General features: G+C 68.4%; 59 protein-coding genes (1 of these 59 cut by a window edge). 20 read left to right on the top strand and 39 right to left on the bottom strand.

Annotated elements, in window-relative coordinates; translation table 11 throughout:
* Positions 1-478: 478 nt before the first annotated feature.
* From AB0E69_RS35795 to AB0E69_RS35770, 6 genes are all read right to left on the bottom strand, one after another.
* Positions 479-871 (bottom strand): cytidine deaminase, encoded by a 393-nt coding sequence (locus AB0E69_RS35795; protein ID WP_360156839.1) that lies wholly within the window; start codon positions 869-871, stop codon positions 479-481.
* 41 nt (positions 872-912) lie between these two features.
* The gene (locus tag AB0E69_RS35790; RefSeq protein WP_360156836.1) at positions 913-1,293 is read right to left on the bottom strand and encodes a VOC family protein; all 381 of its coding nucleotides are present in this window, start codon (positions 1,291-1,293) and stop codon (positions 913-915) included.
* A gap of 26 nt (positions 1,294-1,319) precedes the next feature.
* Entirely contained in the window at positions 1,320-2,450 is a 1,131-nt protein-coding gene (locus tag AB0E69_RS35785) for an alpha/beta fold hydrolase (protein WP_360156833.1), read from the bottom strand.
* A 161-nt stretch (positions 2,451-2,611) separates the two neighbouring features.
* On the bottom strand, positions 2,612-2,941 hold the full coding sequence (locus tag AB0E69_RS35780) for a hypothetical protein (protein WP_360156830.1): 330 nt from the start codon (positions 2,939-2,941) through the stop codon (positions 2,612-2,614).
* A 112-nt stretch (positions 2,942-3,053) separates the two neighbouring features.
* Positions 3,054-4,970 carry a hypothetical protein gene (locus AB0E69_RS35775; protein ID WP_360156827.1) on the bottom strand — a complete coding sequence of 639 codons (1,917 nt, stop codon included), beginning with the start codon at positions 4,968-4,970 and terminating at the stop codon, positions 3,054-3,056.
* Between the two features lie 49 nt (positions 4,971-5,019).
* A complete protein-coding gene (locus AB0E69_RS35770; RefSeq protein WP_360156824.1) occupies positions 5,020-5,484 on the bottom strand; it encodes a hypothetical protein in 465 nt (154 codons plus the stop codon).
* Between the two features lie 104 nt (positions 5,485-5,588).
* Between AB0E69_RS35770 and AB0E69_RS35765 the strand changes: the two genes are divergently transcribed.
* The 5 genes from AB0E69_RS35765 (at position 5,589) to AB0E69_RS35745 (ending at position 13,401) form a co-directional block, all read left to right on the top strand.
* Positions 5,589-6,818 carry an MFS transporter gene (locus AB0E69_RS35765; RefSeq protein ID WP_360156822.1) on the top strand — a complete coding sequence of 410 codons (1,230 nt, stop codon included), beginning with the start codon at positions 5,589-5,591 and terminating at the stop codon, positions 6,816-6,818.
* A 341-nt stretch (positions 6,819-7,159) separates the two neighbouring features.
* Positions 7,160-8,824 (top strand): ABC transporter ATP-binding protein, encoded by a 1,665-nt coding sequence (locus AB0E69_RS35760; RefSeq protein ID WP_360156981.1) that lies wholly within the window; start codon positions 7,160-7,162, stop codon positions 8,822-8,824.
* Positions 8,821-10,695, top strand: coding sequence for an ABC transporter ATP-binding protein (locus tag AB0E69_RS35755; RefSeq protein ID WP_360156819.1), 1,875 nt, complete (start codon positions 8,821-8,823; stop codon positions 10,693-10,695). Before AB0E69_RS35760 ends, AB0E69_RS35755 begins: the two co-directional genes overlap by 4 nt.
* 126 nt (positions 10,696-10,821) lie before the next feature.
* Positions 10,822-12,240, top strand: a complete 1,419-nt coding sequence (locus tag AB0E69_RS35750) for an alpha/beta hydrolase (RefSeq protein WP_360156816.1) — start codon at positions 10,822-10,824, stop codon at positions 12,238-12,240.
* Positions 12,241-12,249: 9 nt separating this feature from the next.
* Complete coding sequence (locus AB0E69_RS35745) at positions 12,250-13,401, top strand: AAA family ATPase (RefSeq protein WP_360156813.1); 1,152 nt, start codon at positions 12,250-12,252, stop codon at positions 13,399-13,401.
* Positions 13,402-13,408: 7 nt separating this feature from the next.
* On the opposite strand, the gene AB0E69_RS35740 is transcribed toward AB0E69_RS35745, so the two are convergent.
* The 12 genes from AB0E69_RS35740 to AB0E69_RS35685 form a co-directional block, all read right to left on the bottom strand.
* Positions 13,409-14,149 (bottom strand): alpha/beta hydrolase, encoded by a 741-nt coding sequence (locus AB0E69_RS35740; RefSeq protein ID WP_360156810.1) that lies wholly within the window; start codon positions 14,147-14,149, stop codon positions 13,409-13,411.
* 22 nt (positions 14,150-14,171) lie between these two features.
* The gene (locus AB0E69_RS35735) at positions 14,172-15,008 is read right to left on the bottom strand and encodes a hypothetical protein (RefSeq protein ID WP_360156807.1); all 837 of its coding nucleotides are present in this window, start codon (positions 15,006-15,008) and stop codon (positions 14,172-14,174) included.
* The gene (locus AB0E69_RS35730; protein WP_360156804.1) at positions 15,009-15,743 is read right to left on the bottom strand and encodes a CDP-alcohol phosphatidyltransferase family protein; all 735 of its coding nucleotides are present in this window, start codon (positions 15,741-15,743) and stop codon (positions 15,009-15,011) included.
* Positions 15,744-15,912: 169 nt separating this feature from the next.
* Positions 15,913-16,353: a nitroreductase family deazaflavin-dependent oxidoreductase gene (locus AB0E69_RS35725; RefSeq protein ID WP_360156801.1), complete on the bottom strand. Its 441-nt coding sequence runs from the start codon at positions 16,351-16,353 to the stop codon at positions 15,913-15,915.
* A 79-nt stretch (positions 16,354-16,432) separates the two neighbouring features.
* Positions 16,433-16,867: a metalloregulator ArsR/SmtB family transcription factor gene (locus AB0E69_RS35720; RefSeq protein WP_360156798.1), complete on the bottom strand. Its 435-nt coding sequence runs from the start codon at positions 16,865-16,867 to the stop codon at positions 16,433-16,435.
* Positions 16,864-17,298: an SRPBCC domain-containing protein gene (locus tag AB0E69_RS35715; RefSeq protein WP_360156795.1), complete on the bottom strand. Its 435-nt coding sequence runs from the start codon at positions 17,296-17,298 to the stop codon at positions 16,864-16,866. Before AB0E69_RS35715 ends, AB0E69_RS35720 begins: the two co-directional genes overlap by 4 nt.
* Positions 17,299-17,349: 51 nt before the next feature.
* Positions 17,350-17,811 (bottom strand): hypothetical protein, encoded by a 462-nt coding sequence (locus tag AB0E69_RS35710; protein ID WP_360156792.1) that lies wholly within the window; start codon positions 17,809-17,811, stop codon positions 17,350-17,352.
* Between the two features lie 11 nt (positions 17,812-17,822).
* On the bottom strand, positions 17,823-18,470 hold the full coding sequence (locus AB0E69_RS35705) for a class F sortase (protein ID WP_360156789.1): 648 nt from the start codon (positions 18,468-18,470) through the stop codon (positions 17,823-17,825).
* 52 nt (positions 18,471-18,522) lie between these two features.
* Entirely contained in the window at positions 18,523-19,527 is a 1,005-nt protein-coding gene (locus AB0E69_RS35700; protein WP_360156786.1) for a hypothetical protein, read from the bottom strand.
* 196 nt (positions 19,528-19,723) lie between these two features.
* Positions 19,724-20,677, bottom strand: a complete 954-nt coding sequence (locus tag AB0E69_RS35695; RefSeq protein ID WP_360156783.1) for a hypothetical protein — start codon at positions 20,675-20,677, stop codon at positions 19,724-19,726.
* 113 nt (positions 20,678-20,790) lie between these two features.
* The gene (locus AB0E69_RS35690; RefSeq protein WP_360156780.1) at positions 20,791-21,885 is read right to left on the bottom strand and encodes a PP2C family protein-serine/threonine phosphatase; all 1,095 of its coding nucleotides are present in this window, start codon (positions 21,883-21,885) and stop codon (positions 20,791-20,793) included.
* 63 nt (positions 21,886-21,948) lie between these two features.
* Positions 21,949-22,776 (bottom strand): DNA-formamidopyrimidine glycosylase family protein, encoded by an 828-nt coding sequence (locus AB0E69_RS35685; protein WP_360156777.1) that lies wholly within the window; start codon positions 22,774-22,776, stop codon positions 21,949-21,951.
* A 10-nt stretch (positions 22,777-22,786) separates the two neighbouring features.
* Here AB0E69_RS35685 and AB0E69_RS35680 point away from each other — a divergent pair, with 10 nt between their 5' ends.
* Positions 22,787-22,987 (top strand): hypothetical protein, encoded by a 201-nt coding sequence (locus AB0E69_RS35680; protein ID WP_360156774.1) that lies wholly within the window; start codon positions 22,787-22,789, stop codon positions 22,985-22,987.
* Here the strand turns inward: AB0E69_RS35680 and AB0E69_RS35675 are convergent.
* The 3 genes from AB0E69_RS35675 to AB0E69_RS35665 form a co-directional block, all read right to left on the bottom strand.
* A complete protein-coding gene (locus tag AB0E69_RS35675) occupies positions 22,951-23,418 on the bottom strand; it encodes a ribose-5-phosphate isomerase (protein WP_360156771.1) in 468 nt (155 codons plus the stop codon). The genes AB0E69_RS35680 and AB0E69_RS35675 overlap by 37 nt on opposite strands.
* A 10-nt stretch (positions 23,419-23,428) precedes the next feature.
* Positions 23,429-24,484 carry a hypothetical protein gene (locus AB0E69_RS35670; protein ID WP_360156768.1) on the bottom strand — a complete coding sequence of 352 codons (1,056 nt, stop codon included), beginning with the start codon at positions 24,482-24,484 and terminating at the stop codon, positions 23,429-23,431.
* Positions 24,485-24,590: 106 nt separating this feature from the next.
* Entirely contained in the window at positions 24,591-25,187 is a 597-nt protein-coding gene (locus AB0E69_RS35665) for a DsbA family protein (RefSeq protein ID WP_360156766.1), read from the bottom strand.
* 111 nt (positions 25,188-25,298) lie between these two features.
* On the opposite strand from AB0E69_RS35665, the gene pepN reads away from it, so the two are divergent.
* Complete coding sequence (gene pepN, locus AB0E69_RS35660) at positions 25,299-27,872, top strand: aminopeptidase N (protein WP_360156763.1); 2,574 nt, start codon at positions 25,299-25,301, stop codon at positions 27,870-27,872.
* A gap of 78 nt (positions 27,873-27,950) precedes the next feature.
* Positions 27,951-28,481: a hypothetical protein gene (locus AB0E69_RS35655; RefSeq protein ID WP_360156760.1), complete on the top strand. Its 531-nt coding sequence runs from the start codon at positions 27,951-27,953 to the stop codon at positions 28,479-28,481.
* Here the strand turns inward: AB0E69_RS35655 and AB0E69_RS35650 are convergent.
* Positions 28,478-29,470, bottom strand: a complete 993-nt coding sequence (locus AB0E69_RS35650) for an aldo/keto reductase (protein ID WP_360156757.1) — start codon at positions 29,468-29,470, stop codon at positions 28,478-28,480. The two genes, AB0E69_RS35655 and AB0E69_RS35650, sit on opposite strands and share 4 nt — an antisense overlap.
* Positions 29,471-29,515: 45 nt before the next feature.
* Positions 29,516-30,649: a serine hydrolase domain-containing protein gene (locus AB0E69_RS35645; protein ID WP_360156754.1), complete on the bottom strand. Its 1,134-nt coding sequence runs from the start codon at positions 30,647-30,649 to the stop codon at positions 29,516-29,518.
* Positions 30,650-30,935: 286 nt separating this feature from the next.
* Between AB0E69_RS35645 and AB0E69_RS35640 the strand changes: the two genes are divergently transcribed.
* Positions 30,936-31,673, top strand: coding sequence for a hypothetical protein (locus AB0E69_RS35640; protein WP_360156752.1), 738 nt, complete (start codon positions 30,936-30,938; stop codon positions 31,671-31,673).
* Positions 31,674-31,692: 19 nt separating this feature from the next.
* Here the strand turns inward: AB0E69_RS35640 and AB0E69_RS35635 are convergent, their stop codons facing one another.
* From AB0E69_RS35635 to AB0E69_RS35605, 7 genes are all read right to left on the bottom strand, one after another.
* Positions 31,693-32,268: a GNAT family protein gene (locus tag AB0E69_RS35635; RefSeq protein WP_360156749.1), complete on the bottom strand. Its 576-nt coding sequence runs from the start codon at positions 32,266-32,268 to the stop codon at positions 31,693-31,695.
* Positions 32,265-32,666 (bottom strand): DUF5130 family protein, encoded by a 402-nt coding sequence (locus tag AB0E69_RS35630; protein WP_360156746.1) that lies wholly within the window; start codon positions 32,664-32,666, stop codon positions 32,265-32,267. Before AB0E69_RS35630 ends, AB0E69_RS35635 begins: the two co-directional genes overlap by 4 nt.
* Positions 32,653-32,931, bottom strand: coding sequence for a hypothetical protein (locus tag AB0E69_RS35625; RefSeq protein ID WP_360156743.1), 279 nt, complete (start codon positions 32,929-32,931; stop codon positions 32,653-32,655). Before AB0E69_RS35625 ends, AB0E69_RS35630 begins: the two co-directional genes overlap by 14 nt.
* 70 nt (positions 32,932-33,001) lie before the next feature.
* Positions 33,002-33,505 (bottom strand): hypothetical protein, encoded by a 504-nt coding sequence (locus tag AB0E69_RS35620; RefSeq protein WP_360156740.1) that lies wholly within the window; start codon positions 33,503-33,505, stop codon positions 33,002-33,004.
* Between the two features lie 80 nt (positions 33,506-33,585).
* Positions 33,586-34,188 (bottom strand): lytic polysaccharide monooxygenase, encoded by a 603-nt coding sequence (locus AB0E69_RS35615; RefSeq protein WP_360156737.1) that lies wholly within the window; start codon positions 34,186-34,188, stop codon positions 33,586-33,588.
* Positions 34,189-34,299: 111 nt separating this feature from the next.
* Positions 34,300-36,417, bottom strand: a complete 2,118-nt coding sequence (malQ, locus tag AB0E69_RS35610) for a 4-alpha-glucanotransferase (RefSeq protein ID WP_360156734.1) — start codon at positions 36,415-36,417, stop codon at positions 34,300-34,302.
* Positions 36,418-36,470: 53 nt separating this feature from the next.
* Complete coding sequence (locus AB0E69_RS35605) at positions 36,471-37,481, bottom strand: hypothetical protein (protein ID WP_360156731.1); 1,011 nt, start codon at positions 37,479-37,481, stop codon at positions 36,471-36,473.
* Between the two features lie 99 nt (positions 37,482-37,580).
* Here AB0E69_RS35605 and AB0E69_RS35600 point away from each other — a divergent pair, with 99 nt between their 5' ends.
* Entirely contained in the window at positions 37,581-38,300 is a 720-nt protein-coding gene (locus AB0E69_RS35600) for a mechanosensitive ion channel family protein (RefSeq protein ID WP_360156728.1), read from the top strand.
* Here the strand turns inward: AB0E69_RS35600 and AB0E69_RS35595 are convergent.
* Complete coding sequence (locus AB0E69_RS35595; RefSeq protein ID WP_360156725.1) at positions 38,248-38,952, bottom strand: GNAT family N-acetyltransferase; 705 nt, start codon at positions 38,950-38,952, stop codon at positions 38,248-38,250. The genes AB0E69_RS35600 and AB0E69_RS35595 overlap by 53 nt on opposite strands.
* Before the next feature lie 142 nt (positions 38,953-39,094).
* Between AB0E69_RS35595 and AB0E69_RS35590 the strand changes: the two genes are divergently transcribed.
* Together AB0E69_RS35590 and AB0E69_RS35585 are read left to right on the top strand one after the other, a co-directional pair.
* The gene (locus AB0E69_RS35590; protein WP_360156722.1) at positions 39,095-44,890 is read left to right on the top strand and encodes a glycoside hydrolase family 88 protein; all 5,796 of its coding nucleotides are present in this window, start codon (positions 39,095-39,097) and stop codon (positions 44,888-44,890) included.
* A gap of 34 nt (positions 44,891-44,924) precedes the next feature.
* Complete coding sequence (locus tag AB0E69_RS35585) at positions 44,925-45,920, top strand: chitinase (RefSeq protein WP_360156719.1); 996 nt, start codon at positions 44,925-44,927, stop codon at positions 45,918-45,920.
* Between the two features lie 51 nt (positions 45,921-45,971).
* On the opposite strand, the gene AB0E69_RS35580 is transcribed toward AB0E69_RS35585, so the two are convergent.
* The 4 genes from AB0E69_RS35580 to AB0E69_RS35565 are packed head-to-tail and all read right to left on the bottom strand — an operon-like array spanning position 45,972 to position 47,705.
* The gene (locus tag AB0E69_RS35580) at positions 45,972-46,400 is read right to left on the bottom strand and encodes an OsmC family protein (RefSeq protein WP_360156716.1); all 429 of its coding nucleotides are present in this window, start codon (positions 46,398-46,400) and stop codon (positions 45,972-45,974) included.
* A gap of 28 nt (positions 46,401-46,428) precedes the next feature.
* Positions 46,429-46,848: a globin gene (locus AB0E69_RS35575; RefSeq protein WP_360156713.1), complete on the bottom strand. Its 420-nt coding sequence runs from the start codon at positions 46,846-46,848 to the stop codon at positions 46,429-46,431.
* Between the two features lie 15 nt (positions 46,849-46,863).
* Positions 46,864-47,283 carry an acyl-CoA thioesterase gene (locus tag AB0E69_RS35570; RefSeq protein ID WP_360156710.1) on the bottom strand — a complete coding sequence of 140 codons (420 nt, stop codon included), beginning with the start codon at positions 47,281-47,283 and terminating at the stop codon, positions 46,864-46,866.
* Entirely contained in the window at positions 47,280-47,705 is a 426-nt protein-coding gene (locus AB0E69_RS35565) for a thioesterase family protein (RefSeq protein WP_360156707.1), read from the bottom strand. Before AB0E69_RS35565 ends, AB0E69_RS35570 begins: the two co-directional genes overlap by 4 nt.
* A 90-nt stretch (positions 47,706-47,795) precedes the next feature.
* Here AB0E69_RS35565 and AB0E69_RS35560 point away from each other — a divergent pair, with 90 nt between their 5' ends.
* Both AB0E69_RS35560 and AB0E69_RS35555 read left to right on the top strand, forming a co-directional pair.
* Positions 47,796-48,551 (top strand): SDR family oxidoreductase, encoded by a 756-nt coding sequence (locus tag AB0E69_RS35560; protein ID WP_360156704.1) that lies wholly within the window; start codon positions 47,796-47,798, stop codon positions 48,549-48,551.
* A 24-nt stretch (positions 48,552-48,575) separates the two neighbouring features.
* Entirely contained in the window at positions 48,576-49,031 is a 456-nt protein-coding gene (locus AB0E69_RS35555; protein ID WP_360156701.1) for a MaoC family dehydratase, read from the top strand.
* Here AB0E69_RS35555 and AB0E69_RS35550 read toward each other — a convergent pair.
* Entirely contained in the window at positions 49,028-49,912 is an 885-nt protein-coding gene (locus tag AB0E69_RS35550; protein ID WP_360156698.1) for a GNAT family N-acetyltransferase, read from the bottom strand. The genes AB0E69_RS35555 and AB0E69_RS35550 overlap by 4 nt on opposite strands.
* Before the next feature lie 107 nt (positions 49,913-50,019).
* Positions 50,020-50,922, bottom strand: coding sequence for a GNAT family N-acetyltransferase (locus AB0E69_RS35545; RefSeq protein ID WP_360156695.1), 903 nt, complete (start codon positions 50,920-50,922; stop codon positions 50,020-50,022).
* 291 nt (positions 50,923-51,213) lie between these two features.
* Here AB0E69_RS35545 and AB0E69_RS35540 point away from each other — a divergent pair, with 291 nt between their 5' ends.
* Positions 51,214-51,744, top strand: a complete 531-nt coding sequence (locus tag AB0E69_RS35540; RefSeq protein ID WP_360156692.1) for a hypothetical protein — start codon at positions 51,214-51,216, stop codon at positions 51,742-51,744.
* Here AB0E69_RS35540 and AB0E69_RS35535 read toward each other — a convergent pair.
* Positions 51,735-52,706 (bottom strand): WYL domain-containing protein, encoded by a 972-nt coding sequence (locus AB0E69_RS35535; protein ID WP_360156689.1) that lies wholly within the window; start codon positions 52,704-52,706, stop codon positions 51,735-51,737. The two genes, AB0E69_RS35540 and AB0E69_RS35535, sit on opposite strands and share 10 nt — an antisense overlap.
* A gap of 54 nt (positions 52,707-52,760) precedes the next feature.
* Here AB0E69_RS35535 and AB0E69_RS35530 point away from each other — a divergent pair, with 54 nt between their 5' ends.
* The 5 genes from AB0E69_RS35530 to AB0E69_RS35510 all read left to right on the top strand — a co-directional run bounded on the left by AB0E69_RS35530 (position 52,761) and on the right by AB0E69_RS35510 (position 56,502).
* A complete protein-coding gene (locus AB0E69_RS35530) occupies positions 52,761-53,330 on the top strand; it encodes a TIGR03086 family metal-binding protein (protein WP_360156686.1) in 570 nt (189 codons plus the stop codon).
* Positions 53,331-53,435: 105 nt separating this feature from the next.
* Complete coding sequence (locus tag AB0E69_RS35525; RefSeq protein ID WP_360156683.1) at positions 53,436-53,636, top strand: hypothetical protein; 201 nt, start codon at positions 53,436-53,438, stop codon at positions 53,634-53,636.
* Positions 53,633-54,142, top strand: coding sequence for a MauE/DoxX family redox-associated membrane protein (locus AB0E69_RS35520; protein ID WP_360156680.1), 510 nt, complete (start codon positions 53,633-53,635; stop codon positions 54,140-54,142). The genes AB0E69_RS35525 and AB0E69_RS35520 overlap by 4 nt, the downstream gene beginning before the upstream one ends.
* Positions 54,143-54,150: 8 nt before the next feature.
* The gene (locus AB0E69_RS35515) at positions 54,151-54,717 is read left to right on the top strand and encodes a hypothetical protein (RefSeq protein WP_360156677.1); all 567 of its coding nucleotides are present in this window, start codon (positions 54,151-54,153) and stop codon (positions 54,715-54,717) included.
* A 6-nt stretch (positions 54,718-54,723) separates the two neighbouring features.
* The gene (locus AB0E69_RS35510) at positions 54,724-56,502 is read left to right on the top strand and encodes an ABC transporter ATP-binding protein (RefSeq protein ID WP_360156674.1); all 1,779 of its coding nucleotides are present in this window, start codon (positions 54,724-54,726) and stop codon (positions 56,500-56,502) included.
* Here AB0E69_RS35510 and AB0E69_RS35505 read toward each other — a convergent pair.
* Positions 56,499-56,556, bottom strand: the 3' end of a protein-coding gene (locus AB0E69_RS35505; protein ID WP_360156671.1) for a S26 family signal peptidase. 374 nt of this gene lie beyond the right edge of the window; only the last 58 of its 432 coding nucleotides appear in the window; the start codon falls outside the window, past its right edge — the gene reads right to left on this strand; its stop codon occupies positions 56,499-56,501. The genes AB0E69_RS35510 and AB0E69_RS35505 overlap by 4 nt on opposite strands.

Genomic DNA, 56,556 nt, shown 5'->3' with positions numbered 1-56,556 from the left:
CGCTCACCTTGTCAGCTGCCTCCGACAAAATGCAGACCCGCTCAGCGCCAGAACTTCCAGCCCTCAGGAGCCTTCGGAAACTCAGCCGGCGGCATCCACCCCCGAGCCGGGCGCCACCCCGGCGGATGCGGCGGCCAGTTGGGTGGAGCCTGAAACCGGTACCGCGCATCCCGGACCAGCCAATACACCGCCCACGCAGCCGCGACCCCCGCAAGGACCCACAACCCCAGACCCACCAGCGCAAACGTCCTCGGCTCAGGCCCACACTCGACAGCCTCCGGCGCGCACGGGTCCGACGGCACCGCCAGCATCAGCACGCCGAGACAACCAACCGCCGCGAACAGCCCCGCAAAGAACCACCCAAGCACCACCAGGACCGTGTGCCTCGGCGCATCGGAGTACCCATGCCACACCCGCGGATCCGGCGGCGCAGTCCAACTCACGCCACCATTACACCCCGCGCTCGGCCGACCCAGCTTCAGGCGGGCCAGTCGCTGTCCGGGAGGAGGGTGTGGAGGGGTGCGGATCGGTCGGCGCCCAGGAGGACCTCGGTGTTCGAGTTCGCCGGGTCGATCTGGCGGATGAATTCCCGGCAGCGGCCGCAGGGCGGTACGACGTGGAGCGCATCGGCGCCTTGCCAGACGGCGACGATCTTGGCGATCTTGTACTCGCGGGCGGTGACCATCGCGGCGATCGCGGCATGCTCAGCACAGAACCCGGTGCCGGATGCGGTGTCGATACAGACCCCGACGTACACGTTCCCGGCCTCGGTCACGAGCGCCGACGCCACGTCCCCGAACAGTCGATCCCCTACGTGGTGAGGATGCAGCACCGCCGCGGCCGCCTCGATCAGCGTGTCGTTGGTTTTCACGCACGGAACCTAGCCTTCGCAGTCATCTCGGGGCGATGGAATTACTGAGGCGCGCGGCGGTCGGCTTCGCTGCGGAGTACGCAGAACTCGTTGCCCTCGGGGTCGGCGAGGACGGCCCAGCCGGTGCCGTCGGGGTTGCGGCGGTCGGCGACGAGCGTGGCGCCGAGGGCGAGGAGGCGCCGTACCTCCTCGTCGCGTGTCGTCTCGGGGCGTAGGCACAGGTGGACGCGGTTCTTGACGGTCTTCGGCTCGGGGACCTGGTTGAAGTACAGGACCGGTCCCTCCGCCAGCAGTACGACGGTCTCATGGTCACCTGGCTCGCAGTCCGGATCGAGTGGCCGGCCGGTCACCTCGCTCCAGAAACGAGCCAGCTCGTACGCATTCGCACAGTCGATCGCCACGTTCTGCACCATCGAAACCATGTGCGTATCCTTCCCCTACCAAGGGATCAGACAGGTGGCAGGTCCGCTGCCAGCTCGAGCAAGCGGTCCAGGACCGCACCGCCAGAGGCGGAGCCGCCGTTGTGCTGCCACTCGTTGGTGACCCAGTGGGTCAGGTTCCCGATGTGCGCCGCGGTCTGGAGCGACAGGGCGGCGTCGACGTACATGTCCTCGTGCCAGATGGCCGCCGCGACCGGGACGCGGTTGGTGGCCAGCCGGTCGGTGTCGTAGAGCGGGGTCCAACCGCCTTCTGACGCGAGCAGGTGAGCCGCCTCGGCGAACGGCTGCAGGCCGGAGATGTGCTCCAGCATCCACGGGTAGATCATCTCGCCGGTGAACAGCAGCCGCTCCCGGTCCGGGTCGAACTCCGGCGGGCGCAGGCGCGCGGCGGCCCAGTTGGTGGGGCAGTCGTCCTGCGCGTAGATGCTCTCGTGTATCACCGTCCACAGCGGCACGTTGCCCTCGCCGCCGTTGCCCATCACGCCGTACAAGAAGGGGCGCGACAGCTCGTCCCCGTCCCACGCCGAGTCGATCAACCAGTGCAGCTCCTCGGCGTACCCGCTCATGCCCAGCTCGATACCGAGCGTCTGGAAGCGCAGTACGTCGAGCCGGTCGCCGTCGGGCAGGCGTACGTCGTTGTCGCGCAGGTGGTCCGCGATCCGGCGTACCCGGGCGACGTCCTCCGGGTAGCGGGCGTAGTACTCCTCGTTCTTCGCGACGACGCGCGGGTACGTCGCGGTGTAGACGTCGTCCGGCGTCGCGGCGAGGCCTGGGAGACCGCCCATGATCAGGCTGGTCTTTAGCCCCTCCGGCGCGAGCGAGAGGTACGTGAGCGTGATGAACCCGCCGTAGCTCGTGCCCAGCGTCGTCCACGGCTTGCCCGGGCTGAGCTCGGCGCGGATCAGCTCGAGGTCACGGACGATCGAGTCAGCCCGGAACAACCGCAGGTACGCCGCAAGCTCGGCCGGCTTCATCGACTTCGCAGTACGCGCGGTGACCGGCGTACTGCGACCTGTCCCGCGCTGGTCGAGCAACAACACCCGGTAGTCCCGAGTCGCCCGCTCCAGCCACCCGCTGGCCCCCATCGGCCGCGGCGCCGGCAACCCCGGCCCACCGTGCAGATACACAAGCCAAGGCAAGTCCTCATCAACCTTGCCCGAAGCAACAACCTCCCGCCCCAGCACCTCGAGCGTCCCACCCCCCGCCCGCCCATGCTCCACCGGCACCGAAAACCACCGATCCCCCACCACCAACCCCGGAATCCGCACCATCCCCCCATCTTCCAGGCGCGCTGGGTCACTCAACCGATCCGCCGCACGGCCGCCTCGTACTGCGACCGGTCGAAGACAAACGGCCCGAACCCCGAGTAGTCCCGGCCTGGCCGGTGCGGCTGGGCAAACCCACTCCACGTCACCTGCTCGCCACCAGCGACCCGGGCCTCGAGCGGCCAGCATCCCATCTCGCCGCACTCACACCCGAGCAGCGCCAGAGCCCCGCGCTCAGCCCAGTACTGCGACTCCGGCCGTCCTGTCAGGTACTGCGCCAGGTCCCCGTAGTCGAAGTAGTCCAGGACCAACCCGGCGTACCCACCAACAACATCAAACCCCCGCTCCGCTTCATACGAAGCCACCAACTCGACCAAGCTCACCCCGTCCACAGTCGGCATGAGCTCACGCACCGGCCCGCCCTCCCAGGACCGCACCTCGAAACCAACCCGGCGAATCTCCATCAGCTGGCCTGGCTTATGGAGCGCGCAGGAAGGCTAGGGCGTCTATCGCGGCGGGGGCCGTGGTGGTTGAGATGACCTTTACTGGGCCGGTGCGGAGGGGGGTGGTGGGTAGGTAGGTGACTACTCGGGAGGTGGTGGTGGCGGACAGGTTTACCGTGCCTATTTTGATGTTGGCGTGGTAGACGTCGACGCGGCCTTGGCCGGGGCCGTGGATGGCTACTACGGCTATGCGCTGGGCTGCTTCGGTTGCCTTGGTCAGGTAGGCGCCGTTGGCTTTCAGGATGGCGGTGGTGCCTTGGAAGGCCAGGGTGCTGGTGGAGCGGGTTGCGGTGCCTGCGGTGGTGAAGGCTCGGTCGTCCTGCGGGGAGACCGAGCAGATCTGTGGGGCCCACGCCGAGACGTTGCCGAGGTAGTCGCGGGCGCGAACCATGAAGCACTCGTCCCAGCCGAGGCGTGGCGTCCAGGAGATCGACGTGATGCGCGTGTTCTGCCACGTGGCCGGGTAGATCCAGTTGCCTAGAGCAACACCAGGCGCAGCTACCTTGTAGATCACGTCGTACGACGCGATGTCGGTGTCGTCCTTGTAGGCCCACCGGACCGTCACCGGCGCGCCCAGCGCGACCCGGTCCCCGATCCGCCACGTCACCAGCGACGGGGCCGTACCGTCGACCTCGCTGCAGTACGACGCGCTCCACGCGCTGACGTTGCCTGCGTAGTCGCGCGCCCGCACCTGCCAGCAGGTATCAGTGCCGACAGCGGCCGTCATGCTGGCGCCGTTCGTCTTCAGCCCCTGCCACGCCGGCACCTGGTTCCACGCGCCGTACGGCGAAGTCCGGTTGGGCCGCTGCTGGATCCGTAGGTCGTACGTGTTCACGCCCGTGGCCGGCGAGTTCGGGTCCTGCGGGTCCTCGTACGCCCACTCGAACGACAGGCTGGTGTTGTCCCGGATCCGGTCCCCGGCCGACGCACTGGTCAGCTTCGGCGCCACAGTGTCCGGCCGCTGCTGCGGATCCGCCGCCAGCCAGCCCAGCGTGATCACCCGCGGCCGGTCCGCGCCGTCGGCATACACGATCTTCGCTGCGCCGCCTCCGTCCGCACGGAAACTAGGAGCAGCCGTACGCACCGGGCCGTACCGCCGCTGCCCAAGCGCGACGTCGTTCAGGTCCGTCACCAGCAGGTCGGACCCAGACGCCTGGACCGTAAAGCCGTTCCCCAGCTGAGCGTCCGCCGCCACGGTCAGGTTGCGCGGCGCCTGCGGCCCCTGCACGTCCACGACCTGGTTGCACCCACTCAGCAACGCCCAGCGGCCGTTGACCCCGTGCGGTCCGACCGTGCACGCACTCGCGACCAGCACGGTCTTCACGACCCCAGTGGTGAGGTCCTTGCCGTCCAGATGTCCCGGCGACGTCACCTTCCACACCGTGTTGTCCGCGAGGGCAAAGGGCGGCGCGTAGTCCGCCAGCTTTGTCCCATTGGCGACGGCGTACACCGAGGCCGTAGCAGCTCCGGCAGCCTGGTCCGACACGAGCTTCCCGCCCTTGCCCAGCACCACCTCGTCGGCAGACGGGAACGAAAGCCCACCGACCTTCGCAGTACCTCCGTCGAACGTCAGCAGCGACGCGCCCTCCACCTGCAGCGCCTTGCCGCTGCTGGACCCACCAGAGGCCGTCCAGCTCGTCCCGTTGTTGCTCGTCTCGTACACCGCGTGACTGTCATGGTCCGACACGACGATCCGCGCCCCGGACATCCCCACGTCGGCCGCAGTACGCCCAGGGACAAGAACGCCCTCGCCCAGGTGCTCCGGCGGGTCCGCTGCCATCACCCGACCGGCCGCCAGCGGCAGCAGTACGACGGCACACGCGACCGCGAGCGCCTTGACCCGAACCTGAACACCAGACCCCCCAGCCCAACTGTGGACAACGGCCCGCACCCTAACCAGTAACCACCGGTAACGGAAGCACCAACCGGTCTGGACCCCTTCAGCCCACCTTCGTCCACGGCCCGCAGCGCGCGGTCTCGAACCCCTTGTCGGTCGTCTTCACCGTCACCGTCTGCGGACCGTTGCTGAGGTTGTTCGTGATGATCGCGTCGGTCCCGCCGTCCAGGCTCTTCAGCCGCGCCCAGTAGCATCCCGCGCCGCCGGCCGCCTTGTAGTCCCCGGCCTTGATGTCCACGCCTACCTCGTACGTCCCGTCGCCGTGGATCGCGGCCGCCGGAGTCGGAGGCCGCGCGGTCACGGTCTTCCGCGGCGGCGCGGGCAAGGTCACCGCCGGCTTGGAGACGGTCGCGGTCACCGTTGCCGTTGGCTGCGGCGCGCCGACCGCCGGACCCTCGATCCGCGCGTGCACAGCCGCACCGACCAGCAGCCCGAGGATGAAGATCCACACCGCGGCCACCCACGTAACCCGCCGCTTCGGCTTGCCTGGTGGCGACGCATGAGACATGTGGTTGCTCCCTTGGGTCGCCAAGTTTCGCGGGCAGTGAACAAGCTCTGCTGCGGGCGAACAACAGTAGTCGAACGGCTCTCGTGAGTGACAGTTTGCAGGACATGGCATGGGTGGTGCGAGGCGAGTTCCGCAAGTTGTGGGTCGGTCAACTCGTGTCGCTGTCGGGGAGCGCCGTCACCACAGTTGCACTGCCACTGGCTGCAGTTGTGACACTGCAGGCGTCCGCCGTCCAGATGGGCCTGCTGTCCGCCCTCTCGATCGCCCCACACCTCGTCTTCGGGCTCCTGGCCGGCGTCTGGGTCGACCGATGGTCGCTACGCCGCGTGCTGATCTGGACCGACCTCGGACGGCTCGTCCTGCTCGGCTCGGTGCCCGCTGCCGCGGCCCTCGACCGGCTGAGCATCGAGCAGCTGTACGTCGTCGCCGTACTGACCGGCGTCCTCACCCTGCTCAACGACACCGCCTCGCAGACCATGCTCCCGGCGCTGGTCCCGCGCGACGACCTCATGCGTGCCAACAGCGCGTCCCTGCTCAACCTGAACCTCGCCTCGACGGTAGGGCCGTCAGCGGCCGGCGTCCTGGTTCAGGTACTCACGGCACCGTTCGCGATCCTCATCGACGCCGCGTCGTACGCCGTCTCGACCCTCACGGCGTACCTGATCCGCGAGCCGGGTCGTCCTCCCGCACCAGAGCGAGCGGAGGTCCGCCTGTCGACCGGTCTGCGTGTCCTGTTCGGCCAGCGGGTACTGCGGCCGCTCCTCACGTCAGCCACCATCGCCGCGGCCGCCGGCGCCATGCAAGGCCCGCTGACCGTCCTGTACCTCGTCCGCGAGCTCCACCGCTCCCCGGCCTTCGTCGGCCTAGCCGTGACGTCCTTCGGCGCAGCTGCTGTCCTCGGCACCTTCGTCGCCGGCCCCTGGTGCCGCCGGGTAGGCATCGGCTACTCCTACCTGTCCGGCGTCTTCCTCGCATCCCTGGCCGGAGTCGCCTTGTTCACCGGGGTGACACCGCTGATCCTGCTGGGCCAGGCTGTCGCCGGGCTCGGCATGTCTCTCTTCGGTGTCCCCCAGCGCACCCTGCGTCAATCGCTCGCACCTCCTCACCTACTCGGTCAGGTCACGGCGTCCTGGCGGACGCTGGTGATCGGCGGTCAAGCGGTCGGTGCGGCGTCGTCCGGCGCACTGGCCACTGCGGTCGGCATCCGCCCGACGCTGCTGCTGGCGACCGCGGGGATGCTCGCGGGAGTCGTCGTGGGCGCGCTCTCACCGCTGCGCACGCTCCGTGACATCCCCTCGGCGGCATCGGCCGGACGATCGCTGGCGGAGGACTGATTGCGATCCGCTATAGGTCCGGAGGGCCTCTCCGCGTGGGACAGGGATGGCCTATTGCGAGCAGTGGTAATTCATCGCCGGGGAATGGAATTGGCAGGACAAGCGCTTACCTACTGGGCGATACTGGAAAGTGCGCCGTTTTTGGTCGCCGGAACCGTCGCCCGAACCCTTGTGAACACCCTTCATCGAAGTAGATGGGAAGTGCGCCCGTCCAGATGCCCCTAGAGCACCCTGCCCAAGCTCCGTCGATCGCTGCCCCTACAACCCGTGCCCCGGAACGCAGCCGCAACCTGTGGCGGCTCCGTCCCTACCTGAAGCCGCACAAGTGGCGCCTGGTGATCATGTTCTCCACCGCCATGCTGGGCACCGGCGTCTCGCTCACCGTCCCGCTGGTCACCCGAGCCATCATCGACGGCCCGGTCACCCGTCGTGAGCTGAGCATGCTGGTCCCCCTGGCCCTGCTGGCCCTCGGCCTCAGCCTCGCCGAGGTCATCCTGGTCTGGATGCGCCGGTGGGCCCAGTCCGCCGCGGTCAGCGACCTGGAGGCCTCGCTCCGGCACGACCTGTACGTCCGGCTCCAGTCCCTGCCGATGGAGTTCCACACCAAGTGGCAGAGCGGCCAGCTGCTCTCCCGCGTCACCACCGACCTGTCGATCATCCGCCGGTTCATGGGCTTCGGCCTGCTGTTCCTGGTGATGAACATCCTGCAGCTGGCCGTCGTGACGATCCTGCTGCTCCAGCTCTACTGGCCGCTCGGCATCGTCGTGCTGCTCGCTGCGGTCCCGATCATCCTGGTGTCGCTGAAGTTCGAGAAGAAGTACCTGCTGATCTCCCGCGAGGTGCAGGACCAGCAGGGCGACCTGGCCACCCGGATCGAGGAGTCGGCGCTCGGCTACCGGGTGATCAAGGCGTTCGGCCGCCGCCGGCACGTGCAGCGGCAGTTCGACGACGAGGCGCTCACGCTCTACACGACCGAGGTCGCGAAGGTCCGGCTGGCATCGCGGTTCTGGAGCTTCCTCGGCGTCATCCCGAACCTGACCCTGGTGATCGTGCTGCTGCTCGGCGCGCTCGCGGTCGGCCGCGAGGCGATCACGCTCGGCACGCTGGTCGCGTTCATCACGCTGATGCTGTCGCTGATCTGGCCGGTCACCTCGCTCGGCGCGATCCTGGCGATGGCTCAGGAGGCGATGACCGCGGCGGACCGGATCAGCGAGATCCTCGACACCTACTCGGTGATCAAGTCCGGTCCGGTCGAGCTCACCAACGCGCGCGGTCACCTGCGGTTCGAGCAGGTCGGGTTCCGGTTCTCGCCGGACTCGGCGGACGTCCTGCACGACATCAACCTGGACCTCACCCCCGGTACGACGCTGGCGCTGGTCGGCGCGACCGGCTCCGGCAAGACCACCCTGACCGCTCTGGTCCCCCGGCTGTACGACGTGACGGCAGGCCGGATCACCATCGACGGTCACGACATCCGTGAGCTGACCCTCACCTCACTGCGGAGCGCGGTCGCGTCGGCGTTCGACGACCCGACCCTGTTCTCGATGAGCGTCCGGGAGAACCTCACCCTCGGCCGGCCCGACGCTTCCGAGGCAGAGATCCAGCAAGCCTTGCAGGTGGCACAGGCGGAGTTCGCCAACGAGCTGCCGTGGGGGTTGGAGACCCGCGTCGGTGAGCAGGGCATGTCGCTGTCCGGTGGTCAGCGTCAGCGGCTCGCACTGGCCCGAGCGGTGCTGGCGAAACCGGCCGTCCTGGTCCTCGACGACACGCTGTCGGCGCTCGACGTCCACACCGAGGCTCTGGTCGAGGAGGCACTGCGCAACGTGCTGTCCGACACCACGGGCATCGTGGTGGCGCACCGTGCGTCCACGGTGATGCTGGCCGACAAGGTGGCGCTGCTGCAGGGCGGCACGGTCACCCACGTCGGTACCCATCAAGAGTTGCTCGCGACGGTACCGGCGTACCGGCACCTGCTCGCGGCGGAGGAAGAGGAGGTGCACGCATGACGACGACCCAGCAGACACCTCCTCCCAACGAGGAGCCGAAGGACGACCAGCGGGACGAGCAGAACTGGCGTGGCCAGTTCGAGGAGGACCCCGACCGGGAGATCTCGCGGGCGACCACGATCCGGCTCAAGGCGGACTCGCGGAAGCTGCTCGGCGAGTTGCTCCGGCCGTACCAGAAGCTGATCTGGCTGCTGGTCGTGATCGTCGTGGTCGAGAACGGCGCCCGGCTCGCGGTCCCGTACCTGGTCCACCTCGGCATCGACAACGGCATCCCGCCGATCATCGCCGGCAAGGGTGCGCGGGACCTGATCACGATCGTCGCCGTCGTCCTGGCGATGGCGTTGCTGCAGGCATGGGCCCGGCAGGTCTTCCTGATGCGGTCCGGCCGGCTCGGTCAGTCCATCCTGCTCGGGCTGCGGCGCCGCGTGTTCGACCACTTCCAGCGGTTGAGCCCGGCGTTCCACGACCGGTTCACGTCCGGCCGGGTGATCTCCCGGATGACGTCCGACGTCCAGGTCATCGACGAGATGCTGGCGAACGGCTTCGACGGGCTGGTGACCGCAGTACTGACGCTGGTCGGTACGGCGATCCTCCTGCTCACGCTGGACGTGAAGCTCGGGCTGATCGCGCTGCTGTCGTTCCCGGTGCTGCTGATCCTGACGGCCTGGTTCCGGAAGCGGTCCGCGATCGTGTACCGGCAGACGCGCGAGGCGGTCGTCCTGGTCATCATCCACTTCGTCGAGTCGATGACCGGGATCCGCGCGGTCCAGGCGTTCCGCCGGGAGCCGCGGAACGAGGAGATCTTCCATACCGTCAACGACCGCTACCGGCGGGCGAACCTCGAGTCGTTCCGGCTGAACGCGGTCTTCATGCCCGCGATCAAGGGCGTCGGCAACGTCACCATCGTCGCGATCCTGGCGTACGGCGGCTACCAGGCGTACCACGGGCACGTGACCGTCGGTGTGCTGACCGCGTTCCTGCTGTACCTGCGCCAGTTCTTCGAGCCGCTGCAGGACATCACGCAGTTCTACAACACCTTCCTGTCCGCGAGCGCGGCGCTGGAGAAGCTGTCGGGCGTGCTGAACGAGAAGCCCGACGTACCGGAGCCGCTGGAGCCGGCCAAGCCGGCGCGGGGCCGGGGTCACCTGGAGCTGCGGAACGTGCGGTTCGAGTACGTCGACGGCGTACCCGTGCTGCCCGGTCTGCAGCTGGACGTGCCGGCGGGTCAGACGCTTGCCCTGGTCGGGACGACCGGTGCGGGTAAGACCACGATCGCCAAGCTGGTGGCGCGGTTCTACGACCCGACCAGTGGGTCGCTGCTGCTGGACGGCGTCGACCTGCGCGACCTGACCGAGGACGACCTGCGCGAGCGCGTGGTCATGGTGACGCAGGAGAACTTCCTCTTCACCGGCTCGGTCGCCGACAACATCCGCTTCGGCAAGCCCGGGGCATCGATGGAGGAGGTCGTCCAGGCGGCCAAGGTGATCGGTGCGCACGAGTTCATCACGGCGCTCCCCGACGGCTACGACACCGCCGTGGAGAAGCGCGGATCGCGCCTGTCGGCCGGCCAGCGCCAGCTGGTCGCGTTCGCGCGCGCGTTCCTCGCCAACCCGTCCGTGCTGATCCTCGACGAGGCGACGTCCAGCCTGGACATCCCCAGCGAACGCCTGATCCAGCGCGCGCTGAAGACGATCCTCGCCGACCGGACGGCGATCGTCATCGCCCACCGCTTGTCCACCGTGGAAACCGCCGACCGAGTGATCGTCCTGGAACACGGCCGCATCATCGAGGACGGCGCCCCCACCGACCTGGTCGCCACCGACGGCCACTACGCCGGCCTGCACCAAGCCTGGGAAGAGTCCCTGGCCTGACCCCGGTCGTGCGCCCGCAGACCGCCCCGGACCACGTCGGTCCGGGGCGGTCTGCGCTCCGGCTCGGCTGAACCGCCGCGATGTCACACTCAGGGCCATGCCCAGCGCACGGCGGAAGGCGGCCCGATGACCGAGGCTCGGCTGGAGAATCCGCTCGTCCAGGAACTCGAGGAGCTGGAGCGGCGCGCCCGGAGCCTGTCTGCTCGCGACGCCGTGGCCGAGGTCGAAGCGTTCTTCGACAGGCACCCCGAGGCCCACGACGACTTGGCCGCGGCACGCCCGGACATCGTCGGTGAACTGGACGGCGCCCCCTGGCAGCTGCGGGTCCGGACGAACCGGGCCCGGCTCGAGCGGGACCGCGACGTGCTCCGCACGAGGTTCGGCGCGGACGGCCTACCCGATCAGGACCGGCTTCGATTGAACACCCTCAACCGGATGCTCGCGCCGCGCATCGAGGTGATCTACGTGCCCGAGATCGACGACGCCGGAGACCCGGTACTGGACGACGACGGTCTGGCGCTGCCTTCGCGGCAACTGGTCGAGATCGACCGGCAGTTCCTCTCCGTCGGATCGACGGGCGACGGCCGGGCCGTCGAGCTGTACGGCAATCTGTCAACGGCCGAGAACGTCGTGTACATCGTGCACGGCATCGGCGTGACGATCGACGACATGCCGACGCAGACCAGCATCGCCAACAACATCCACACCGCGATCCAGAATGGCGGAGCCACTCCCCAGGAGCGGGTCAACGGTCGGTCCACCCGCCAGGAGACGGCGACGCTGCTCTACGTCTACGACGGCCCGAACACGTTCACCGAGACGGTCACCGCCGAGGTGGCGCGCCGCGAGGGCGATCTGCTGGCCCGGTGCATGGTTGGTGTGGACATCCAGATCCGCGCGGACGCCCGGACCACCGCATTCTCCCACAGTTACGGCACGCGGACCCTGGCCGAAGCCATTCGCGACGACCGCGCCAACGTGGACCGGGTGATCTGGTCCGGCAGTCCCGGTCTCGGCGACGACATCCACTCGATCGAGGACCTCAACCTGCGCGAAGGCACGCTGAACTTCGGACTGCGAGCGCCGTACGATCCCGTGTCGATCAGTGAGGGACACGGCCGCGACCCGGTCGACTTCGAGGACGTCACCCACCTCGCGACCGTCGGCGACGAGCCGGGTGATCTGCCGGTCAAGGGACACGAGTCGTTCTGGCGGTACGGCAGCGAGACGCAGAAGAACATCGGCCGGGTAGGTCGCGGGGAGCCGGTGACGACGACCACGACCTCCCTGGCCGACGAAACCAGAATCGGTCCGCTGTCGTGGGGGACTCCGGTGCGGTCGATCACGCGCCCGCTGGGGCGGGCGTACCGGGCGGCATTCGAGGGCACGGCCAGGGCGGGCGGCAGGCCGCCGGCCACTGGATCGTTGTCCGTCGAGTCGACGCGGCCGCCGATGGCCCGTGGTTCGGGGTATCGGAACCCGGGGCTGTCCAGCCGGGGCACCGATCCTCGCGCTGGGTCGGGGACTGTCGGATCTGGCCTGTAGCTTGGCCGTGTGCTGACGACCCTCGCGGTGGAGAACTACCGGTCGCTGCGCCGGCTCGTGCTGCCGCTGCGCGGGCTGAATGTAGTGACCGGAGCGAACGGGACCGGCAAGTCCAGCCTGTACCGGGCGCTCCGGCTCCTCGCCGACGCGTCCCGCAACGGCGCTGTCGCCGCGCTGGCTCGCGAGGGTGGTCTGCAGTCGACGCTGTGGGCCGGACCGGAGTACGTGCGCAAGGACCGGCCCGTGCAGGGCACCAGGCGGACCAAATCGGTCGGGCTGCGGATGGGATTCGCCGGGGACGACTACGGCTATCTCATGGATCTCGGTCTACCGGTCCCGCTCGGCTCGCAGTTCGATCTGGATCCGGAGATCAAGCGCGAGGCGTTGTGGGCCGGTCCGTTCCTTCGTCCGGCCGCGCTGCTGGTCGAGCGGTCCGGCGGCGAGGTGCGGATCCGGTCCGGGACCGGCGAGTGGCAGCGCGGCGGGTACCAGGTGCAGACGTTCGACAGCATGCTGAGCGAGTTCGCCGATCCGGAACGGGCGCCGGAACTGCTGACGGTGCGGGAGCGGATGCGGTCCTGGCGGTTCTACGACCATTTCCGGACCGACGCGGACGCGCCCGCCCGTCGAGTGCAGATCGGCACGCGTACTACGGTGCTCGGTCCGGACGGCGGTGACGTCGCAGCCGCGTTGCAGACCGTCCGCGAGATCGGGCCACGGGGTGCGCTTGACGAGGCGATCGAGCTCGCGTTTCCCGGTAGCCGCGTGGAGATCGTCAACACCGTTGGGCGGTTCGAGGTGGCGTTTCATCAGCACGGGCTGCTTCGTCCGTTGTCCGGGAGTGAGCTGTCCGACGGCACTCTTCGGTATCTGCTCTGGGTCGCGGCTTTGCTGACTCCACGTCCGCCCGAGCTCCTCGTCCTGAACGAGCCCGAGACCAGCCTGCATCCCGATCTCCTGCCGGCGCTGGCGAATCTCGTCATCACCGCGGCGAAGGAGGCGCAGGTCATCGTGGTCACCCACTCCCGGCCTTTCCTTGCAGCGCTCGGCGCCCTGACCGATGAGGTCCACACCATCGAGCTGGTCAAGGATCGCGGCGCGACGACCATGGCCGGTCAGGGCCCGCTCGACGAACCACCCTGGAAGTGGCCTACGCGCTAGGGCCGCGCTAGTCCTCGGTCAGGAAGGCGATCATCGTGGCGACGAGCTCTGCCGACGACGAAGAGATCCAGTGATTTCCTGGGACTGTGGCGTAGGTGCTGTGCGGTAGTGCAGCCACGAACTGGTCCGCTGAGGCGCGTCGTTCGTCGTCCGTGCCCATCACCACCAAGGTCGGCACCCGGACACGACCGAGGTCCTCGGTCGACGTCGGGACGAGCGAGTCCAGCACATGCAGCAACGCCGTCGGATCGGCGCCACTCACCCGCAGCCAGTGCTCCGCCTCAGCCTCCGCCGACCCCGCCTCGAACGTCCCACCACCCAACACGCGCCGCATCAACGACCCGACCCCTTCTCCGGCGCCCGTGAACTGGTTGAGGCCCTGGGCAGCGATGATCGCCCGTCGGGGTGTGGCGCCTCGCACCAGCAGCCGCCCGACGATTCGTCCTCCGAGGGACGAGCCAGCGAGGTCGTAGTCCTCGAGCCCCAGCTGCTCGATCAGCGCCAGCCCGTCATCGACCAGCACGTCCGGAGGGTAAGCGCTCGACTCATGCGGCCGCGCGCTCGCACCATGTCCGCGGAAGTCCGGCAGGATCACCCCGAACCCATGGGCCGCAAGCTCCTCCGCCTGGCCCGCGCGCAGCCACATCGTCCCGTCCATCTGAAACCCGTGCAGCAACACCAACGGCCGGCCCGCACCCACGACGCGGTACGCAAGACGCGCCCCGTCGCGCCCGCTGAAGAACGACACCGCCGGACGGTCCACGCGGCGCCTACGCCTTGACGGACTCGAAGCGGACCAAGATGACCGACCCGGCTGCCGACAGCAGGAACCCGACGACCGCGGCCGGCCACCACCCCGCGCGGACGGCATCACCGAGCACGAAGACACCGACAGCGGCAGGCGTGATCGTCTGCAGCGCGATCATTGGGGTCGTTGCCAGCGTCACCGAACCGCGTTGCAGCGCGAGCGAGTAGAGGATGAACGCCAGCGCGCCACTGATCGGCAGCGTGTACGTCGTGGGGCTGCGCAACAACTCTTGCAGCGAGCCGTCCTGGAGCATCCGCGCCGAGATCGCAACCCCGGCGTACCCACATCCCGCGAGCAACCCGAGCAACGCGGTCGAGACGCCGTGCTGCGAACGGCTGGCAATGGCGCCGAGGACCGCGATCGTGACCAGGCCGACGATGACGCCGATGATCAGGCCGTGGTGCTGGACGCTGTCACCCGCATCGCCGGAAGACACCGCGAGCACGCCGAGGCCCACGCAGACCGAGATCACCGCCGACCACTCGAGGCCGCTGAGCTGGTCTGCCATCAGCCGCGTCGCGAGCAGCGCGGTGACGACCAGGCTGACCGCGATACCGGCCTGCGCGAGATAGAGCGGAAGGTGGCGCAGGGCAACGAAGTGCAGCCCGAAGCCCGCCAGGTTCAAGGCCAGCGCGCCGAGGAACGCGGGTTGTCTGAGCAGCGAGGCGACGAACCCGCCGAGCCGCCGCGGATCCAGCTCGGACTCGGTCGGGACCTTGCGCGAACCGACCGCCTGCAGGATCGAGGCGACACCGAAGAGCACCGCGGCGCCGAGCGCCGCGCCGAGACCGAGGACCACTCAGCTGACCCTGACCTTGCGCCGCTGCGCCCGGAACGTCAGGTACAGGCTGAGCACCCCGTAGTACAGCAGGTACGCCAGCGAGACCACGACCACGAACGGGTTCGGGTTCGGCATCTGGGCCAGCAGGACGGCGTACGACGCCAGCCAGATCGCGGTCGTCAGCAGGTTCAGCGAGCGGAAAGCCTTGGTCCGCGACGGGTACACGTACTTCACCGGGATGAAGACCAGGATCGAGCAGATCACCAGGACCATGCCGGTGGTGACCGGGCTGAGGCCGAGCACGACGACGTAGAAGGCCACCACGTTCCAGTAGCTGGGGAAGCCGAGGAAGAAGTGGTCCTCGGTCTTCGCGTCGACCCGGCAGAACTGGTAGCTGGAGGCAAGGAGCGGCAGCGCGCCGAGGACCGCTCCCCACGCACCGGACGGCAGGTAGCCGCCGGTCCAGAGCAGCACGATCGGAGCGAAGGCGTACGTCAGGTAGTCGACGATGTTGTCGAGCATCGCGCCGTCGAACCACGGGATCGTTTCCTTCACCCGCAGCCGGCGCGCGAGCATCCCGTCGGTGCCGTCGATCACCAGCGCGGCCAGGCCGAGCCAGAGGGCCCGGACGGCGTCGCCGTCGATGGCGGCGATGACGATCAGCAACGCGAGCACCGTTCCGCTCGCGGTATAGGCATGCAGTGCCAGTCCGGCCAGACGCAACCGCGTTGACCCGACGAACGGTTCGCGCACCGCGTCGTGTGTGGTCAGGACGACTCCCAGAACTCGATCGACGCACCGGCGCCGGGCCGGATCAACACAATCCGGCCGAGGTCAGCGTCTCACGAGGGCGGCCGAGTTCCGGGAACCGGCCTGGGTTCTCTACCAGGAATTGACTCCCTGGCAGCGACCGGCGGGTGACTTACCTGGCCTGCTCGAGCAAGAAGATCGGGATCTTGCGGTCGGTCTTGGTCTGGTACTCCGCGTACGGCGGGTACGCCGCGACACCGCGGTCCCACCACTCGTCGTACTCCGCGCCGTCGATCTCGCGGGCGACGTACTGCTTGCTGACCTCGCCGTCCTGCAGCGTCACGTTGGGGTCGGCCTGCAGGTTGTAGTACCAGACCGGGTTCTTCGGTGCGCCGCCGAGCGAGGCGAACGCCGCGTACACGCCGTCCTTCTCGACCCGCATCACCGGCACCTTGCGGAGCTTGCCGGACTTCGCGCCGCGCATGGTCATCAGCACGACCTTCATGCCCTTGATGTCGACCGCGGCGGTGGTCCCGGCCTCGGTGACCTTCTCCACCTGCTCCCGGACCCAGCCGGCGGTGCTCGGTGCGTATTCGTCAGTGTTCGATGTCATGTCACCAATGCTAATGGTGACGCGTCATCAACAGAAGTCCCGCGTGTCGCCGTCCAGCCTTCGGTACCCGATCCACTACCTACGACTCCTCGTCCGTCTCGGCCGCTTGCCTGGACTCGGCCAGCTCGGTGATGACGGCCAGACGCTGGTCCCACTGGGCCGCGACGTCCGCCATCCACGCTGCCGTCGCATTCAGCGCCGACGACCGCAGCTCGAACCGCACCTCCCGACCCTGCCGTCGGCTCTCCACCAATCCGGCCTCCCGCAGTACGCCGAGATGCTGCACCACAGCCTGGCGCGTCACCGGCACCTCGCTCGCGATCGAGGTCGCCGTCCCACCACCTCCGTTCACCAATACCTCGAACACCACCCGCCGCGTCGGATCCCCCAACGCCTCGAACACCGCATCAGGCCGGAACACCTGCCGCCCAGACCCGGCCTGTGTCACGCCAGGAACGCCAGCCGCGCCGGCCGCGCCCGGCTCGACCTGCTCCGGCCGGTCAGCGGTGGTCACAGCGTTGGCGCCAGCTCCGACAGCGCCGCCAAACCACCGTCCCATCCCTGCGCGGACTGGTCGGCCAGCTTCGCCTGCTCCTCCGCGGACGACTCCAACCGCTCGAAGCCCGACTCGACCACGCGCAGCCTGGTCCCCTCGCCCTCAGGGGTCAGGGTGAACTCGACGAGGTTGGAGTTCCCCGGGGCCGGCTCCACTCCCGGCTCAACGCCGTACCGATAAGCGAACCGCCGCCCCGGCTCGACCTTCTCGACGAAGCCGTAGTACTCCCCGTGCTCGTCCCAGCGCATCGTGAGCTTGCCACCCACGCGCAGGTCGATCTCCGCACCACCGAACGCATACCACCGCTGAAAGGCCTCCGGCTGGGTGATCGCACTCCACACGAGCTCCGGCCGGGCCTCGACGAATACCTCACGCTCCACGCTCTCCATGCCCGCAATCCTGACAGGCCGATCGGCGATGTGCAAGTCGAGACTTGCACATCAGGGAGAGCAGGACTTCAGCTGCGTCGCGGTCGCGATCGTCGCCTCGATCCAGCGCCGCCGCAGGAAGTGCGCCTTGAGCAACCGGTGGATCCCGTCCAGCACCACCAGCCGGCCGCGGTACGCGACCAGGTTGACCGGGAAGTCGAGGTCCGCGTCCATCACCCGCTGGTAGTGCGCGCGGTAGTTCATCGGCGTCTCCGCGACCTGGTGCGGCGTGACCCTGAACCGCTCCCCGTCGAGCTGCCACAGCGGCAGGTCGAACATCCAGACCAGGTCGGCGATCTCGACCGGCTCCACCTTGAGGTCGAGCTCGCGCAGCTTCGCCAGCTGCCAGTGGTACGGCGGGAACACCTCGCGCAACGGGTCGGGCATCATCGCGACCAGTTCCTCGAACGAGACGTCCGGCGCGGCCCGGTCCGCACCGACATCGAGAGAGTCGCCCAGCCCATCGGTCGTCACGACCGAGCAGGCTACGCCATCCGCAGGGCGATCACGACAACGTTGCTGAGGTAGATCTCGCCGTTCCAGTCCTCACAGGTGACGAGGACGAGCCGCCCGGCAACGGACTGGTCGAAGACCTGCGCGGCACGCTTGGCCAGAGTGGCCTTCCGGTACGTCGTCACCGTCGCCACCTGGTAGCGCAGTACGCCGCGGACGGTAGACACCTGGATCACGGACCCGGGAACGAGCTTGTCGAGGTTGTCGAACGCCCCTCCGCCGCTGTGGACGGTGTGCCCGGTGATGACGGCCGAGCCGCGCTTCGCGCCCGGCTGCGCGCCTCCGGACCACCAGCCGACGGTCGTCGGGTCGGAGGGCGGGGTCAGCGCGGCGTTGACAGCTTTGATGGCCAGAACCGGTGCGTCGACACCTAGCTGCGGGATGGCGATGCCGGTCGGTCGCGCAGGACGGACCGGGGCGGCCGGGGGCTTCGTCCCTCGAGTGGTCGACGGAGCTGACCGAAGAGGTTGCGGGACCTTCCGGGACTCACCACGCGCGGTGACCGCGGCGGACGACGACCGCGGCGAGGGTGAGGTAGGAGCCGAGGCGCCGGCGTGGTCCTCACCGAACTGCAGGTACGCGCCCGCCGCGAGCACACAAGTACCCGCGAGCGCGACCACCCCACTCCACCGCAGTGGAGCAGGGCGGCCGCGACGTCGCGCAGAGCTCACGTCAGACGCTGTGCTTCCCACGTCGCCGGAGAGCGACAGCCGCACCGGCAGCGAGCATCAGCCCACCGATCGCGAGCAGCAGTCCACCCGCCAGGCTGAACGGGCTGTTGCTACTGGCAACAGCATCGCCAGGGCCACCGACACCCGCATCCACCTCGGTCGGTACGCCGGGAGTCGGCGTCTCGGACTCACCCGGTACGTCGGACACCGGCGTCGACGTGGTTGCCGTCGGCGGAGTGTCGGACGAGGTCCCCGGTGACGTCGCCGGCGGCGTGGCCGGAGGAGTCGCGGGCGGCGTGGCCGGCGGGGTCGCAGGCGGCGTCGACGGCGACTTGGTGGGGCTCGTTGGCGGCTTGGTCGGAGTCGGCGGCGTCTTGGTCGGCGGAGTCTTCGTCGGCGGGCACGGCGTCTTCGTCGGCTCCGTCGTCGGCGGGGAGGTCGGCTCCGTAGTCGGCGGAGAGGTCGGCGGGGCGTCGCAGCCCTCGACCCAGAAGACCTTGTGCTTCTTGTCGGCGCCGATCGAGCCGGGCGCGTTCACGGTGAGCTTCACGTGGTAGCCCTGCTGTGGCTGGGGCTGACCGGTGAACTTCAGCGTGTACGCCTCCTTGGCGTCCAGGTCGTTGCCGCCACCGGCCGCGTCACCGCCGATGAAGGGGTGCAGGTTGCCGGAGACGACCTGCAGGCCGCCGTCCTTGGTCGGCGCCTGGTCCTCGAACGTCACCGTTGCGTAGTAGCTGTCGTTCTTGTCGTAGTTGTAGAACTCGACGACGAACGTGCAGCCCTGGTGCGGGTTGTTGTCCGGTGGGCCGCTCTGGATGTCGGCGCCCTCGATCTTGACCGTGCCGTTGTTGCCCGGCGGATTGCCTTTGTGGCCGTTGGCCACTGTCGTCTCGTCGGCGCTGGCCGACGGCGCGACCAGCAGAGCTGACGCACCAAGCAGTACTGAAAGCGCTCCGGCCGCGGCGACGAGGCTCGCGGCCCGGGAGCGAACACCCGTGGGGATCATGTCCGTCCTTGAACGGTGCAGGAGTAGGTCCACGAGAAGTATTGCGGTTCCGTTACAGCAGTCAACCTGATCAGGTAACGATTGACTGCACAGGTCCGGACCCTTGTCCACAGGCGCCTGTGGACAACGCGCCGGGGCGCCGACGGTTCCGGAGAACCGCCGGCGCCCGGCCGGGTTGTTGCTGGTGGCAAGGTCGTCACCGAGTGTGGCGGCCGTGGCGGCGAAGGCTGGCGATCGCGCCGCCGACCAGGAGCATGCCGCCGAGGGTCATCAGGATGCCCCCTGCTTCCGTCGAGTCGTTGGATGTGGATGCGGCCGTTGCTCTGGTCTGCGCGTTGCCGGCCAGTCCGGCGTCAATCGCTGTCGGTACCGCCCCCGTCGGCGGTCGCGTGGTGTGGTGCGTCGTCGGCGTACTCACCGGTGTCGACGTGGCCGGCGTGCTCGGCGGCGGTGTCGTCTCCGCTGTGGTCGGTGGAGGCGGCGGCGTCGTAGGTGGCGTCGACGGAGGTGTCGTAGGTGGTGTCGTAGGTGGCGTCGGCGGCGGCGTGGTGGGTGGTGTCGTCGGCGGCGTCGTAGGTGGCGTCGTCGGAGGTGTTGTAGGCGGTGTCGTCGGCGGCGTGGTGGGTGGTGGGGCGTTGCAGCCCTCGACCCAGAAGACCTTGTGCTTCACGTCGGCGCCCTGCGAGTGCGGCGCGTGGACGGTGAGCTTGACGTGGTAGCCCTGCTGCGGCTGAGGCTGTCCGCTGAACTTCAGCGTGTACACCTCTTTGGCGTCCAGGTCGTTGCCACCACCGGCTGGATCCCCACCGATGAAGGGATTCAGGTTGCCGGACACCACCTGCAGGCCGGCGTTCGCCGTCGGCGCCTGGTCCTCGAAGATGACCTGCGCGTTGAACTGCCCCTGCTCGTAGTTGTAGAACTCCACCGTGAAGGAGCAGCCCTGGTGCGGGTTGTTGTCGGGCGGTCCGCTCCCGAGGTCCACACCTTCGACCTTGATCGTGCCGTTGTTGCCCGGCGCCTGCATCGCGGCGTCGACCATCCCCGGCGACGACGGCCGCACCAGCAGTGCCGCCGATCCAACCAGTACCGTGAGCGCTCCGGCCGCAACAGCTCCGGCAGCCAGGTGAGCGCGAACCCCCTTGATGACCATCCCTGATCCCCTGTCTGGCATACGTCACAGTCCGGGCGGACACCTCATCTGCAGTATGACCATTTCGTTGCCCAAGTCAACAACTGACGACTGACAACGAGAGACTCGTTGCCTCAGGCATGCGCCATGCGGTGGATGATCACGATCGCCGAGTCGTCCCCCGGCCCGCCCGCGGTCGCCACCAGCTCGGCCGCGCCGCCCTGGAACCCGTGCGCCACCAGCCGTTCGGCGTGTCCCGTCAGCCGGTCCGTACCCCGGCCGATGTCCCGCCGCGGCGTCTCCACCATCCCGTCGCTGTACAGGAACAGCGCGTCCCCCGGCTTCAGCACCCCGCTGTTCACCTTGAACTCCGGCGCCTCGACCAGCCCGAGCAACGGCCCCTCAGCGTCCCGCGTCTGCCACCGCCCGGACCAAGCGTCGAACTGGATCGCCGGAGGGTGGCCGGCGGTCCGTACGTCAAATTCGCCGGTCCGGAGGTCGACCGCGACATGTACCACCGTGGCGAAGTCGTCGTCCCAGTCCTGCCGACGCAGGTACCGGTTCGCGGACCACAGGAACGCCTCCGCCGGTACGACGCCCAGCAGTCCGCCGAACGCGCCGGACAGCAGCAGGGCCCGTGTCCCCGCGTCGATTCCCTTGCCCGAGACATCGACCAGCGCGACCTCGAGCACGTGGTCGCGCACTGTCGACACCACGAAGTCACCGGAGAACGAAGACCCACCAGCAGACTGGATGGCCACCTCGGCCCGCCAGCCACCCGGCAGCGGCGGCAGCTCGCCCTGAGCGGTCAGTGTGTCCCGCAGCTCCATCAGCATCGACTCACCACGAGTGCCTGGTACGCCGAGCCGGCTGCGCACCTTCGCACTGGTCAGCACGATCCAGCCGACGATCACCATGACCAGCACGAAGCCGGTCCGCGGCACCGGCCCGGGTCGCGACAGCACGACGTACGAACCGGCGCTAACGGTGATGACGGTCAGGGCGACGAGCTCGCGGAAGCGCAGCAGCAGTCCACCCAGCAGCAGCGGGACGAGCAGCAGCGACGCGGGCACGTAGGTCCGCAGGAGCATGCTGAGTACGGCGCACACCAGCGACATCACAGCCAGCGCGAAGAACGCCAGTCGGTGCGAGCGGCGGGCACGGCGCGCCAGCGCCTCGACCCGGCGGCCGATGCGTCGTACCAGCGTCAGACCGCCGCTCCATCTCATGGTGTGAAGAACATAACGGCACCACTCGGTCCGCGCATCACTTCGTAACCCAACTGATGACACTCAGCTCTTGCGGGTGAGTCCGGTGCGTTGACACTTCGGGCACCAGAACAAGTTGCGTCCGGCCAAGATCTGGGTCCGGATCACCGAGTTGCAGACAAAGCACCGCTGCCCCTGCCGTCGGTAGACGTAGACCTCGCCACCATGGTCGTCCTTGCGCGGGTCCCGGCCCATCGCCTCGGGAGTGTGGTCGTCGGCAACGGTGTCGATCCGGCCGGTCTCGACGCCGTACTTCATCAGCTCGAGCAGGTCGGTCCACATCCCTGCCCACTCGCGCTTCTTGACCACGTTGCCCGGTGTCATCGGGTTCAGCTTGGCCCGGAACAGCACCTCGGCCCGGTACACGTTGCCGACCCCGCTGAGCACCTCCTGGTTCATCAGCAGCTGCCCGATCGGCAGCTTGCTGCGGTGGATCCGCTTCCATGCCAGCTCCGGGTCGGCGTCGTCGCGCAGCGGGTCCGGACCGAGACGGCCGAGCAGCTTGTCCCGCTCCTCGCCGGTGATCACCTCGCACACGGTCGCGCCGCGGAGGTCGGCGTACGACGTGGCGTTCTGCAGCCGCAGCCGGACCTGTCCGACCGGCTCGGGGACCGGCGCCGGCCGGATGTCCATCTTGCCGATCAGGCCGAGGTGGATGTGCAGCCAGCCGGCCCCTTCGAAGTCGGCGAGGAAGTGCTTGCCGTGGGCCTCGGTCTGCCGCAGCACGTGCCCGTCGAGCAGCGCGGCGCCCTCGACGAAGCGGGCCTGCGGGCTGGACGCCCGGACCGGACGGCCGCCGAACGCGTCCCAGACGTCGTTCGCCAGTCGGTGCAGGGTGTGGCCTTCAGGCATGATTCCTCATATGGGGACGACAGGTGGTTCCAAGGGTGCCCGGACCGCTCCGGCCACGCCGGCGGTGGTCGGCACCGGTCGGTCGATGCGCGCCCGGGACGTCTCCCGGCCGCGCCGGCCGGTCCAGCGACGCCCGGTGCTGCCACCGGAGCCGGCCGAAGACGACCAGGACGCTCAGGGCAGCGGCGGCAGTTCGCCGGTCGCTTCGTAGGCCGACAGCATGTCGATCCGGCGGGTGTGTCGGTCCTCGCCGGAGTAGTCGGTGGCCAGGAACGTGTCCACGAACCCGGTCGCCTCCTCCTCGGTGTGCATCCGCCCTCCGACGCTGATCACGTTGGCGTTGTTGTGCTCGCGGCCGAGCTGTGCGGTCTCGGTGCTCCAGGCCAGCACGGCCCGGACCCCCTTCACCTTGTTCGCGGCGATCTGCTCGCCGTTGCCCGAGCCACCGATCACGATGCCCAGGCTGCCCGGGTCGTCGACCACCGCCTGCGCGGTCCGCAGGCAGTACGGCGGGTAGTCGTCGACGGCGTCGTACACGGCCGGGCCGTGGTCCTGGACGTCGTGGCCGGCAGCAGTCAGGTGCTGGACCAGGTGGTTCTTCAGTTCGAACCCGGCGTGGTCGGAGCCGATGTGCACTCGCATGGCCTGCAATCTACTGGCGCACCGGTACGCCCGGCAGCTTGGGTGCACCCGATCCGACGTACACGTTGGTCACGTAGCCGCCGTACTTCGGCAGGTACGACCACCAGTCGCTCGACCGCGGCGGTACGTCGATCAGCTCGCCCTGCGTCTGCGCGCTGACCAGGACCTCCACGCCGGAGGGCAGGTGCCCGAGGATCCCGCAGGACGTGTTCGGTGCGGTCCGCACGCGCACACCCTCGCCAGTGGTCACCACCCAACTCCCAGCAGTCCGGACCGCCCCCGGCACCGTCAGCGCCCGGGTCAGCCGGGTCACGTCCGTGTAGGCCTTGCCGTACTTCGTCCCGCTCGGGTGCAGCGTGAACACCGAGACGATGGTCCGGTCGTCCACCCCGACCGTCCCGGTGGTGTGCAGTGCGTCGCTGACCAGGTCGAGCAGGGAGTCCGGCTTCGCGCGGTCCGAGCGGTAGCCGCTCGAGCCGAGGAAGCCGGACCAGCCCTGCTTGATGCTGAACTCAGGATCGAAGACGGACGGGATCCCGAAGTACTGGTCGAAGCCGTCGGTGCCGTACCGGGTCGGCTGGTGCAGGAGGCCCATCACGTAGCTCCGGACCCGCACGGGCGCCCGGTCGAGGATGTAGCGGTAGATGCGGACGGTGTCGGCCGCCGTGATCCCGACGTACCCCCAGAAGCCCGGGTGGGTGGCGGGCGGCCCGGACGTGTGGGTGAGGCCGAGCCGCTTCACCATCCGCTCCACGATCGCCGCGCCACCGCACTCGTCCCAGTAGTAGCTGGCCGCATCGTCGTCGCTGCTGCGCAGCATGACCTCGAGCCGGGCCCGGTCCGCGGCCGGCACGTCGTACTCCGGTCCGAGCTGCCAGAGCACGTCCAGCACGATCAGGAGCTTCACCACCGAGGCCGAGCGGAACTGATGATCGGCATTCAGTTGCTGGACGAACTGCCCGGTGGAGCGGTCGAAGACGGCGATACCGGCCGTCACACCGGGGGGCACACCAACAAATTCGGCGAAGTCGGCACCGACCGCAGGCAGTTCATCACGTACTGTCATCTGTAACCTACTCACCACTTGACGAATTCCTCAGTGAGCAACCTTCACCGGCCGGGCGTGCTCAGTTCAAGCCCTGAACGACAGACCGAAAGATCAAACGTCCGTTTCAGTCGAAGACCGGACCCCGGTCGCGGGTCCGCTTCAGCTCGAAAAAGCCGTCGGTCGCGGCGACCAGCCGGACGCCGTCCCAGAGCTTGCCGGCGGCCTCACCCTTCGGGGCCGGCGTGACCACCGGGCCGAAGAACGCGGATCCTTCGACCGAGATCACCGGGGTCCCGACCTCCATGCCCACCAGGTCCATGCCGGCGTGGTGCGACTTGCGCAGCGCGTCGTCGAACTTGTCGGTGTCCGCGGCCTCGAGCAGCGAGTCCGGCAGGCCGACCTCGGCCAGCGCTTCGGCCAGTACGGCGTCGTCCTCGCCGCCGCGGCCCTCGGTGTGGATCCGCCGGCCGAGGGCGGTGTAGAGCGGGAGCAGGACCTCGTTGCCGTGCGCCTGCTCGGCCGCGATCAGTACGCGCACCCGGCCGAGCTTGCGCTGCCAGTTGGCGTCGTGCTCGTCGCGGTCCTCGTTCAGGACGGCGAGGCTCATCACGTGCCAGGTCGTCGTCACGTCGCGCACCTGCTCGACCTCGAGCATCCAGCGAGACGTCATCCAGGCCCAGGGGCAGGCCGGGTCGAACCAGAAATCAGCGGAGGCAGTCATATTCCTCATCATACAAAATTGAAAGATCTGAGATACCGGTCTGATATCTGATACCCAAGATCGGGGGGAAACCCTCAGCAAAGCCCACAGCCAGGTGCATAGGATGCCGACATGCCTGGAACCAACCTCACGCGCGACGAGGCGCGTACCCGTGCCGGCGTGGTCAGCGACGTGAGTTACGCGATCGAGCTCGACCTGACCAACGCGCCCAGCGGCGCTCCGACCTTCCCGTCGGTGACGACGATCACCTTCGCGGCCGAGGCCGGTGCGGGTACGTTCGCCGACCTGATCGCGGAGAAGGTCCGCACCGTCACCCTGAACGGTGTCGCCCTGGACCCGGACACGGTCTACGACGGCGCCCGGATCCAGCTGGATGATCTGGCCGCGGAGAACGTGCTGACCGTGGTCGCCGACTGCCTGTACTCGCGTACCGGTGAAGGGCTGCACCGCTCGGTCGACCCGGCCGACAAGGAGACCTACCTCTACACCCAGTTCGAGGTGCCGGACGCCCGCCGGGTGTTCACCACCTTCGAGCAGCCGAACCTCAAGGCGCCGTTCACCTTCACCGTCTCCGCACCGGCCCGCTGGGTCGTCATCTCGAACGCTCCGACGCCGGAACCCACGCCGTACAAGGGCGAGCACGGCGAGGAGCTGGCCCACTGGGAGTTCCCGGCGACCGAGCGCATCTCGACGTACATCACCGCAGTGGTCGCCGGTCCGTACCACGTGGTCAGCGACGTGTACGACGGTCCGCACGGGTCCTACCCGCTGTCGCTGCTGTGCCGTCCGTCGCTGAAGGACGCGCTCGACGTCGACGACCTGTTCGAGGTGACCAAGCAGGGCTTCGCGCTGTTCGAGAATGCCTTCGGCACGCCGTACCCGTTCCACAAGTACGACCAGGCCTTCGTGCCTGAGTACAACATGGGCGCGATGGAGAACGCAGGCTGCGTGACGCTCCGGGACGACCTCCTGTTCCGCAGCCGGACCACCCACGCGGAGCTGGAAGCCCGTGCCAACACCGTGCTGCACGAGCTCGCGCACATGTGGTTCGGCGACCTGGTCACGATGACGTGGTGGGACGACCTGTGGCTGAACGAGTCGTTCGCCGAGTGGGCCAGCCACTGGGCCCAGGTGGTCGCGACGACGAAGTACGCCGACGCGTGGACGACGTTCTGCAACGCCCGGAAGAACTGGGCGTACCGGCAGGACCAGCTGCCCTCGACGCACCCGATCGCCGCCGACATGGTCGATCTGCACGCGGTCGAGGTGAACTTCGACGGCATCACCTACGCCAAGGGCGCCTCGACGCTTCGGCAGCTGGTGGCGTTCGTCGGTGAGGACACCTTCATCACCGCGCTGAAGGAGTACTTCGCCGACCACGCGTTCGGCAACACCGAGCTGACCGACCTGCTGAAGCCGCTGGAGAAGGCGTCCGGGCGGGACCTGGACGACTGGACCGAGCGCTGGCTGCGGACTGCCGGTGTGAACACGCTGCGGGCCGACTTCGCCGTCGACGACCAGGGGGCGTTCACCTCGTTCGCGATCGAGCAGACCGCGACCGACAAGTTCCCGGTACTGCGGCCGCACCGCCTCGCGGTCGGCCTGTACCGCCGTACCCCCGAGGGCCTGGTCCGGACCGAGCGCTTCGAGGTGGACATCGACGGGCCGCGGACGGACCTGCCCGAGCTCACCGGTGCGTCGCAGCCGGACCTGGTCCTGCTGAACGACGACGACCTCACCTACGCGAAGATCCGGCTGGACGAGCGCTCCCGGGCGACGCTGGTCGAGTCGATCGACCAGCTGACCGAGTCGTTGCCCAGGGCACTCGCCTGGGGCTCCGCCTGGGACATGACCCGCGACGCGGAGATGCCGGCCAGCCAGTACGTCGGCATCGTGCTGCGGGGCATCCGCGCCGAGACCGACCTGACCGGCGTCCGCTCGCTGCTCGCCCAGGCGAGCAGTGCGATCAACCTGTACGCCGCGCCCCAGAACCGGGCTGGGCTGCGGGCCGAGTTCGAAGAGGCACTGGCCGGTCTGGTCGCCGACGCTGAGCCGAGCAGCGACCACCAGCTCGCCTACGTGCGGGCCTACAGCACAGGCGTGTTCTCGGAAGCCGGTGCGGACCGGCTCGCTGCCTGGCTGGACGGAAGGGACCTGCCGGAAGGCCTGGTCGTCGACACCGACCTGCGGTGGACGTTGATCGTGGCGCTGGCCCGACTGGGTCGCATCGGTGCGGACGAGATCGACGACGAGCTCACCCGCGACACCACGATGACCGGCCAGGAGCGGGCCGCCCAGGCGCGCGCCGCGCGGCCGACCGCCGAGGCGAAGGAAGAAGCCTGGCGGATCGCGGTCGAGTCCGAGGACACCCCGAACGAGACGCAGTTCCGGACCATCCTCGGCTTCCAGCAGCCGGGCCAGGAGGACCTCCTGCGCCCGTACGTCGAGAAGTACCTGAGCGCGGCCAAGGACGTGTACACGCGCCTCGGCTCGTCGATGGGCGAGAACGTCCTGGTCTACCTGTCGCCGCGCAACCTCGCCGAGCAGTCCTCGCTGGACGCCCTGACAGGCTGGCTGGACGCGGAGTCCGCGCAGGTCGACGCGCCGACGCTGCGGTACGTCACCGAGGCACAGGCCGACCTGACCCGCGCCATCGCAGCGCAGGCCAGCGACATCGTCGCCTGACACCCGTGGACACTGCCCGGTCTCACCAGAGACCGGGCAGTGTCGCGACAGAGCACGGAGTGCGGTAAGACTGGACCGGTGCCCGCCTCCGACCCCGCCTTGGCCGGTGCGGCAGCTGTTGCGCTGACCGGACTCGCAGAGGCCTACCGACCCCGCCCGATCACTCCCCTGATGCCCTGGCGCTACCCGCACCGCCTGGTGAAGCCGTACATCATCACCGCCCGCGGACGGCAGTGGGACGACCAGATGGTCGAGACCGTGCAAGGTACTGCGGGCCGGCAGCTCGACTTCGACGACGCGATGGGCGCTGTCGGCCTGGCTGTCGTCGTACTGCACCTCGGCGACGACGGCATCTACCTGGTCGTGCAGAGCTGGTCACGGGACTTCCAGTCACGGCTGAGCATCTTCAGCGGCCTCGACGTCGATGACCTCCGCCCGGCTCCGATCGGAGCCGGGACCTGCGTGTGGGAGCAAGAGGTGCTCAGCCACGAGCGCACGTCGTACGTGAGCCACATCCTCAGTGGCAGCGTCGACGTCGACGCCTGGCTGGACGACGCACTGGACACCCGCCCGCAGCCGAACTACGACGGGATCCCCTCCGGCACCTAGTTGCCCCCGGCGTCGTCCAAGCGCTGGCGCTGGTCCGCAGTGAGCTCGAGGTCGACCGAGGCGAGCGTCTCGTCGATCTGAGCCACCGAGGACGCACCGACCAACGGGATGATCGGTACGGCGCCGCCCATCAGCCACGAGAGCACCACCTGGTTCGCCGTGGCACCGGTCTCCTTGACGACCTCGTCCAGCGCGGCTTGCCGCTTCCGGGTGCCGGCGTGGTCGAACAGCTCGCTCAGCGGCTTGTCTGCACGCACATAGCTGCCGCTCAGCAGCGGTGAGTACGCCACCAGCGTCAGGCCCGGCTCGGTGCGCAGGTAGCTGAGCAGCTCGCCACTGGTGACGCCGATCGATCCGTCCTTTGAGCGGAGACCACCCTGGTCGGTTCGCCCGCGGAAGTACGTGTGGTGGTGCTGCAACACCTCACAGCCGGGCAGTCCGGCGGCTGCGGCCAGCTTCCGAGCCCGCTCGATCTCCCAGGCCCAGAAGTTGCTCAGCCCGACCAGACCGATCGTGCCTTCGGCCGCATGCGACCCGAACGCCTCGACCTGCTCCTCCAACGGCGTGGCGGGATCCGGTACGTGCGCGTAGTACACGTCGACGTGGTCGCGGCCGAGGTTCTGCAGGCTGCGAGCCAGCGACTCCTTGATGACCTGTGGCGACAGGCCCTCCAGCTTCTCGCTGAGGACCTTGGCCGGCTGTGGGGGCCGGCCACCGACCTTGGTGGCGATGGTGAGCTCGTTACTGTCGCCACGGCTGCTGAGCCAGCGCCCGAGCAGCTGCTCGCTCTCACCGCCCTGGGTGCCGTTGATCCAGAACGCGTAGTTGTTGGCGGTGTCGATGAAGTTCCCGCCCGCTTCGGCGTACCGGTCGAGGATCGCGAACGACGTCTCCTCGTCGGTCTGGGTCCCCATCAGCATGGCGCCGAGGGCGATCTGGCTGACCCGCCGCTGCCGGGCCGGGTCACTTCCGATAGTCAGATAACGCATACCAGGAGCGAACCAGCTAGAGCCTTCTCTAGGTCAAGGTCGAGGTCAAGGCTTCTTGCAGAGCGCGTGGTCGATCAGCCGGACGGCCGCCTTCTCCTGGGTGATCGCGGCAGCCGGCGAGTCGTCCAGTTGCGCCGACAGCGAGATCACCACGCTCCGACGACCGTCCGGACTGACCCCGGTCCGGGTCTTGTAGCCGATCTGGTCGCCGCTGGGAATCCACACCGTCCCACCGCAGGACAGGTCGCGGGAGAAGACTCCCAGGCCGTAGCGGGCGTTGGTCCAGAACTCGTCGGCGACGCCGCCGGTCTCGACGGTCCGCGTCAGCTCGTGCAGCTGCGCCGGCTTCAGCAGGCGGCCGTCGAAGATCGCCCGTACGACGGCGTCCAGCTCCTTGGCGGTGGAGATGTAGCCACCGGACGCGTCCGCGTCGATCAGCTCCGTGGTGTCGGTGTAAGTGCCGGCGGTGAAGCGCGTGTAGCCATGGGCGTGCGGGGCGGCGATCCTTGGGTCGGTCTGGGGGAAGTACGTGTCGTGCAGGTGCAGCGGGCGGACGATCCGGCGGTCGACCTCGTCGTACCAGGTCCGGCCAGTCACGGCTTTGATGATCAGGCCGATCAGGTCGTAGCCGGTGTTCGAGTAGCTCCAGCGCTCCCCCGGCGCGAATTCCGGCGGGTGGCTGAGGCCGGTGCGGACGATTTCCGCTTCGGTATGGACGGTGTACCGGCGTTCGTAGTACTGCTCGGCGTTCTCGATGTACGGGAAGTCGCCGTCGTAGATGCCGGCCGTGTGGTTCAGCAATCGGCGCACGGTGATCCGGCGGGCGTCGTACCCGGTTCCTTCGAAGAGCTCGGGCAGCCATTTCCCGACCGGGTCGTCGAGGGCCATCCGGTGCTCGGCGACCAGTTGCAGGACCACGGTCGACACCAGGATCTTGTTGGTGCTGCCAATGCGGAAATGACCGTCCGGCCGGGGCTCGCCACCGCCGAGTTCGCCGACGCCGCTGACGACCGTGGTCGAGCGCTTCGGCGTGGTCTCGCGGGCGATCACACCGGTGGTTCCGGTCTGCCGGATCGCGTCTGCGTCGCGTTGCAACTCGGACCGGCCGGTCGCGGTCGCGGGCACGGCGGCGGCCGCGAGCGTCACGGCCAGCACCAGGAAGAACGGCAGTCGTTTCATCGGGAAATTCCTCCGGGTCGGTCAAACAGATACCTGGAGGTTTTCAGCCTGGAAACTTTCCGGCCATCGCCCCCGCACCCGGACAGTGGTAGCGCGAACGCTACCGGTAAAGGTCAAACGATTGTTCGTCGGCGGACGGTGAGGAGGCGTGCGCGGTGTGCGATTCCGTGGTCACAAAGAGATTCTCGCCACCTGAGAGAGTCTCATTTGTTGGGCTCTTCGGTTTAAGCTGACGCGAAATAGCCATCCAGGTTTGCTTTGGGTTGTCTGGGGAGGGACCCGTGCTGTGACCCCTGTCGATCACCGGAGGCCGCCCGCCCGGGCTGCCCGGAGACAACAGAAGAGCCCCGGCCGACCGGCCGCAACGCCCGCGCAACGTCCGGCACCACGCTCCGAGCAGCGCTCGGCGCGGAAGGCACAGCGGTCGCACAGCGCCATCGGCGCAGCGATCGTCGCGGCTGCCGCGATGGTCGCGATCTTCGCCTTCATCCTCACCCGCGGCTCGTCCCAGGACCCGCCCGCTGACGGCCTGCGACTCGGCTCCGGAGCGGATGTCGGCGCCGCCGGACCGGCCGCGCCCGCGTCCAGCAGCGAGCCGAACACCACCAAGGCGGACCGCAACCCGCCCGCCTCGGCGAAGAGCGCTCCGCGGGCCACCAAGCCTCAGGTGAGTACGCCGCCGGTCGACACCGGCCCGGTGTCGCCGAAGTTCAGGCCCGGGCAGTGGATCGTCGTCCTGGAGAAGTACACGGCCGACGTCGGGGACGCGGAGAAGGCCGCGAGGGACACCGCGACCAAGCTCAGCAAGGGCGGTATCCCGGCCAAGGCGATGCTGGTGAACGGGCAGTACCCGGGGATGGTGAACAGCTCGTGGGAGCCGGTCACCAACACCTGGTTCGTCTACCTCGGACCTGGGACGACCTCGAAGCAGGTGCTCAACCAGTGCTCCGATACGCGGACCCAGCGGCTCTACAGCAACCCGGCCTGCCCAACGTACGAGCCAGCGGTCCGCGCAGGCGGCTGACGGGCGGCTAAAAGGGCGGCTAAAGCGCGCTGACGGCGTCGGTGGCGAGCCGGGCGTGCAGGTGGGAGTCGTGGCGCTCTCCACTCGGCTCGACGTAGTAGTCACGCATGACGCCCTCGAGTTGGAAGCCGGCTCGGCCGGCGACGCGACACGAGCCCTCGTTGATCAGTGAGTGGTCCAGCGAGATGCGGTGCAGCCCTAGACCGTCGGCCGCGAAGCCCCAGCGGGCGGCCGCGTCCAGTGCGCGCGCACCCAGCCCACGGCCGCGCGCGACCGGGCTGACCCAATAGGCGGCCACCGCCTGGTCCGGGACGCGGTGCACGTCCCGGAGCGCCACGTTGCCGACCACCTCGTCGGTGCCCGCGTCCGCGATCGCGAAGATCGCGTTACCGCGGGCCCAGGCGTCGACGCGTGGAGACAGCCACCGCGCAGCGCGCTTGGCCGCGGGCGTGCGGATCACCGCAGTACCCGCGGTCCAGCGGAGGATGTCCGGGTCCCGCAGCGCCTCGGCCACCGCAGCCTCGTCCGACTGCTCGAACGGACGGAGTACGACGTCGCCCAGGTCGATGCGGTGCGGCTGCAGGGCAGGTGTCACAGCTTGTGGGGCTCGTCGTACGCGTGCAGCAGCGGCGCCTGGACCGCGTGCGAACCCAGCTGCTGTACGCCGGTCACCAGACCGCCGGTCAGGTCACCGGTCGCGAACGACGTCTGCATGGTCAGCGCAGCCAGGCCGGCCGACGTGTCGCTCAGCTGCCGCCGGGCCAGCGGGCCCGTGACGATCTCGAGCCGGCGGCCGGCCGGATCCACGTACACCAGGACGGTGCGGTCCGGGTCGTCCAGCTCGTTCAGCAGCTCGATCGCGAACGGACGGGTCTCCTCGTCCGCGCCACCGACGTACACGGAGAAGTGCAGGCCGGAGATCTCCTCGGCATGCCGGACCGCGCGCTCGATGTCGTAGAGCTGGTCGGGGCTGAATGCGTCACCAGCTGGCACTTGCGCCTCCGGTCGTACGGGCGACGCCGGTGGCGGTCGCGGGGGTACCGGGCGCGCCCGGCAGCTCGGGCAGGCTCGCCGGGTCGGGCTTCGTCGCGGTCGGTCCGTTGATCCAGACCGGCGGCGCCCACCAGGACAGCCCGGGCCGGTACCGCGGCCCGTGCGCGATCGACGATGCGAACACCAGCAACGCCACCACCGCGACAACCAGGACAGGGATGCCGACGAACACCAGCAGGGTGTGGCCGGACACTTCAGCAATCACGTGCCGAAGCCTAGTACCCCGCCTGCCCGGCCGCTCCAGCACCTCAGGCTGGAGCGGCCGTCGCGCCGGCTCAGCAGCCGCCGCAGTTGTAGTAGGTGATGTCCCAGTGGCTGCCCTCGTCGGCGTAGATGTTGCCGGCGCCGGACCGCCACTGCGGGTACCCGTCGCCGCGGTCGGCGATCCGGGTGAAGGTGTTGTGGATGTAGTTGCCGACACACGTGTACTTCGAGATGTCGACCTTGTAGCCGTTCCAGTGGCTGTAGGTGCCGCTGGCGTGGCCGGTCTCGGTGCCGCCGGTGATGTTGATGGCGCAGCCGCTCGCCTGCTTCAGCGTGCGGACGCCGTACACGGTGCTGTCGTTGATCTGGTCGAACGACGTGCAGGTGGAGTTGTTGCGGTTCGTGCAGTTGCCGCTGGACGACCAGGTGATGCCGGCGGCGGAGAGGATCGAGGCCGCCTGGGACTGCGTCAGCTTGGTCAGCGCGGACGCCTGCTCGATGGCCACCACACCGGGCAGCAGGCCGACCAGGACGGCGACCACGGGAACGACGACGCGACGGAGGAGAGACTTCATGGGGCACTCCTTGAAATATGGGGCGGTTATCTCAAGGAGTGCACTTCCCAGGAAAGTTATTGGCGAAACGTCAGGTTGAATCAGAAATTAACATCCGAACACTGATAGAAGGCGTTCGCTGTGTCATTAATGGTCCAGACCGCAAGGATCAGGTGCCGTCCGGTCCGGCCGGTGGGGATGGTGCCCGGGTGGGCGACGTCCGTCGGCGGACGGGCGCCGTTCAGCTTCACGGTCAGGAACGGGTTGAGGTCGAGCGCGGCCCGGGTCAGCGGCTTCGTCCGGTCCCAGCCCTGCTTGGTGAGGTAGTACTTGAAGTCGGTCGTCGAGTGCGCCGCAGTCAGGTGCCAGGTGAACGTGAATCCCTGCCCTGGTTGCAACGTGGTCGCCGGCCAGCCGGTGCCGCCGCGCTGGTCGTCGAGCTGCGCGAACTGCTGCAGCCCGGCCGAGCAGAGCTTCCCGTCCGCGGGCCCGGCCTGCGGGAACCCCTTGGGACCTTCCACACTCTGCGGCTCCCACTGGATCGGGCCACAGTTGGTGACCGTGCCGTTCTGGCAGTTCTTCGCGCGGCTGACGGGCGCGGTCGTGTACCCGTGCCCGTAGGCGAGTGGGACCGACGTACACACCGTCAGAGCAAACGCACCGACGGCAATCCCGGCCATGCCGAGTTTCCGATTCCGCAGCATGCGGACTCCTTCAACTGTTGGGGCGGTGGACAGCGAAGGCGCCTAGATACCAATAGAAAACAACCGTTCAAATCTATTGTCAACAGGTGGTAGCCAGACGAATACGGAAAGCTAGAGGTTGAGGGCTCCGATGAGCCGGCGGAGGCGGTGGTTGTTGGGGAGGTCTTCCAAGAGGATCGGGTCGGCTTGGGAGTCGCCCAGGGGGATGCGCCAGTTCGGGTACTCGTCCGTGGTGCCGGGCTGGTTCTGGGTACGGCGTTCGCCTACCGCGTCGGTCAGGGCTACGCCGACCAGCTTCGCGGGCGTGTGGGCGACGTACTGGTGGAGGGCCTCCACGATGCGTTCCACGTCCCCGTCGGTGTTGCTGAGCAGGTGGCGTTCGCGGAGGGCGTTGAGCCAGGAGTCGCGTTCGGCCTCGTCCACGGCCAGCTCCTCAGCCACAGGGCGCGTCAGCAGGCCCAGACGGTTGCGGAGCTCGACGTGGTCGCCGGCCAGGTAGCCGGCAGTGGGCGGCAGGTCGTGGGTGGTGACTGTGGCCAGGCAGAGCTCACGCCATCGCTCAGGTGCCAGCGGCGCACCAGCCGCGTCGCGCTCGAACCACAGCACCGACGTCCCCAGGATCCCGCGCTCAGTGAGGTAGTCCCGCACCCACGGCTCCACGGTCCCCAGGTCCTCGCCGATGACCGTGACATCAGCCCGCGCAGCCTCCAGCACCAGGATCCCGATCAGCGCCTCGTGGTCGTACCGCACGTACGTACCCTCGGTCGGCCGCTCCGGCGACGTCACCCACCACAGCCGGAACATCCCGAGGATGTGATCGATCCGCAGCCCGCCGCCATGCCTCATCTCGGCCCGGACGAGGTCCCGCCACGCGGCGTACCCCGTGTCGGCCAGCGCGTCGGGCCGCCACGGCGGCTGCGACCAGTCCTGCCCCTGCTGGTTGAACGCGTCCGGCGGCGCACCGACATGGATGTTCGCCGCCAGCACGTTCTGCAACGCCCACGAGTCCGCACCGTCCGGGTGCACACCAACCGCCAGATCGTGGACGACGCCCAGCGACATGCCGGCCGCCTTCGCCCGAGCCTGCGTCCGCGCCAGCTGCTCGTCCAGCTGCCACTGCAACCAGCAGTGGAACTCCACCGCGTCGGGATTCTCGTTGCGGAAGGCAACGACCGCCGTGGACGCCGGGTCCCGCAGGTCCTCCGGCCACTTGCTCCACTCCGGTCCGTGCACGTCCGCGATCGCCGCCCAGGTGGCGAAGTCGATCAGCCCCTGACCCTCCCGGTCGCAGTACGCGCCGTACTCCGCGATCCGCCCCACCGACGGCCGGACGCCGTACAGCATCTGCAGCGCCTCGCGCTTGGCCGCCCACACAGTGTCCCGGTCGATCCCGGTCGGGTCCTCGCTCAGCGCCCGCGTCTGCAGCGACAGCGCCCGCACCCGGTCCCGCTCTGCCGGCGCAAGGTCGCCGTACTCGTCGATGTCCTCGACCCGCAGGTAGATCGGATTGCCGAACCGCCGCGACGCGGGCAGGTACGGTGACGGCTCCATCCGCCCCGCCAGCTCTGCCGCGTGCAGCGGGTTGATCAGGACGAACCCGGCGCCGAGGTCGTGCGCCGACCACGCCGCCAGATCCGCCAGGTCGTGCAGGTCACCGATCCCCCACGACCGACGCGACCGTACGGAGTACAGCTGCAGCACCCAGCCCCAGGTCCGATGCAGCTTCTCCGGCTTCAGCTTGCGCGGCGTGACGATGAGGGTGCTGACCGAGATCTCCGGGTTGCTGCCGATCCGTGCACACAGCCGGTGGTAGCCCAGCGGAAGATCCCCCGGCAGCTGGTAGGTCGCCTCACCAACCTGTACCCCGTCGACCCACTCCGGCTCGACCCAGTGCTCCTGCTGCGGCACGTCCCGTCGCTGCCCGCCGTCCTCGAGGTCGACCCACACCTCCGCAGAAGACCCATGCGGCAGGTGTACGGCGAACCACGGCGTCCAGCCCTCGCGCATCACGACCGTGGCCGGCAAGGTACGTCGCCAGCGCGCCTGCTGATGCTCAGCGAGCGCCAACGCCGCCTGCTCCGGTGTAGACGCGTCTACACCGAGTGCGGCAAGTACGTCGGACACGACCTCACTGGAGACGACCACATGCTCGCCTCGCCAGTCCCAGTACTCCGTAGCCACACCATGGGCAACCGCTAGCTCGACAAGGGCCGGGGTGGGAGCTGTCACCTCAGCGAGTCTGCCGCATCAACAGCACAACCGCGTAACGGCGCGCGCCGCGTCTACTCCGGAGACCGTCGACGGCTGAGCGTTAGTACTGCGAACAGCAGCACCGCACTGGCGACGACGAGCCCGATGGCGACGCCGGCCAGGTTGTCGGTGAGTTGGTAGAGGGCGGTGGGCCAGATGACCAGCAGGATCGCGCAGCCGACCACGGCGTACGCCGAGTGCCGCTTGCGCCCGTACGCGACCAGCAACGCGGCCGGACCCGCCGTACCCACCGCGAGCGCCATCACCTCGCCGCGCTCCTGCACCAGCCAGCAGATCGACGAGCTGAACATCGCTGCGCCGGCGAGTGACCACGCCGTCACCTGGTCCCGCACCAGCCCCAGCATGGCGAGCGCGAAGGCGACGAGGATGAACCCGGTCCCGGCGATCCCCGCGCTGTTCGCCGCCGAGCCGTGGTCGGGCGTGAGCACGTCGGCCGTGATCACCAGCACGCCCACGGCGAGGATCCCGAACGTTGCCACGAGCAACGAAGATCCGGCCAGCCACCACACCCCCGCGCCGGCCAGCGCGAGCGCGACCGCCACCCCGACGACCCGCCCGGTCTCCCCCTCGATGGCGACGTACGTCGCGAACCCGGCCACGCAGCACCCCAGCGACGCCAGCGCCGAGCTCAGCTGCGTGTTGCGGCCGAGCAGAGCGAGCACGATGGCGGCCCCGAGCAGGATCACCGCCGCGGTCGTCCCGGTGGTCACCCGCTCGGCGCGACCCATCTCACCCCAGTTGGCGAGGGTGAGAAGAGCCACAGCGCCGAGCAGCAGCGCGCCGCCGATGTACCCGAGGACCTCGACCAGCGCGTTCGAGTGCGTCGCCACCGGCGGCTGCTTCGGCTTGGCCGGCTCGGGCGCGGGCGGCGGCGGGGATGCCTGCGGATGCGGGCGTCCGGGGTCGGCCAGCGCGGCGTCGATCTCGGCGTCGGCGGCGTCCCGGATCGAGTCCGCCTGGTACTGGCGCAGGACACCCGCGCTCACGAGCCTCTTCAGCTCGTCATCCAGGCGGCTCGGCATGCGTTCGCATCTCCCTTGTCGGCCTTACTAAGATCGGGCGGCGAGATGCCTATTCTGACCAGCTACCTTCTGTCCTCAGTCAGTCACCCCCTGTTTTCGGTGCCGGAGGCCTTTCCGACGTTCTTCCGGATGGGTAACGACGGCAAGCTGGAGGTGACCGACCAGATCATCGTGGTCCCGGCCCGGATCGCCGGGCTGATCATCGGCTTCTTCGTGCTCCGCTGGCTGCTGCACAAGCTGATCCGCCGGTTCGCCCGCCGGACCGGCAACGGCACCGTGGCGGGGGTGCTGTCGAAGTCGAAGATCGGCCAGGGATTCGTCGAGAACACGCTGGCCAGCGAGCGCCGCGCGCAGCGTGCGGAGACGATCGCGTCGCTGCTGAGCAGCGTGGTGACGATCGTGCTGACCGCGGTCCTGGTGGTGATGGTGCTGGCCGAGCTCGGCTTCAACATCCTCCCGGTGATCGCGTCCGCGAGCATCATCGGCGTGGCCCTCGGCTTCGGCGCGCAGACGCTGGTGAAGGACTTCCTGGCCGGCGTGTTCATGATCTTCGAGGACCAGTACGGCGTCGGCGACCTGATCGACATGGAGAAGGCGACCGGCGTGGTGGTCGCGGTCGGTCTGCGGATCACCACGCTGCGCGGCGAGGACGGCACCACCTGGTACGTCCGCAACGGCGAGGTGATGCGGGTCGGCAACTTGACCACCCGCGACCCGGACAGCCCGGCTCCGTCCGGCGTCGGCTCGGCCACCGAGAAGGAAGAGGCTAAGGCCGACGAAAATGCGGTGACCGAAACGCACAGCGAAACCCAAGGCTGAGGTAGAGCCGCTCGGCGTCCGACCCCTCCACCACCTGCAACGTCAGCCGCCCACCCGCGGCGTCGCGGCGCGCCTGTCCGAGCAGGCGCGTCGCCAGCCCGCGGCCGCGGTACTGCGGCTTCGTCGCCACCGCGTAGACGCCTGTGACCGGACCGGTCCGCAGTACCAGCGTCGTGGCGGCAGGATGGCCGTCCACCCGGAGCAGGTACAGCGCCTGCTCCCGGTAGTTCTGGACGGCCCGCTCGACGAACTCCTTCCGCCACCAGTCGTAGTCGGCCTCTTCTGGATCCAGGAACGCCGCCGCCTGCACCTCCGCGAAGTCCGCGGCCTCCGCGTCCGAGGCCACGGCGACCAGCGGCTCGTCCGCCGCTCCTTCGACCGGCGCCTCCATGTGCACGAGGACGTGGGTCGGCTCGAAGCCTGCGCGCAGCAACCGCTCCTCCCACCCGTCGCCGCTCCACGGCACGAGACGGACCGTCCGCGCGTCGGCCGGCAACTCGGTGGCGGTCGAGAGCGGGATCCACACCGAGAAGTCCGGCGAGTCCCCGACCACCTCGATCGCATCGCGCGAACGCCGCACCGCACCTCGGTGAGCGGCCAGGAAGGCGAGCTGGTTGTCGAGCAGGGCAGCGTCGGCGGCGTCGTCAGGCATGCGCCGAGTCTGCTCGGCAGCACCGACAGAAATGAGCTGTTGACGTGGTGTGAGAAACCGGTCCATCATCGTCGGAGAACAGTTAGGAAACCTTCCTAACCAAAATCACCAATCCTGACCGCCCCCAGGTTGGAGCTCCGAGATGCGTGCACGTTCCGCCCTGCGCCGCTGTCTGGCGGCCCTTCTACCGTTCATCCTGCTGACCACTTCGATCAGCATCCGGCCGGCCAGCGCCGAGCTGCAGCACCCCCGGCAACAGTTCCTCCGCGAGTCCGTCGGCGGGCTGTTCCTGCACTGGGGGATGCGAACCTCTCCCGGCTACACCAGCTGCTCGAGCTGGGAGAACGCCGTCAAGTCCGGCGGCTGGGATCCCAAGTACTGGGTCGGCGAGGCCCAGAAGCTGCACACGCAGTACCTCGTCCTCGCCACCTTCCACAGCCGCCTCGGCTACGCCCGGCCGTGGCCGTCGAAGATCCCGGGCAGCTGCCACACCAACCGGGACATCCTCCGCGAGACCATCGACGCCGCCAAGGCAGAGGGCCTCAAGGTCATCCTCTACATGACCGACGACCCGCAGTGGCACCACGACGGCCTGCCGTCCGGCCAGGACTGGCTCGACTCGGCGGCGTACTCGAAGTACAAGGGTCACACCGTCGACCTCACGACCCGCGACGGGTTCGGCGAGTTCAGCTACGACAACTTCGTCGAGGTGATGCAGCGCTACCCCGACCTCGGCGGGTTCTGGATCGACAACGACAACGCCTACTGGGAGAGCCACGGACTGTACGACCGGATCCGGCACGACCGGCCGGACTACACGCTCAGCAACAACAACGAGGACACGCCGATCATGGACATGATCAGCAACGAGCAGAAGACCGGCATGTCCCCCGACTACGACTACCCGCAGGCCGTCTACACCGCGGCGCCCCGGCTGATCGAGGCCGACTACAAGCTCCCGTCGAAGGGCGCCTGGTGGTACGACGGCTCGAACCCGGCCGTCGACACCCGGCTCACGATCGGGCGGTACGTCGCGAACGCAGGCTCGTCGATCAAGTCGCTGATGGCCGAGACCGCGATGGTCAACGGCCGCTTCCCGTCCCAGCAGGAACAATTCAACAACCTTTTTGACAAATATCTGCAACCCATCTGGCCCTCGCTGCACGGGGTCGAGGGCGGCGGATACCTGTACGGCGGCCTCAAGCCCGGCGCCTGGAACGACGGCGGGTACGGCGTCACCACCGTCAGCCGGACCGACCCAGATCAGCATTACATCCACGTGCTCACCCACCCGACCACCAGCACCCTGCGGATCCGCGACAACGGCTACCGGATCGGCAGCGTCACCAACCTCCGCACCGGCCAGCCGGTCGCGCACTCGCAGGCCAACGGCATCCTTACCCTCACCGGCCTCACCAGCTGGGACCAGTACGACACGGTCTTCTCCGTGCAGACCGCCGGCCGCGAGGGCATCCTGCCCGTGTCGTCGTACACCATGAGCGCCTCGGCCGGCTCCAACGCCGCTGCAGCCGCGGACGGCAGCTACCTGACCTACTGGGACAGCAACAAGACCACACCGGTCTCGCTGTACTTCGACCTCGGCGCCAGCAAGCCGGTCCGGTTCATCGGCCTCAACCAACGCGAGGACTCCGTCGCCTACGCGCGCTCGTCGACTGAGCAGTCCGCGCGCATCAAAAGCTACCGCGTCTACGTCAGCTCAGACGGCAAGAGCTGGGGTACGCCGATCAAGACCGGAACCCTGCCGAGCCGCCGTGCGGTCGTCTACATCGACCTGCCTGCCACCACGACCCGCCATGTCCGCCTGGAGGTCGTCAACACGTACGCCGCCTCCAGCGACACCACCCGCTACAAGCGGCTGCGCATCGACGAGGCCTGGATCGGTACGTCGTACGCGCGACCGGTCGGCACCGCTCAGGCTCTGGCTCTGGCCGATGTCAACGTGAAGAGCTACGGCGCCAAGGGGGACGGCAAGGCCAACGACAGCGCAGCGATCAACAAAGCCATCGCCGCAGCCGGTCCAGGAAGCACGGTCCGCTTCCCGGCCGGCACCTACAAGAGCGCCAACTCCATCCGCCTGAAGAGCCACCTCACCTACCAGCTCGACTCCGGCGCGACCGTCCTCGGCGCGAGCAACGACACCTACGACAAGGCCGAGTCGAACCCGAACGACAAGTACCAGGACTACGGCCACAGCCACTTCCACGACGCGATGCTGTGGGGCGACAAGCTGACCGACATCGCCTTCACCGGCACCGGCACGATCGACGGCGGCGGTCACCTGATCACCGGCAACCCGAAGTCCGGCCAGGCCGACAAGATCATCTCGCTGACCCGCTGCGACGGGCTCCGCGTGGACGGCATCCGGCTGCGCCGCGGCGGCCATTTCGCGATGCTGACCAACGGTTGCGACAACATCAGCTCGGACGGCCTGCGGATCGAGACCGCCGACAACCGCGACGGCTGGAACGTGATCAACGCCAAGAACGTGACGGTCACGCACGCGAACATCGCGGCCAACGACGATGCGCTCGTGTTCAAGAGCGACTGGGCGCTCGGCAAGACCATCGACAACGGCCAGGTGCACGTCTCCGACAGCCAGCTGTCAGCCGGCTGCTGCAACGCGCTCATGTTCGGCTCGGAGACCTGCGGTGACTTCACCGGCTACGTGTTCGAGCGGATCAACATCACCGGTGCGGGCAAGTCCGGGCTCGGCATGGTCTCGATGGACGGCAGCAACATCTCCGACGTGCACTACCGCGACATCACGATGTCCGGGACCCGCAGCCCGATCATGCAGAAGGTGGGGACCCGCAAACGCTGCGGTGGCAGCCCCGGTGTCGGGTCCATCCACGATGTCACCTACCAGAACGTCACCGGCACGTACGACGGCGCGAGGGGTACGGCGTACAGCCCGACGCTCTGGGGTGAGCACAAGCTCAGCGACGTCACCTTCGACAACGTGCAACTCACTGTCCCGGGCGGCAACGGGACGATGGGCACCGGCGTACCCAGCAACGACCCGAAGAACTACAACCCGAACAGCATCGGCACCAGGCCGTCGTACGGCTGGTACCTGCATCAGGTGGAGGGCGTTCACTTCACCAACAGCTCGCTCCGGTTCGCCAAGAACGACGGGCGGCCGGCTGTCATCGCCAACGACGCCGCGACCGTCGGGCTGAGCACCTTCACCGCGCAGCGCGGCAGCTCGAGCCCGTACGACCTGGGCTTCCAGTCCGTCAACGGATACTGCGTCGCCGATACCTCGTTGCGGGTCAGCGCGACCGACTCGTCCAGCAACTGCCGTACTGCGAGCCTCGAGAACGGTCTGGCCCGCACGCCGCCGATGGGCTTCAACAACTGGAACTCGACCAAGTGCACCTCCGCCTTCAACGAGGCGATGATCAAGAGCATCGCCGACCTGTTCGTCAGCCGCGGCCTGAAGGACGCCGGGTACCAGTACGTCAACATCGACGACTGCTGGGCGCTCCCCCAACGCAACGCCGAAGGGAATCTGGTGCCGGACCCAGCCCGGTTCCCGCACGGCATCAAGAGTCTGGCCGACTACGTGCACGGCAAGGGCCTCAAGTTCGGGCTCTACACCAGCGCCGGCACGAAGACCTGCGACAAGAACGGCTTCCCCGGCGGTCTGGGGCACGAGAAGCAGGACGCGAGCCTGTTCGCGTCCTGGGGTGTCGACTACCTCAAGTACGACAACTGCAACAACCAGGGCGTCGACGCGCAGCAGCGCTACAAAGCCATGCGGGACGCGCTGCTCGCTACCGGCCGGCCGATCACCTACTCGATCTGTGAGTGGGGCCGGACCGGACCGCCTCCGGTCTGGCAGTGGGCGACGGAGGTCGGCAACCTGTGGCGCACCACCGGTGACATCAGCGACAACTGGGGCAGCATGCTCGGCAAGGTCCAGGCCAACCGAGCGCTCGGCCAGTACGCCGGACCGGGCCACTGGAACGACCCGGACATGCTCGAGGTCGGCAACGGCGGCATGACCGCGACGGAGTACCGCACGCACTTCAGCCTGTGGGCCATGATGTCGGCGCCGTTGCTGATCGGCACCGATCTCCGCAAGGCGTCCGACGAGACGTACGCCATCCTCACCAACCCGGACGTCATCGCCGTCGACCAGGACCGCCTGGGCCGCCAGGCCTCTGTGGTCAGCTCCGCCAACGGCCTGGTCACCTACGCCAAGACCCTGTCCAACGGCGACCGAGCCGTAGCGCTCTCCAACGAGACTGCTTCGACGGCAACCATCACCACGACCGCTGAAGCACTCGGTCTCGGTGGCTCCCAGTCCTACTCGCTGAAAGACCTGTGGACCAAGGCGACTCGGACCACCAACGGCCAGATCAGCGCATCAGTGCCGGCTCACGGGACCGTCATGTACCGGGTCGCGAGAGCAGGCACCACCACGAGGTACGAAGCCGAAGCGGCGACGCTGTCGCCCGGCAGCACGGTCGACAAGGACCACTCCGGGTACTCCGGGGCCGGCTTCGTCAACACGCCCAACCAGACCGCCAGCTACGTCGAGTGGACCGTGGACCGCAACCAGGCCGGCGCTGCCACGCTCGTCTTCGACCACGCGAACGGGACCACTGCCAACCGAGCCGTCGACATCTCCGTCAACGGCACGGTCGTCGCCAAGAACGTAGCCGTCCCCACCACCGGCGCGTGGACCCTGTGGCGAACCATCCACACCGCAGCCAGCCTGCGAGCCGGCACCAACACTATCCGTATCACCGCCACCACAGCGAACGGTGCGCCCAACCTGGACTATCTGGACGTTGCCACCGACCCACCAGCCCTAGCAGCAACCGACTGGTCGGTGCGGATGGTCGAGTCGACCATGGCGCGCTACAAGCCAACCACGATCGGCGGCTGGTCCTACCCGGTCGGTCTGTACCTCTACGGGCAGTACCTGGTCTACCAACGCACCCACAACCCGAAGTACCTCAGCTACCTCAAGGCCTGGGTCGACCGGTTCGTCGACAAGTCCGGGAACATCGACAACAGCTTCAGCAGCCTCGACAGCATGCTCTCCGGCCGTCTGCTGGTGCTGCTGCACCACGAGACCGGCGACAACCGCTACAAGGTCGCGGCCACCAAGATCCGCAACCGGTTGAACACCTACCCCCGCACGGCCGACAAGGGCTTCTGGCACGCCACCAGCCGGCAGCACCAGCTCTGGGGCGACGGCGTGTTCATGGTGAACCCCTTCCTCGCGGAGTACGGCCATGAGTTCGGCGACGCGCAGTACACCGACAAGGAAACCGTGGACCAGCTGCTGATCTACGCCAGCCACCTGCAGCAACCGAACGGCCTGCTGCGCCATGCGTACGACGAGGCTCACGCCCAGTCCTGGGCGGACCCGAAGACCGGGCTGTCGTCGGAGGTGTGGTGCCGGGCCGAGGGCTGGTTCGGTATGGCGGCCATCGACGTGCTGGACGTCGTACCGGCGAACCAGCCGCGGCGCGCCGAGCTCGTCGACGTGGTCCGCAAGCTCGTAGCGGCGTACGCGCAGTACCAGGACCCGAAGACCGGACGGTGGTTCCAGGTCGTCGACAAGGGCAGCAAGCCGGACAACTGGACCGAGACGTCCTGCTCGTCGATGTACACGTTCGTCATCTCGCGCGCTGTGCAGCGTGGGTACGTCGACCAGTCCTACGCGGCAGCCGCACAACGCGGCTACGACGGCGTGCTCGCCAAGGTGTCACTGGGCTCCGACGGCCGCACCAACCTGACGGACATCTCCATCGGTACCAACGTCGGCGACTACAAGTACTACGTCGGCCGCCAGCGGGCCACGAACGACTTCCACGGCCTGGGCGCCTTTCTGATCATGAACGAAGAACATCGGGCGCCGATATTGACCCCACCCCTAACTAATAGGAAACTTTCCTAACTCGGCCTTGCCGCCCCCAGAATTGGAGCTCGAGATGCGCTCACGCACGTTCAAGATCGCCACTGCGGCCGTAGCCGCCGGCACGCTGGTGCTCGGCGCCGCGGCTGCCGCCCAGGCGTCCACCCAGCAGGTCCGGGCCGATCCGGGCAGCATCGGCGCAGCGCCGTACCTGTACCTCGGCTGGGGCAACCCGCAGAAGCCGACCGACGTCATGAAGGCCGCCGGCAACCAGTGGTTCACGCTCGCCTTCATTCTGTCCGACGGCGGCTGCAACCCGAAGTGGGACGGTGACCGCGCGCTGACCGGCGGCTCCGACCAGTCGACGATCAACAGCATCCGGGCCGCGGGTGGCGACGTCATCCCGTCGTTCGGCGGCTGGTCCGGCAACAAGCTGGGCGAGAAGTGCAGCTCGGCCTCGGCGCTGGCCGGCGCGTACCAGAAGGTGATCTCCGCCTACAAGCTGAAGGCGATCGACATCGACATCGAGGACACCGAGTTCCACAGCAGCACGGCCCGGCAGCGGGTGGTCGACGCGCTGAAGATCGTGAAGGGCAAGAACGCCGGGATCAAGACCTACATCACGATGGGCACCGACCAGAGCGGGCCGGACTCCTCGGGCGTCGACCTGATCAAGAAGGGCGCGAACGCCGGGCTGGCCAACGACGGCTGGGTGCTGATGCCGTTCGACTTCGGCGGCGGCTCGGCCAACATGGCGACGCTGACCCAGAAGGCCGAGGAGGGCCTCAAGGGCAAGCTCAAGTCCGCCTACGGGTACTCCGACGACCAGGCGTACCGGCACATGGGCATCTCGTCGATGAACGGGAAGACCGACGACGGCGAGACCGTCCGGCTGTCCGACTACAAGGCGATGCTGGCCTACGCGCAGCAGCACCACCTGGCCCGCTTCACCTTCTGGGCGGTCAACCGGGACCGCGCCTGCGGTGGCAGCAACAACGACGGCGACTCGTGCAGCGGGATCTCGCAGCACCAGTACGACTTCACCAAGGTGGCCGCGCAGTTCCACGGCTGAGCACACCAATGCCCGGCGAACCAGCAGGTTCGCCGGGCATTGTGCTGTAGATCAGGCGGTGAAGGTGACGTCCAGCGTGATCGGCACAGCCGACAGCGCCTGCGAGACCGGGCAGTTCTTCTTCGCGCCCTCGGCGTACTCGGCGAACTCGTCCGCGGTCAGGCCCGGCACGTTGCCGTTCACCGACAGCTTGATGCCGGTGATGCCCTCACCCGGCTGGAAGGTGACGTCGGCCTGGGTGTCGATCGAGTCCGGCGCGTGACCGGCCTGCGCCAGCGCGTGCGACAGGGCCATCGAGAAGCAGGTGGAGTGCGCGGCGGCGATCAGCTCTTCCGGGCTGGTCTTGCCGTTGGCGTCGTTCGCGCGGGAGGCCCAGGTGACGTCGTAGGTGCCAACGCCGGAGGACTCGAGAGCGACCTGGCCGGCGCCCTCCATCAGCGAGCCTTCCCAGTGGGCCTTCGCCGTACGGATGGTAGCCATGCTCGTGTTGTCTCCTTCGAAGAGAGGTTCAGCGGCCGGACACGTCGATCGCGCCCGGGTACTGCGGTTCGTCGGTGTTCACCATGCTGTGCGCGGCCATCACCATGTAGCGCCAGATCTCGTCGTCCCGCTCCTGGGACAGGCCGAGCTCGTCCAGTGCGGCCCGCATGTGGCCGAGCCACCGGTCCCGCGCGCTCGGGGTGACGGCGAACGGGGCGTGCCGCATCCGCAGCCGGGGGTGCCCGCGCTGCTCGGAGTACGTCTTGGGGCCGCCCCAGTACTGCTCCAGGAACATCCGGAAGCGCACCTCGGCCGGACCGAGGTCCTCTTCGGGGTACATCGCCCGCAGCTCCGGGTCGGCGGCAACACCGCGGTAGAACGCTGCCACCAACCGGTGGAAGGTATCCGCCCCACCGACGGCGTCATAAAAGCTCTGCTGCTCACTCATGTCGCACCCAGTGTCTCAAGAGGTCACAACATGCTCGAGCAGGGCTGCCCGTTCTGACTCGCTCAGGACCCGTTTGGCGTGCGTCGAGCCATCCACGGCGACCAGGACGGACGTCGCCTTGGCGTACACGTCCTCCCCGGAGCCGCTCCGGTCGACGATGCGCGAGCCCAGCGTGAAGGACGTCGTACCGACTGCCTCCACCCACACGTCGACGTCGTACGGCGGGTGCCTCAGCAGAATCGGCCTGAGGTAGTCCACGGACTGGCTGGCCAGCACGCATGGGTAGGCGTCCACGTAGTCGCCGGACGTGTGCAGGAGGTTGGACAGGAACGCCAGGCGGGCTTCCTGCAGGTAGTCGAAGTACCTGACGTTGTTGACGTGGTCGTAGGAGTCGATGTCCGACCAGCGGACCAGGAACTGATAGCTGAAGCTCATGCGCCCACCAGCTTCGACAGGGCCTCGCGCTCGACCGGCGTGATCCGCCGGAGCCGGTTGGCGGTGAAGTCGAACGGCACCAGCTTGGTGCGAGCCTCCACATAGGTACGGCGTTCCGGCACGACGTCGAGGATCTCGTAGTCCACGGTGAACGACGCGGCCCGGATCTCGCTGATCCACAGCTCGATCCGGACCGGTCGAGGGCGGAACCGCAGCGCCGCGCGGTACTGGACCTCGTGCCGGGCCACCAGCAGCCCCGTCTCGAGCGCGTCGGCGCCCAGCTCGGCCGCCGTCCGGAACAGGAAGTCCACGCGGGCGTCCTGGAGATAGTCGACGTACCGGCCGTTGTTGACGTGGCCCAGGGCGTCCATGTCACCCCAGCGCAGCGGACACTCGTACACGTGCCGGTTGTGATGATCCACACGGCGATCATCGCATCCGGGGTACTACCCGGGTGACTGAGCGTGGGTAATGTCATCCCCGGCAGACCACCTGACGGAACGGAGTTGTCGATGAGCGAGCAGCGAGTGGCGATCGTTACGGGCGGTGCCCGCGGAATCGGCGCGGCCGTTGCCCAGCGGCTCGCGAAGGACGGTAACGCTGTGGCCGTCATCGACCTCGACGAAGGCGCCTGCGGCGGGACCGTGAAGGCGATCACCGAGGCCGGCGGCAAGGCGATCGCTGTGGGTGCCGACGTCAGCAACTCCGACCAGGTCGCGGCCGCCGTCGAGCGGGTGGCTGCCGAGCTCGGCGCCCCGACGATCCTGGTCAACAACGCCGGTGTGCTCCGCGACAACCTGCTCTTCAAGATGTCCGAGGACGACTGGGACACGGTCATGTCCGTGCACCTCAAGGGCAGCTTCCTGATGTCCAAGGCCTGCCAGGCGCACATGGTCGAGGCCGGCTACGGCCGGATCGTCTTCCTCTCCTCCACCTCGGCCCTGGGCAACCGCGGCCAGGCCAACTACGCCTCCGCGAAGGCCGGCCTGCAGGGCCTGGCCAAGACGCTGGCGATCGAGCTGGGCAAGTTCGGCGTCACCGCGAACGCGATCGCGCCGGGCTTCATCGAGACCGACATGACCGCGGCCACCGCGGCCCGGGTCGGCGTCGACTTCGAGGAGTTCAAGAAGGCCACCGCCGCGAGCATCCCGGTGCAGCGGACCGGCAAGCCGGAGGACATCGCCGCGGCGGCCTCGTTCTTCTGCAGCGAGGAGGCAGGCTTCGTCTCCGGCCAGGTCCTGTATGTCGCCGGCGGCCCCCGGAACTGACGCGCAACTGAGAGGGAGCACGACATGCCGCAGTCCTTCCACGGCGTCGACGAGGTCGTTCACGCGGTCGGCACGCAGCTCGGCGAGACCGAGTGGCTGGAGATCACCCAGGAGCAGGTGAACCAGTTCGCGGACGCCACCGGTGATCACCAGTGGATCCACGTCGACGTCGAGCGGGCCGCCAAGGGCCCGTACGGCGGGACGATCGCGCACGGTTACCTCACCCTGAGCCTGATCGCGCGCTTCGGCGACGAGCTGTTCAAGGTCGACGGCGTGACCGCCAAGCTCAACTACGGCGTCAACAAGGTCCGTTTCCCGTCACCGGTCCCGGTCGGCACCCGCGTCCGGGCCAGTGCTTCGGTCGCCAACGCGGTCGAGACCCCGGCGGGCGTACAGGTCTCGCTCAACTGGGTGATCGAGCTGGAGAACTCCACCAAGCCGGCCTGCGTGGCGGAGACCGTCGTACTGCTGGTTCCCTAGAGCGGGCAGATCAGCACGGCGTGGGTGGCGATCCGGTCGTAGCCGAGCCACTCGTTCACCGCGATCATCGGGATGTTGCCGTCGTAGTTGGCGGTGTAGGCGCCGTGCACGCCGGCGTCAGCCGCGGCGTGCAGGGCAGCCGCCTTCACCAGCTTGGCCAGGCCGCGACCGCGGTACTCCGGCATGGTCGCGGTCATCTTCGACCAGATCCGGGTGTGGTCGCCCAGACTGAGGGTGAACGCGACGATCTGGTTGTCGTAGAGCGCGGCCATGCTCAGCTCGAGGACGTGGTCCGGTGAGTTCCAGACGCCGTCGAGCCAGTCGTCGTACGGCCGCGCGGTGATCTTCGCGTCGCCCGGTTTAGTGCGCTGGGCAACCACGTCGGCGGCGTACAGCTGCTCCGGGTCCACCTCCTCCAGCGGGACCAGGTGGACGCCGCTCGGTACGCCGGGGACGTCCGGTGCCTTCGCCGGATGGATGCCTGCGTAGTGGACCTGCCTGGTCTGCCGGTACCCCCACCGTGCGGCCCAGTCGACTGTGCCGGGTTCAGCGAACACCCGTGCGGTCGTTGCCCCGCCGGCCCGCAGCTCCGCATGCGTTGCCTCCAGCAACTGCGTGCCGATCCCCCGACCGCGGTACTCCGGCCGCATCAGGAGCCGCAGCTCACCGTCCACCGGCTCCGAGCCGGCGATCAGGCCGTACGCCGACCATCCGACCACGTCACCCCTGTCGAGGGCAGCGAACGTACCGTGTCCCGGACTCGCGGGTCTTGCAAGTCTCCGGGTCAGCGCGCCGCGCGTGACCACCCAGTACGGCACCAAGGCATCGTGCATCGCCATCGCGCCGTCGACGTCCCCCGGTGCGGCCGCCCTGATCTCCATGCGATCTCCTCGCGAGCTTCTCAGCGAAGTCTCCCGGAAAATAACCCGATTTCAGGTGCATACCACAAGGAAACCGATTACAGCTCCATCTCGGCGCCAAACGTTCACTAGAGATTCCGCAGCAGGCCGTGCTCGGTCTGGACCCGCTGGTAGCCGAGCCAGTTGTTGACGGCAAGCATCGGGCCGTTCTCGTCGTCGTTGGAGGTGTAGGCCCAGGCGATGCCGGCAGCGCCAGCCTTGCGGAGGGCAACGGACTTGACCAGCTTCGCCAGCCCGCGGCCGCGGTACGCCGGGATCGTGCCGGTCATCCCCGACCACATCCGGTCACCGGCGACCTCGACCGCCGTGTACGCCGCGATCTCGTCGCCGGCCATCGCCGCGACACTGAGCGACTTGTCCAGCCCCGGCGCCCGCCAGATCTCGTCGAGCCACGCGTCGTACGTCACCGCGTCGATGGGCGAGTCACTCGGCTCGTCCATGGACGAGACCGTGTCCGCTGTGTACACCGCTCGCGGGTCGAGCTGGTCCAGCGTCGCCAGCTCGATGTCTTCGGGCGTCGGCGGCTGGTCCGGCAGCGCCGACAGCTGTACGCCGGAGAAGTGCATCAGCCGCGCCCCGTCGTACCCGAGGCTGTGGGCGAACTCCAGGCTCTCCGGCTGCACGAACGTGCGGATGCGGATCGCACCGACCTCGGTGAGGTGCTGGTGCAAGCGCTCGGCCAGTGCGCTGCCGATTCCCCGCTTGCGATGGTCCGGATGCACGTAGACGGAGATCTCGCTCTGGCCGGGGTCGCTGGTCCAGGGGTTGAGCCCTGCGGACCCCCAGGCGACCACCTGCCCGTCGACCTCGCCGACCAGCGGCAGGAACCGCTCCTCCGGCATGCTCACCGTGAGCATGTACCGCAGCGCGGCGGGAGACATCACCTTGTAGGAGTACACCGTACGCCGGACTTCTGCTAACGCGTCAGCGTCATCGGCCACTGCCTGCCGCACCACGAACTGAGCTGTCATGCTCCCGGACCCTAGCCAGCGGACCCTCGGCGCGCCACGCATTAACAAGCAGCAACGCGATCGCAACAGCCGCGAGCATCCTGTGATTCGGTCCTACGGCAGACTGGCACTAGAGTTACGCGGTGCTGTCGGACTGATTGCCCCGACCGCCGGAAGTGCCATCGGTCAGTGCCATCGAGCTATGACACGACGGGGTCACCGGCGGCGGGGCGTCCGCGCCCCCTCCGGCAGTCCTTTGCCCCACCCCGGAAAGCCTTGACGCCGTCGCCGCGTTCGGCGTAAGCAGCCTTCATGGACATGACTGATGGCGCGGCCGCGGCCCGGGTGCTGGCAGACCTGATGGTGGCGGACGGACCACGCCCGGAGTTCGCCGATGCCTTCAAACCCTTCGCTCCGCTGATCGGCAGCTGGGACCTCGACGTCGCCTGGTACGACGAGACCGGCGAGGTCACCCGGCAGACGAAGGGTGAGTGGCACTTCGCCTGGGCCCTCGACGGCCGGGCGGTCGCCGACGTCTGGATCACCCCGAGCCGGGCCGCCCGCGCCACCGACGGCGACGGCGAGTGGGGCCTCTCGATCCGCATCTTCGACCCGGAGCTCGACGCATTCCGCTCGACCTGGATGGGGCCGAAGGCCGCGTTCGTGATGCCGTTCGTCGCGCACGCGAGCGGCGACACCATCACGCTGGAGTCGCAGCTGCAGAAGACCCGCTGGGCCTTCACGGGGATCACACCGGCCGGCTTCCACTGGCGCAACGAGGATGAAGATGCCGACGGCAACGTCATCCTCCGGCAGACCTTCGTCGCCACCCGTCAGGCGTAGGTCGCGACGGCCGCCTGCGCAAGCTCCAGCATCCGGACCCGCAGGTCGGCCGGCTCCAGCACCTCCACGTCACCGGCGAACCCGAGCAGCACACCACAGGCCGCCTCCCGCACCCGGAAGTGCATCCGCAGGTGCGGCCACTCGTCGTCGGTGGGAACGGCGCGCGCCGGCTGCGCCCTGACCAGCATCGGGCTGGCGATCCGCCGTACCATCTCGGCTCGCTCTGGCCGGACCCTGACGAGTACGTCGACGCTCTCCGGCCGGTGCTGCTCCAGCTCGGACCGTAGCCGCTCCCACTCAGCCTGTACGTCAAGGTTGTCCGGCCGGTCCGCTGTCTCGTCGAGGACATCCGCCGCCTCGACCCGAGAGACGCGGTACATCCGGGGCGCTCCACGATGGGCCGCGATCAGGTACCACCGGCCGGCCTGCTCGACCAGGCCCCACGGGTCGACCGTCCGCTGCTGCGGGCCCTCACTGGCCGACGCGTACTGCAGTCTGACTCGGCGCCGCATGACCACGGCCTGTCGCAGTACCGGCAGTGCACCGGTGTCTTCGGCCTCTGCGAACCAGCGGCGGCGGTCGACCACGATGGCACCCGACAAGGCCTCAGCGTGGTCCTGCAGCTCCAGTGGCAGCGTCGCTGACAACTTGCCCATGGCCGTCCGCAGCGCGTCCTTCAGCCCGAGCTCCTCCGACATAGCGGCCCGACCGGACCAGGCAAACAACGCCTGTGCCTCGCGTGGTGTCAGCTCGCTCACGTCGGCTCGGTATCCCGGTAGCAAGACACAGCCACCGTTCCGCCCGCGCTCGGTGTAGACGGGTACGCCGGCTGCCGACAGCGCCTCCATGTCGCGCATCACGGTGCGCGTAGACACCTCCAGCCGCTCGGCCAGCTCGCGCGCACTGAGCCGCGGGTGCCGCTGCAACAGCAGGATGATCTGCAACAACCGGTCGGCTCGCACCTCTTCACAATATGCGACAGCAGATGTCGTATATAGCCCTTGAGAGTGGTCGGCATGAACAACTTCGAAGACCCCCGACCGATGTTCGTCCGCGCCCTCGACCAGGCCCAGCACCTGATGGCCTCGGTCGGGCCCGACGAGTACGACCTGCCCACGCCGTGCACCGAGTACGACGTCCGCACGCTGGTCGGCCACCTGCTCACCGTGATCGGCCGGATCGACCTCGCACTGTCGGGCGGCGACATCTTCAGCATCCCGACAGTGACCGAGACCGAGGACGTCGACGGTGTCTGGAAGGAACGCCGCGCCGCCCTGGAGGCGACCCTCGCCGAGGACAGCGTGCTGGAGCGGGTATGCCGAGTCCCGTGGGGCACGGTTTCCGGCGCCGTAGCGCTGAACTCCTACGCCCGCGAGCTCGCAACCCACTCCTGGGACCTCGCGAAAGCGACCGGCCGCCTGGACACGCTCGACGACGCCATCGCGACGTACCTGCTCCCGATGACCAAGCAGTACCTCCCCGCCGACCCCCGCGGCGGCCGAATCCCGTTCGCCCCGGTAGTACCTGTCCCCGACAATGCGGCGCCGTACGACCAACTGGTCGCCTGGCAGGGCCGTCAGCCCTGATCTGGAAATGTGCGGGAACTATGCGCTCCATGTGCGCGGCTGTCGTCATGCTGCTGCAACGGTCTGCAGATCCGCTGCGGCCTTGGGAAGCCGAAGGGAAACGCCATGGTGAAGTCCGTCGTCGCACTCGCCGATCGCCTCGTCACCCGCATCGTGCCAACCGTCGACTCGCACGCCGCCTGCCTGAGCTGTAGCTCCGGCTGTTTGTGGAAGTGCTGCACGCAAGGCGCGCGGGCCAGCTTCTACCGGTGCTGCATCAACGCACTGGGGAACTGCGAGTGCGTTCAGCTGTACCCGGACTGTTGAGCGACTGTCTGACGTTGTTCGCGCAGTGCCTCGCGTCCGGGGTGTTCGTCGTCTCCGCGGTGTCGAAGCTGCGCGACGTGCCGGGGTTCGGCGTCACCGTCCAACGGTTGGCGCCGATCCCGTCCCGCGTTGCCCTCGGCCTCGCCTGGACGGTCGTCCTGGCCGAGCTGCTCACCGCAGGAGTCGTCTGGTACGGCGACGGCCGGCCCGGGCTGCTCCTCGCCGGCCTGCTGTCCACCGGGCTCGCCGGCATCGCCTTTCGCGCCACAGCCCTCCCGGTCCCGGTCCCCTGCCGCTGCTTCGGCCGATCTACAGCGCCGCTGGGGGCCAGGCACGGCATACGCAACCTGGTGCTCGCCGCTCTGATGGTTGCCGGTCTGGTGACCGCGGGTGCGGACCGGCCGGTACCGCCCCTCGGCGGGATCGCGCTGGCCGTGGCGGCCGCTGCCGTCGGCGTCATCGTCACGGTGTACCTCGACGACCTGGCCGAACTGGCCCGTCCTTAGGAGTGTCCATGGAGTTCCTTGTCGCCGCAGTCGTTCTGCTGACGCTGCTGGCCTTTCTCTGCCTGTTGCTGCTGCTCGGGCTGACCAGGCGACTACGGACGCACTCGGAGCGGATCGCGGAGCTGGAGAAGCACCGGCACCTCCGCGATTCCGGTCTGGAGCTGACGATCGGCGAGTTCGAGGTTACCCGTTCCGACGACGGTGAGCCACTGACGAGAACCTGGCTCGTCGGTGCGGAGTCGCTGGTCGCCTTCGTTGCCTACGGCTGCCCGTCCTGCAAGTCCCAGCTGCCCGCTCTTCGTGCCTACGCCGAACGGGGTGAACGTGTCCTCGCGGTCGTGGCCCGGGTTCCGGGCGAGACGCCCGACCCGGCAGGCATGCACGCGGCGCTGGGCGACTCGGTCGTTCTCGCCGAGGAACCGTTCGGTGGCGCGGCACAGGTCGCCTTCCAGGTGGCGGCTTATCCGACCTTCTACCTCGTCGACGAGGAGGGCCGGGCCGTCGCAGCCGGCAGTGGTGTCCGGGAGGTTCTCGGCGCCAGGCAGCCCGAGCGAACTGCTGCCGGAGCGCGCTGAGGCCAGGTGAGGGGTCTCCGCACAGCCGGGAGCCTGCTCTGGCGCGCCCAGCCCGGCACTGCGCTGCTGATGCTGGCAGGCGCCTGCGTCCTCGGTGCGGTACCGGTCGCAGCCGCGTGGCTGACCAAGATCGTCATCGACAACCTGAACGGCGCAAACCGGGGCTCCGGCTTGTGGCCCGCGGCGTTCCTCGTCGCCGTTCTGCTGCTCGGCCAGCTCGGACAGAGCTGGCTGCGCTACGTCCAGGATCAACTCACCAACCGGATGGAGCTCACGGCCAAAGGAGATCTCTTCGCGGCGCTCAACCGGCACCACGGTCTCGAGGTGTTCGAGCAGCCAGACTTCCACGACGCACTGCAACTCGGACAGCGGGCCACCCAGCTCGCGCCGAACCAGCTCGTCCAGGTCGCCACGTCGACGATCCTGGGCATCACGTCGCTGGCTGGATTCATCGGCGTCCTGGTGGCCATCAGTCCGCCGGTCGCGGCGCTCGCGGCGGTCGCCGTCGTACCGCACCTGGTGGCCGAGCTCCGGCTGACCAGGATCCGGATCGAGATCTACCAAGGTCTCAGTCCGGCCCAGCGACGGACGTTGTTCTACGCGGGGCTCCAGTCGGAACCGCAGGCCGCCAAGGAAGTCCGGATCTTCGGACTCGGAGCGTTCTTCCACGCCCGGATGATGACCGAGCTCGAGACGATCCTGCGGTCCGAGCGCGGCTTGGCCCGACGGATACTGAGGAACCAGGTCGTCCTGGACAGCCTGTCCGCACTCATGACGGGTTTCGGCATCCTCGTCATCATCCGGTCGGCCACCGCCGGTCGGGTCGGCCCTGGCGATGTCACTGTGGTGCTTTCCGCCCTGCCGGGGCTGGCGTTGTCCGCCACCGGACTGGTCCGGCAGTTCGCACAGGGCGCCGAGGCGCTCCTGCTGGTCGGTCGCCTGCAGCAGCTCATCGAGCTTGCACCGCCGGCCTGTCTCACCGGCACCGGGGCAACACCTGCACCGCTGGACGAGGGCGTGACTGTTGACGATGTCTGGTTCCGGTACGGCGACGACCTGCCCTGGGTACTGCGCGGCGTCACGCTGCACCTTCGACCGGGCGACTCGCTCGGTCTGGTTGGGCTCAACGGCGCGGGCAAGAGCACCCTCGTCAAACTCCTCACCGGCTTGTACGAACCGACCAAGGGGCGGATCTGCTGGAACGGCGTGGACCTCCGCACGCTGGACCAGGTCGCGCTGCGGAACCGGATCGGTGTCGTCTTCCAGGACTACATGACCTATGACCTGACGGCAGCCGACAACATCGGCCTCGGCGACCTGGACCGCTTCGACGACGCCGACCGGATCGAGGACCGGGCTCGACTGGCCGGCCTCGACGGCCTGGTCCGCGGTTATCCCCACGGCTATCAGACGATGCTGAGCCGCCGGTACAGCGCCGACGACCACTCCGCGGACGGTGTGCTCCCGTCCGGCGGTCAGTGGCAGCGGTTCGCGCTGGCCAGGATGCTGATGCGCACCGACCGCGACCTGCTCATCCTCGACGAACCAAGCTCGAACCTCGACCCCGAGGCGGAGTACGAAGTGCATCAACTCGTCCACCGGCTGACCGCCGGAGCGACCCGTCTGCTCGTCTCGCACCGCCTGAACGCGGTCCGGATGGCCGACCGGATCGTCGTCCTGGCCGACGGCGTCGTGGCCGAGCAGGGCAGCCATGCCGACCTGATCAGGGCCAACAGCCGGTACGCCGAACTCTTCCACCGGCAGGCGGCGGGCTACCGGGACTAGCGGATCGGCAGCCGGCCGACGACGATCCCCACGATGGATGCCTGCGGCAACGGT

The sequence above is a fragment of the Kribbella sp. NPDC026611 genome (genome assembly GCF_040638345.1).
Taxonomy (GTDB): domain Bacteria; phylum Actinomycetota; class Actinomycetes; order Propionibacteriales; family Kribbellaceae; genus Kribbella.
The sequence above is the reverse complement of the archived record's forward strand: the minus strand, read 5'-3'. Positions and strand labels throughout refer to the sequence as shown.

Bases quoted from the DNA above. Each gene is read 5' to 3' on its own strand.
- AB0E69_RS35540 (WP_360156692.1), top strand. From the start codon at position 51,214: ATGGACATGACTGATGGCGCGGCCGCGGCCCGGGTGCTGGCAGACCTG.
- AB0E69_RS35555 (WP_360156701.1), top strand. From the start codon at position 48,576: ATGCCGCAGTCCTTCCACGGCGTCGACGAGGTCGTTCACGCGGTCGGC.
- AB0E69_RS35680 (WP_360156774.1), top strand. From the start codon at position 22,787: ATGGGGACGACAGGTGGTTCCAAGGGTGCCCGGACCGCTCCGGCCACG.
- AB0E69_RS35570 (WP_360156710.1), bottom strand. From the start codon at position 47,283: ATGAGCTTCAGCTATCAGTTCCTGGTCCGCTGGTCGGACATCGACTCC.
- pepN (WP_360156763.1), top strand. From the start codon at position 25,299: ATGCCTGGAACCAACCTCACGCGCGACGAGGCGCGTACCCGTGCCGGC.
- AB0E69_RS35620 (WP_360156740.1), bottom strand. From the start codon at position 33,505: ATGAAGTCTCTCCTCCGTCGCGTCGTCGTTCCCGTGGTCGCCGTCCTG.
- AB0E69_RS35650 (WP_360156757.1), bottom strand. From the start codon at position 29,470: ATGCGTTATCTGACTATCGGAAGTGACCCGGCCCGGCAGCGGCGGGTC.
- AB0E69_RS35725 (WP_360156801.1), bottom strand. From the start codon at position 16,353: ATGACATCGAACACTGACGAATACGCACCGAGCACCGCCGGCTGGGTC.
- AB0E69_RS35645 (WP_360156754.1), bottom strand. From the start codon at position 30,649: ATGAAACGACTGCCGTTCTTCCTGGTGCTGGCCGTGACGCTCGCGGCC.
- AB0E69_RS35530 (WP_360156686.1), top strand. From the start codon at position 52,761: ATGAACAACTTCGAAGACCCCCGACCGATGTTCGTCCGCGCCCTCGAC.
- AB0E69_RS35515 (WP_360156677.1), top strand. From the start codon at position 54,151: ATGGAGTTCCTTGTCGCCGCAGTCGTTCTGCTGACGCTGCTGGCCTTT.
- AB0E69_RS35755 (WP_360156819.1), top strand. From the start codon at position 8,821: ATGACGACGACCCAGCAGACACCTCCTCCCAACGAGGAGCCGAAGGAC.
- AB0E69_RS35580 (WP_360156716.1), bottom strand. From the start codon at position 46,400: ATGGCTACCATCCGTACGGCGAAGGCCCACTGGGAAGGCTCGCTGATG.
- AB0E69_RS35545 (WP_360156695.1), bottom strand. From the start codon at position 50,922: ATGACAGCTCAGTTCGTGGTGCGGCAGGCAGTGGCCGATGACGCTGAC.
- AB0E69_RS35560 (WP_360156704.1), top strand. From the start codon at position 47,796: ATGAGCGAGCAGCGAGTGGCGATCGTTACGGGCGGTGCCCGCGGAATC.
- AB0E69_RS35670 (WP_360156768.1), bottom strand. From the start codon at position 24,484: ATGACAGTACGTGATGAACTGCCTGCGGTCGGTGCCGACTTCGCCGAA.
- AB0E69_RS35715 (WP_360156795.1), bottom strand. From the start codon at position 17,298: ATGGAGAGCGTGGAGCGTGAGGTATTCGTCGAGGCCCGGCCGGAGCTC.
- AB0E69_RS35590 (WP_360156722.1), top strand. From the start codon at position 39,095: ATGCGTGCACGTTCCGCCCTGCGCCGCTGTCTGGCGGCCCTTCTACCG.
- AB0E69_RS35525 (WP_360156683.1), top strand. From the start codon at position 53,436: ATGGTGAAGTCCGTCGTCGCACTCGCCGATCGCCTCGTCACCCGCATC.
- AB0E69_RS35770 (WP_360156824.1), bottom strand. From the start codon at position 5,484: ATGTCTCATGCGTCGCCACCAGGCAAGCCGAAGCGGCGGGTTACGTGG.
- AB0E69_RS35790 (WP_360156836.1), bottom strand. From the start codon at position 1,293: ATGGTTTCGATGGTGCAGAACGTGGCGATCGACTGTGCGAATGCGTAC.
- AB0E69_RS35750 (WP_360156816.1), top strand. From the start codon at position 10,822: ATGACCGAGGCTCGGCTGGAGAATCCGCTCGTCCAGGAACTCGAGGAG.
- AB0E69_RS35605 (WP_360156731.1), bottom strand. From the start codon at position 37,481: ATGCCGAGCCGCCTGGATGACGAGCTGAAGAGGCTCGTGAGCGCGGGT.
- AB0E69_RS35695 (WP_360156783.1), bottom strand. From the start codon at position 20,677: ATGGTCATCAAGGGGGTTCGCGCTCACCTGGCTGCCGGAGCTGTTGCG.
- AB0E69_RS35760 (WP_360156981.1), top strand. From the start codon at position 7,160: ATGTTCTCCACCGCCATGCTGGGCACCGGCGTCTCGCTCACCGTCCCG.
- AB0E69_RS35665 (WP_360156766.1), bottom strand. From the start codon at position 25,187: ATGACTGCCTCCGCTGATTTCTGGTTCGACCCGGCCTGCCCCTGGGCC.
- AB0E69_RS35595 (WP_360156725.1), bottom strand. From the start codon at position 38,952: ATGCCTGACGACGCCGCCGACGCTGCCCTGCTCGACAACCAGCTCGCC.
- AB0E69_RS35615 (WP_360156737.1), bottom strand. From the start codon at position 34,188: ATGCTGCGGAATCGGAAACTCGGCATGGCCGGGATTGCCGTCGGTGCG.
- AB0E69_RS35765 (WP_360156822.1), top strand. From the start codon at position 5,589: ATGGCATGGGTGGTGCGAGGCGAGTTCCGCAAGTTGTGGGTCGGTCAA.
- AB0E69_RS35700 (WP_360156786.1), bottom strand. From the start codon at position 19,527: ATGATCCCCACGGGTGTTCGCTCCCGGGCCGCGAGCCTCGTCGCCGCG.
- AB0E69_RS35550 (WP_360156698.1), bottom strand. From the start codon at position 49,912: ATGGAGATCAGGGCGGCCGCACCGGGGGACGTCGACGGCGCGATGGCG.
- AB0E69_RS35575 (WP_360156713.1), bottom strand. From the start codon at position 46,848: ATGAGTGAGCAGCAGAGCTTTTATGACGCCGTCGGTGGGGCGGATACC.
- AB0E69_RS35690 (WP_360156780.1), bottom strand. From the start codon at position 21,885: ATGAGATGGAGCGGCGGTCTGACGCTGGTACGACGCATCGGCCGCCGG.
- AB0E69_RS35675 (WP_360156771.1), bottom strand. From the start codon at position 23,418: ATGCGAGTGCACATCGGCTCCGACCACGCCGGGTTCGAACTGAAGAAC.
- AB0E69_RS35585 (WP_360156719.1), top strand. From the start codon at position 44,925: ATGCGCTCACGCACGTTCAAGATCGCCACTGCGGCCGTAGCCGCCGGC.
- AB0E69_RS35685 (WP_360156777.1), bottom strand. From the start codon at position 22,776: ATGCCTGAAGGCCACACCCTGCACCGACTGGCGAACGACGTCTGGGAC.